Source organism: Imperialibacter sp., from assembly GCF_040222385.1.
Lineage (GTDB): Bacteria > Bacteroidota > Bacteroidia > Cytophagales > Cyclobacteriaceae > Imperialibacter.
On sequence record NZ_JAVKDF010000056.1, the window covers coordinates 172,255 to 229,925 of the forward strand.

Genomic DNA, 57,671 nt, shown 5'->3' on the forward strand with positions numbered 1-57,671 from the left:
TCAAATTATTGATTGAGATCATTCGGCAAATTTAGAGCCCTTACGACGAATAACGAAAGTTTTGGCCAAGACCTTTTGTCAATTTTCAGGTTATTTCTCAACCAAATTGGCTAACTATGTGTTCAGATTGAAAAAACAACTCTAATCATGATATTGAAACCAATTCGACTAGCTTTTTACCTTGTAATAGGTGTATTGTCAGTTGCAATTTCTTCTTGCGGTGAGTCAAATAAGGAGGCCGCCACAGCAGAGGAGGTCATTGATACTGCAACCACTAATGATGGCGACAGCCTTAGTAAGATTAATCTGCCAGAGGGCTTTGAAATTTCAATTTATGCCAGTGGCATAGATAATGCCAGGTCCATGGCGATCAGTCCGAGTGGGACGATATATGTAGGTAACCGGGGTGGAGATAAAATATACGCCATTCAGGACACCGACAAGGACGGCAAAGCGGATAAGACATTTGTTGTCGCTTCTGGCCTGAAGACACCTAACGGGGTAGCTTTCAAAGATGGTGATTTGTACGTTGGTGAGATCAGCAGACTTTTGAAATACCCAAATGTGGAGGCAAATCTTGAAGCCGTAGGTGAGCCGGTTGTTGTTTATGACGACTACCCGACCGACGAGCATCATGGCTGGAAATACATCGCTTTTGGCCCTGACGGCAAGCTATATGTTCCAGTTGGCGCTCCTTGCAACATTTGCGAAAGCGAGAAAGAAATTTACGCCACCATCACCAGAATGAACCCGGATGGTACGGGCCGTGAGATTTTTGCCAGAGGTGTGAGAAACACTGTAGGCATGACCTGGGATGCTGAAGGCAATATGTGGTTTACCGACAATGGCAGAGACATGCTGGGTGATGACATGCCCGACTGCGAACTAAACAAAGCCACGGAGGCTGGGATGCACTTTGGCTACCCTTACTGCCACGCCGGAGATATCTCTGACCCGGAGTTCGGATCCAAATTTTCTTGTTCTGACTTCGTAGCTCCAGCTCAAAAGCTTGGTGCTCACGTAGCGCCGCTCGGTCTTAGATTCTATAATGGCGACATGTTTCCTGCAGAGTACAAGGGCAGTATTTTCATAGCGCAACATGGCTCATGGAACAGGAGCAAGAAGTCTGGTTACAGAATAGGGTTGGTGAAAGTAGAAAACGGCAAAGCCGTTAATTATTCAACTTTTGCAGATGGCTGGCTTGATGAAGAAGAGCAGGAAGCCTGGGGGCGTCCGGTAGACGTACAGGTAATGCCTGACGGTTCATTGCTTATATCTGATGACAAGGCTGGGGTGATTTACAGAGTTACCTACAAGGCCTGAGCGGCAAAGAAGTTAAAATGAAAAGGAGGTACTTAGTACCTCCTTTCACCACCTAACCTAAACCAAAAGATTTGACCTTACAGAAATGTAAGGTGTTCAATCAGTGTTAATTAAACCAAATATCTCCGGTAAAAGTTCAAAACCTGGCAAGGCCCCCATCCTGATGGAAAAACCCGCATTTGACGACATTTATATGGAATTGGCAGTGAACCTTGCCAAGCGGTCTCATTGTATCAAGCGGCATGTGGGGGCTGTGCTTACCAAGGAAACCAGGATTATTTCTATAGGTTACAATGGGCCGCCAGCTGGCACGCACAACTGCGATCTGGAGTGGCCGGAGGTAGGCTGCCCCCGGGATTCGAAAGGCGGCTGCTCATTGGCGATTCATGCCGAGCAGAATGCAATACTATACGCAGTGAAAAATAAGGCGACGGTTGACGGTGCCACCATTTACGTCACGCTGTCCCCATGTCTTTCCTGCGCAAGGATTATCTACACCATGGGCATTTCAAAAGTGATTTACCTCAAGTCGTACGCCGAACACAAGGGTATTCCCAACGACGAAGGGATAGACTTTCTTAGGAGGTTCGGTGTGGAAGCTGTGAAGTACGAGGGCACGTTGACCAACGTCACGCACATGATCTAGTTTAACTCTCAAAGATTCAAAACTCAAATTTCAAATAAGCTCCAAGGCTCAAAATAACAAACTCGCAACTGTCATCGCAAACCATATTGTGCAGTTTTTTGGAGCTTTGTGCTGCTTCTCTTGGTGTTTATTTGAGTTTTGATGCTTGTTATTTGTTATTTGATGCTCCCTGTTTCTTCTTCATTTAATTTCCAGAAATCTATATTTGCACCATGATAAACAGACGCCTTCCGGCAGAATGGGAACCGCAAAGTGCGGTGCAGTTGACATGGCCACATGAAGAGAGCGATTGGGCTGAGGACATGGACATTGTGGTGCCTTGCTTTGTAGCCATTGCAAGAGAGATATTGAAAAGACAAAAGCTGGTGGTGGTATGCAAAGACAGTAAGGCTGTGCGAAAGCAGATTGGTGCGGAGTCAGCGAACCTGATTTTGGTAGAGCTGCCGACCAACGATACCTGGGCCAGAGACCATGGTGCTATCAGCATTGAGGAGGACGGAAAACCGGTTTTGCTGGATTTCGTTTTCAACGGCTGGGGATTGAAGTTTGCTGCCGACAAGGACAACCTGATTTCCGGGAGACTTCACAAAGAAGGAATTTTTGGAAAGGTGCCAATGAAGCACGCTGGTCTGGCTTTCGAAGGAGGCTCCTTTGAATCTGACGGAGCTGGGATGTTGCTCACAACCACTGAGTGCTTGCTTTCTCCCAACAGAAACCCACACCTATCGCAGCAGGAAGTGGAGGACAAACTGAAGGAGTTGCTTGGTGTAACCAGGGTTCTTTGGCTGAATAACGGGTACCTGGCCGGCGACGATACCGACTCACATATTGACACACTGGCGAGGTTGGTGCCTGGCAACAAAATACTGTATGTGAAATGCGACGACACCGCCGATGAACACTACCAGGCGTTGAAAAAAATGGAGGCTGAGTTGCAAAACCTGACCAATTCGAAAGGTATGCCTTATGAACTGGTACCTTTGCCAATGGCCGATGTGGCATTTGACGATGATGGTAACCGCCTACCTGCTACGTATGCTAACTACCTCATCATCAATGGGGCCGTTTTGGTTCCGTTTTACCGTTCGCCTAAAGATCAGGAGGCAGCAGCTATCATTCAAAAGACCTTTCCTCAGCACGAAATTGTGGGGATCGATTGCAGGCCTTTGATCCTCCAGCATGGCTCCTTACATTGTGTAACCATGCAATACCCTGTGGGAGTAGTTGTATAGATTTCAAAACCAGAAAAACTATGGCAGAGAAAATACTGAAAGTTGGCTACGTGCAGCAATCTTGCTCCGAAGTGAGAAAAGACAATGTGGCTAAGAGCATTGCCGGCATAAGGGAATGTGCCAGAAGAGGTGCACAATTGGTGGTGCTGCAAGAGCTGCATACCGGCGTGTACTTTTGCCAGGCTGAGGACGTGAACCGGTTCGATATGGCCGAAAGCATTCCTGGCCCGTCTACTGATGAGTTTGGAGCCATTGCGAAGGAGCTTGGCATTGTGTTGGTAACTTCTCTGTTTGAGAAAAGAGCGCCTGGCTTGTATCACAACACGGCAGTGGTGCTGGAAAAAGACGGAACCATTGCTGGAACCTACCGCAAAATGCACATTCCTGACGACCCCGGTTACTACGAAAAATTCTACTTCACTCCAGGTGACATGGGCTTCAATCCAGTGGAAACTTCTGTTGGAAAGCTGGGAGTATTGGTTTGTTGGGATCAGTGGTATCCTGAAGGAGCGAGACTGATGGCGATGGCGGGTGCTGACTTGCTGATCTACCCTACAGCCATTGGCTGGGATCCGCATGATACCAAAGAGGAACAAAAGCGGCAGCAGGACGCCTGGATCATTTCTCAGAGAGGCCATGCTGTGGCCAATGGCTTGCCGGTAGTGAGTGTGAACAGGGTGGGTTTTGAACCCGACTTTAGCGGTGTGGGTAGCGGTAGTCGGTTCTGGGGGCATAGCTTCGTAGCCGGCCCACAGGGAGAGTTTTTGTATGTAAGTCCGTCCGATCTGGCAGAAAATGTGGTGCTGGATGTTGACCTGGGTAGGGCGGAGGATGTGCGCAGGATTTGGCCTTTCTTCAGAGACAGAAGAATTGATGCTTATGGAGACATTGTGAAGCGGTGGGGCAAATAGATTAGCCTATACAATATTCACTTCGGCCGACAGTTCAATACCAAATCGCTTTTTTACAGAAGCCTGTATTTGCTGGGCCAGCTCCCAGATGTCGTGCCCACTGCCGTTGCCATAGTTCACCAGCACCAGTGCCTGGTTTTTATGTACGCCAATTTGCCCGATAGTTTTTCCCTTCCATCCGTCTTTTTCTATCAACCATCCAGCAGGTACTTTCATGGCGCCGTCTTCCTGCGGATAGCCTGGCATGTCCGAATACTCAGTTCTGAGCCGCTCATAAGCCTCTCCTGATATAGTGGGATTTTTAAAAAAGCTTCCTGCGTTGCCAATTTCATCAGGGTTGGGAAGCTTAGATTGGCGGATGTAAATGACAGCCTTGCTCACATCGGCTATAGTGGGCTCTTGGATATTCCAGCTTGCTAACGTCTCGTCAATGGCGCCGTAAGTTGTATTGACTTTAGCCTCTTTTTGAAGTGCAAAAGTGACTGATGTAATGATGAACTTTTCTTTTACTGCCTTCTTGAAAACACTTTCCCGGTAGCCAAACTCACATTCATCCTTGCTAAAAGTTCTCGTTTTACCTGTCTCAATCTCTATGGCTTCCAGGCTGCGAAATACATCTTTGATCTCTACGCCATAAGCCCCAATGTTTTGCATAGGTGCAGCCCCGACCGTGCCGGGGATCAGCGATAGGTTTTCGATGCCTCCCCATCCCTTCGCCACTGAATGCATCACCAACTCGTGCCACACCACGCCTGCTCCTACTTTTATAATGACCTCATCCTGACTTTCTTTTTGAACCTGAACACCTGGCAACGAAAGTTTTACTACCAGACCCTCAAAATCTTTCGTGAACAGAACGTTGCTGCCACCACCAAGAATTAGGTGAGAATTACTTTTGAAAATCTCTGAATTGATGATTTCCTTTAGCTCGTCAACCGATTTGGCTTCAGTGAAATATTTGACTCTGATATCAAGGTGAAACGTGTGATAGGGATGTAAACTCTTATTTTCTTCGATTTTCATAGCGAACCTAAAATTAGGAAAGCTTAACTATCATCCGCATCTATAGAAGGGATAAGTTTTTACCACTTGCAGCAGAACCATTGGTGTAAGTCTGAAAAAACTTGAAATTGGGTTTATTCCAAGATCATTCCCTAATGCATACATCGTCACATCAAACATTTTTAAAATGACAGTATTCCTAAGCCGCAAATTATGCCTAACACGCAGTGTTTTTTTGATCACTGTCCTGCTAGTAAGTGCATGTGATACCCCAACCGGAGTGTACAAGGCTGATATTATCATTTACGGCGGCACCTCCGCAGCCGTAACCGCCGCCGTACAGGCCAAGAAAATGGGAAAGACGGTCATTATTGTGTCTCCCGATATCCACCTCGGAGGACTGTCGTCTGGTGGTCTGGGCTTCACTGACACTGGCAGAAAAGAAGTGATAGGAGGCTTGTCAAGAGAATTTTACCACCGGCTCTACCAGCACTACCAAAAACCCGACTCCTGGCAATGGCAGCTACAGTCGGAGTATGGCAACAAAGGGCAGGGAACGCCAGCCATCGATGGCAACTCAAGAACCATGTGGATATTTGAACCTCATGCTGCCGAGAATGTATTTGAAGATTTTATCGCTGAAAATGAAATCGAAATTTACAGAGACGAATGGCTTGACCGGGAAGGCGGCTTGGTGAAGGAAAATGGTAGGATTATTTCTTTCAAAACGCTTAGCGGTAAAGCATTTACCGGGAAGATGTTCATCGACGCCACTTATGAGGGCGACCTCATGGCTAGTGCAGGTGTTAGCTTTCATGTAGGCCGTGAGGCCAATAGCGTATATGGTGAAGAGTGGAATGGCGTTCAGGCGGGTGTATTTCACCATGGCCACTATTTTAAAGAGAACGTTGATCCTTATGTGATTCCGGGAGATTCAACCAGCGGACTTCTTCCTTACATTTCTGAAGATGCCCCGGGGCCAAATGGTTCTGGTGACCATAAGATTCAGGCCTATTGCTTTCGTATGTGTCTGAGCAATCACCCTGACAACCGGGTGCCTTTTGCTAAACCGGAAGGCTATGATCCGGCTAAGTACGAATTGCTTGCAAGGGTGTATGCCGCTGGCTGGGGTGAAACATTTCAGAAATTCGACCCTATTCCTAATCGGAAAACGGACACCAATAATCATGGCCCTTTCAGTACCGATTTTATCGGGATGAATTACGACTACCCCGAAGCGAGCTATGCAAGAAGAAGGGAGATCATTGCCGAACACGAAAAGTACCAGCAGGGGCTAATGTATTACCTGGCCAATGACCCCAACGTACCCGAGGATGTTCGTGCCGAAATGAGTCAGTGGGGCCTGGCAAAGGATGAGTTTACCGACAATGGCAACTGGCCTCATCAAATATATGTGCGGGAGGCAAGGCGCATGATAGGAGATCATGTAATGACAGAACATGATGTGCTCAATCACAATGTAGTGCCTAAGCCAGTCGGGATGGGCTCTTACACACTCGATGCCCACAACTCACAGCGGTATGTGACGGATGAAGGCTTTGTTCAGAACGAAGGAGATATTGGAGTTCATGCTCCAGAACCTTACAGCATTTCGTATGGATCTATCGTGCCAAAAGCAAGTGAATGTGAAAATCTGTTGGTGCCTGTTTGTGTGTCAAGTACCCATATTGCCTTTGGTTCTATCAGAATGGAACCTGTTTTTATGATCCTGGGGCAGAGTGCTGCCACTGCCGCTGTGCAGGCAATAGCTGACAAGGTACCAGTGCAGGGAGTAGACTATGAGAAGCTCAAGGCGCAACTTATTAAAGACACTCAGAAGCTTACAATGGAAGACATCTAAACAACCGAATAACTACAATCTACATGAAAAACATCATCTTAATACTTGTCGCAATTTTCGCCTTTTCCTGTTCTTCGCCCACCAGTGAGGAGCAATCTTCGGGATACGACATTGTTGTTTATGGAGGAACCTCCGGCGGCATAGCTGCCGCCCTGCAGGCATCGAGAATGGGCAAGAAGGTCGTATTGATTGAGCCGACCAGCCGGATCGGAGGTTTGACCACAGGAGGGCTTGGCCAAACTGACATCGGAAACAAGCAGGCGATTGGGGGAATCTCTCGTGAGTTTTACCAGAACATAAAGGTTCACTATGCCGACACCGCTCATTGGAAATGGCAGAAACCTTCTGAATATATGGACGGGGGGCAGACACGAACCGAAGAGGGGGAAGCCACCATGTGGACTTTCGAGCCTTCGGCTGCTTTGACGGTCTATGAACAGATGCTAGCCAAAGAGAAGATTGAGCTGGTGTACAAAAGACTAAATAGAGAGACCGGCGTCACAATGAATGGTGCAGCCATTGAACAAATTGTGATGGAAGACGGCACAGTCTACGAAGCCAAAATGTTTATCGACGCCACTTACGAAGGTGACCTGATGGCCGCTGCAGGAGTGAGCTACCATGTAGGCCGTGAGGCTAACAGTGTTTATGGTGAGACCTATAACGGAGTGCAGTTATTGGATGGACATCAATTCCCCGACGGTATCGATCCTTATGTGAGCAAAGGAGATCCTTCAAGTGGCTTGCTGTGGGGCATCACAGATGCTGCTTTAAAAGAGCAGGGCAGTGGAGACGATTTGGTACAGACCTATAATTTTAGGATTTGTCTTACGACTGATCCGGAAAACATGGCACCAATCACTCAACCGGAAGACTATGACCAAGGCAGATATGAACTGCTGTTAAGACTCCTGGAGGCTTTGCCAGACAGGAGGAAGCTGAACAACCATTTTATCTGGAGTCACATGCCCAACGAGAAAACAGACATTAACAACAGGGGTGCGTTTTCTACTGACATGATCGGTATGAGTCATGCCTATCCAGAGGCTAGCTACGAGGAGAGGGAGGCCATCGTGAAAGAGCATGTGGACTACACAAAGGGGTTGCTTTATTTCTACGCTTCTGATCCACGGGTACCAGCGGAACTTCGGGAAGAAATGAAAACCTGGGGCTACCCCAAAGATGAATACACCAGCAATGGCAATTGGTCGCCGCAGCTTTATGTAAGAGAGGTACGCCGTATGATCGGAGAATACGTCATGACACAAGCCAACTGTGTAGGCGAGGAAGTGATAACTGACCCCATAGGATTAGCTGCATACACCATGGACTCCCACAACTGTCAGCGCATAGTAGTGGATGGCATGGTGAAAAATGAAGGCAATGTAGAGGTGGGAGGTTTTCCTCCATATCCAATATCCTACCGTTCCATTGTGCCGAAGAAAGACCAGGCTACCAACCTGCTGGTACCTGTGGCGCTTTCCGCCAGCCATATCGCTTTTGGTTCAATCAGAATGGAGCCTGTGTTCATGGTGCTGGGCCAGTCAGCAGCCACAGCGGCAGCTTTGGCTATCGATAATAACCAAAACGTGCAGGCCGTCAGCTACGATGCTTTAAAAAAACGACTGCTCGACGATGGTCAGCGACTGAATCCGTAGTGTGCCAGGAAATTGAAAAGAAAGTTTCAGTAGTTTGGTAGGTGGAGGTTAAACCCCGGCTTTTGGCCGGGGTTAATTTTTACTTTTCAAACAGCACCTCTCCGCCCACAATGGTCATCATCACCTGAGTATCAAGAATGTTTTTTTCGTCGATAGTCATGATATCCTTATCAAAAACGGTGAAATCGGCCAGCTTACCCACTTCTATTGATCCTTTTATGTCTTCCTCAAAAGCACCGTAAGCAGCATCCAGTGTGTAGGAAATCAGTGCCTGCTCCCGGGTCATTTTCTGATCGGCTTCGTAGCCGCCGTCGGGTGTGCCTTTCAGCGTTTTACGAGTCACCGACGCATAGAAGGAGGGGAGTGGGGCAAGCGGTTCCACGGGAGCATCGGTTCCGTTGATCACTTTGGCACCACCTTGCAAAAGCTTCTGCCACACATAGGCACCATCTACAATTCTTTTCTCCCCAAGTCTGTTGATAGCCCAGGGTCTGTCGCTCGACATATGAATGGCTTGCATAGCCGCAATCACCCCTAATTCTGCAAACCTTGGGATGTCGGCCAGGTCGAGGTGTTGTGCATGCTCAATCCTGAACCGTGAATCTTTGGCGTTTTCGGGGTTGTTCTTCAGAGCGGCTTCATAGATATCCAGTACCTCCTGATTACCCCGATCGCCAATGGCGTGCGTGCAAATCTGGAAGCCAGCGGCCAGCCCTTCGTTGGTCACTTTCTCTATTTCTTCCATTGGCGTCACATTGTGGCCAAACACCCCCGGCATGTCGGTGTATTCTTCCAGCAGCCAGGCACCTCTTGAACCAAGTGCACCATCTGAGTAGAGCTTGATTGAGCGAACCGTCAGGTGATTGTCGCCAAGCCCGATTTCAGGCCCCTTGTCGTAGTATTCCTCCAGCAGAGCCTGGTCATGCCCGCTCAACATTGTGTAGAGCCTTATTTTGAGTTTTCCTTCTTCAGCAAACTGCTTGAAAAGCTCAATATCATCTTTGCCCGCTCCAGCGTTTTGGAAACTGGTAATGCCCAATTCTAAACACGCCTCAACAGCTAGCTCAAGCGCCCTTTGCTGTTTTTCGATAGTGGTTTCAGGAATAGCAGCCCGAATAAGGCCCTGGGCTGTCTCGTTAAATAGCCCAGTAGGTTCGCCATTGATGTCTCGGAAGATATCACCACCGTCCGGTGTTTTAGTATCTTTTGTGATGCCCGCCAGCTCCATGGCTTTGGCATTGGCGAAACCAGCATGCCCGCTCGCATGCGAAAGAAACACCGGGTGATTCGGAACCGCTTCACTTAGCAAATGGTGTGTTTGAAAGCCGTCGACCATTCTTTCTGCTGGTTTTATCCACTTGTCCTGATGCCAGCCCCGGCCAAGTATCCATTCGCCCTCCGGCGTTTCGTCTGCCGCTTTTTTCACCTGTGCCACAAGCTCTTCATAACTGGTTGTGGCCATCAAATCCACGTTCATCAGGTTGTAACCCACGCCCATAATGTGTGCATGAGATTCAATAAAACCCGGTGTCATCGTTTTGCCCTCAAGGTTAATGACCTGGGTTTCCGGCCCCACCATATCTTCAGCACCATCTTTGCTACCCACATATATAATAGAGTCGCCGGTTACAGCCACAGCATCTGCCTTCTGTCCGCCCACGGCGGTGTAAATATTACCTCCCCAAATGACCATGTCGGCCTTGGGGGTTTCCTGGCACGCTGTAAAGGCCAGGCCGATAACAATGAGTAGAATGGTTGGTTTCATATACTTTTACAAATGGGTTAAAACTGAGTAAGCTCGAAATACTCACTTATGTTTCTCTTTTCAAAGAAGAATTATTCCTGACCTGGAGGCACTAAGGCATTATTAATACACCTATTTTTTAATCTTAGTGAAAAATGTCTAATTTTGCGCTCCCATTCGGGTGAATGGGCTTCCGGGCATTCTGGATGAGTTTAAACTAAATATTGTTGTGGGCTGGTCCTGCCGCAACAGTGTAATTTTGGACCTTTATTTTTATGGGAGAAACAGCAGTAGAATTTGATTGGGAAGGCTTGTCAGCCAAAGGATTTGGCGAAGGCTATTCAAAATCAAAGCGTGCCGAAATGGAGAAACTCTATGAAGGCACTCTTAACTCGATCACTGAAAAAGAAGTGATCAACGGAACGGTTGTAGGTATTACTGACCGTGACGTAATCGTTAACATCGGTTTCAAATCCGACGGACTTGTGGCCCTGTCTGAATTTCGTGACAGACCTGAGTTGAAAGTTGGTGACGAAGTACAGGTGTATATTGAGGAGCAGGAAAATGCCAACGGGCAGCTTGTTCTTTCAAGAAGAAAAGCTAAAATCGTTAAGGCATGGGAAACCATCCAACACGCTTATGAGCACGATGAAGTAATCGAAGGTATGGTGAAACGCCGTACTAAAGGTGGTCTTATCGTGGACATCTATGGTGTTGAGGCATTCCTTCCAGGCTCACAAATTGATGTGAAGCCAATTCGTGACTTCGATGTGTTCGTTGGCAAGAAAATGGAAGTGAAAGTTGTGAAGATCAACTACACCAACGACAACGTGGTAGTATCTCACAAAGTATTGATCGAAAAAGATCTTGAGAAGCAAAAGGCTGAAATCCTGAACAACCTTGAAAAAGGTCAGGTACTCGAAGGTGTGATCAAGAACATGACCAACTTTGGTGTGTTCATCGACCTTGGTGGTGTTGACGGCCTGTTGCACATTACTGATATCTCCTGGGGACGTATCAATCATCCGGAAGAAGTACTTCAGCTTGACGCAAAAGTCAACGTGGTTGTACTTGACTTCGATGATGAGAAGAAGCGTATTTCTCTGGGTATGAAACAACTTACGTCACATCCTTGGGATTCACTTGGCAAAGAGATCGAAATTGGCTCTAAAGTGAAAGGCAAGATTGTGAACGTAGCAGATTACGGTGCATTCCTTGAATTGCTTCCTGGCGTTGAAGGTTTGATCCACGTATCTGAAATGTCATGGTCTCAGCACCTGCGCAACCCTCAAGACTTCATCAGCATTGGCGATGAAATCGAAGCGGTTGTGTTGACTATCGACAGAGACGAGCGCAAAATGTCACTTGGTATCAAGCAGCTTTCTGAAGATCCATGGACCAAGCAAGACCTTATTGTTAGCTATGCAGTAGGTACCAAGCACAAAGGCGTGGTTCGTAACCTGACTAACTTCGGCTTGTTCATCGAGCTTGAAGAAGGTATCGACGGCCTTGTGCACGTGTCTGACTTGTCATGGACTAAGAAGATCAAGCACCCATCTGAATTCGTGAAAGTAGGGGACGAGCTGGAAGTAGTTGTTCTTGAACTTGACGTTGACAACAGAAGACTGGCGCTAAGCCACAAGCACCTTGAAGAAAACCCTTGGGATACTTTCGAAACTGTATTCACCAGAGGATCTGTTCACAAGTGTACGATCATCAATAAGAGCGAAAAAGGAGCGATCCTTGAATTGCCTTACGGTCTTGAAGGATTCTCAACTACCAAAAACCTTACTAAGGAAGACGGATCAGTTGCTGAAGCCGGAGAAACACTTGACTTCATGGTAATGGAGTTTTCTAAAGATGAAAAGCGCATTGCTCTTTCTCATACTGCTATCTTTAGCGAGCCACAGCCTCAGGAAAGACCAAAGGCTGCTCCTGCTAAGAAAGATGTGAAAGGAAAGTCGAAGGCTGTTGACAGAATCAACAAAGATGCTGAGAAAACAACCCTTGGCGACCTTGAAGCACTTTCAGCATTGAAAGAGCAGATGGAAAGCAAGGCTACTGCACCTAAGAAAGAGGCAGCAAAGCCAAAGGCAGCAGCAAAGGCTGAGGAAGAAAAGCCAGCGGCGAAAGCCAAGGCTGAAGAAAAGCCTGCAGCTGAGGCAGCCAAGCCAAAAGCGAAAAAGGCCAAGGCTGATGAAGCCGACGCCGCTGATGAGAAATCAGAATAACTGAAGAATAGAAAAAAGGTGCTTCGGCACCTTTTTTTATTTTGATTGTTTTACCATTGAAACATTTGGACTGATATAGATAATTTCTAGATTTGCAGTCCCAAAAATGGTCGAGTGGCCGAGTGGCTAGGCAGAGCTCTGCAAAAGCTCCTACAGCGGTTCGAATCCGCTCTCGACCTCAATAAAAAAGAGAGGCTATTTGCCTCTCTTTTCTTATTTTAACCCCTCCTCAAAATGTTCAATCCCGGCCTAATTTAAAATTATTCTAAATAGATCATTTTTTCATTGATAAGGCCTTTTAATTAATTGGTATTCAAAGGTTTTAGATATTATTGCACAGTAGTTCAAAATCGGACAAAAATTTACCTCTAAATAAGTTTTTGAAAAGATTGACTCCCATATTAGATTTGCAAGGACTCTAAAAGGTACAACACAAAAGATGCTAAAACCTGTAAAATTCTCTCCTTTCAAGGAAAAAAGCAGACACCTAACCCGCACCTTTTGTCTATCCCTCGTTGCATTAATATTCTCCGCTGCTGTAGCGTTTGCTCAGGACGGTGAAGCTGCATCAGGCGGAGCGGACGATGGCATTCCTTCTGACCCGGCGGTTATCTCAGCCGGAGAAGCATTATTCAAACAAAACTGTACAGTGTGCCACGCAATAAATGATCGGGTTGTGGGCCCGGCCTTGCGTGATATTCACACTCGCAGACCTTTGCCATGGATTATCAGCTTCGTACAGAACTCCCAAAAGGTAATCCAAAGCGGCGACGACTATGCCGTTAAGCTTTACAATGAGTACAACAAGACTCAAATGACCTCGTTTGATTTCTCAAACGAAGAAATCTTATCAGTTGTTGCTTATTTGAAGGCGGAATCTACAAAACCGGCTGAAACAGCTGACCCTACCACTACTACGGCCGACGGTCAGGCAGCTCAGGGAGGTGGTTCAGGCGTTCCATCAGAGTATATCAACATTATATTAATAGGCCTTCTGGTAGTGTTGGCTTTGATCCTATTGGTACTTGTGCTGATAGTTTCAGTTTTAACAAAATACCTTGCTCAAAAGGATGACCTGGATGAAGCGGACAAAGACGTCGTTCAGAACAGGTTCGACCTGGGTAAGACCCTCAAAGGAAACACCTTCATGGGCTTTGCTGTATTTATTTTCACAGCCATTGTGCTTAAGAGTGTTATCGACGGTCTGTTCACTGTCGGAGTGCAGCAAGGATACCAGCCTGCGCAACCTATTGCATTCTCTCATAAGCTGCACGCAGGTCAAATGGAAATTGACTGCAACTATTGCCACACAGGGGTGAGAACCAGCAAGTCAGCCAACATCCCATCGCCCAATATTTGTATGAATTGCCATACAGTGATTCAAAACGTGGGAGGTCAAACAGGCATGTCTCCAGAAATTCAAAAAATATACAATGCTATTGATAACAATCAGCCGATCGAATGGGTGAGGGTGCACAACCTGCCCGACCTGGCGTATTTCAATCATTCGCAGCACGTGAAGGTAGGAGGGCTTGAATGCCAGACTTGCCATGGAGAGATTCAGGAAATGGACGTAGTGTACCAGTTCGCTCCGTTAACAATGGGCTGGTGTATCAACTGCCATAGAGAAACACAAATAAATACCAAGGATAACGCTTATTATGACAAACTAGTGGAGCTCCACGAAAAGAAGAGCAAAAAGCCAATGACCGTCGAAGACAACGGTGGTTTGGAGTGTGCTAAGTGTCATTATTAATTGAAAAATCATCTCCTGGGACAACATGAAAGAAAATACTAAAATATATTGGAAGGGAATTGAGCAACTGAAGAACGACCCTGAGTTCGTTAAGAATGCTGACAAAGAATTTCCAGAATATCTCCCAATTAGTGAAAATGAAAATGGAAACTCACGCCGTGATTTCCTGAAATTGATGGGATTTGGAGTCGCCGCCGTTTCTTTGGCAGCTTGCGAGGCTCCGATAAGGAAGGCGATACCCTACCTTAATAAACCAGTAGATGTCGACCCTAGTGTTGCCAACTACTATGCTTCTACTTACATCAATGGTAGCGACTACTGTAGTGTGGTAGTTAAAACAAGAGAGGGTAGGCCTATCAAAATTGAAGGTAATAAGCTTTCGAAATTCTCAGGCGGGGGAACAACTGCTCAGGTAGAAGCAAGTGTGCTTTCTCTTTACGACAAGCAGAGGCTGCAAAACCCGATGAAAGCTGGTGCAGCTGTCACCTGGGATGCGCTTGATGCCGAGGTAAAATCCAAACTAGGAGAGATTGCTGCGGCTGGCGGGCAAATTAAAATCGTTACACATAGTATCGTAAGCCCTTCAACAAAGAAGGCCATTGCTAAATTTATAGCAGCTTACCCAAGTACTCAGGTAATTACCTACGATGCGTCGTCTTATAGCGGAGCGTTGAATGCTAATCTTTCATCATTTGGTATTCGTGCGTTGCCGTCCTACAACTTTAATAAATCAAAGACCACTGTTTCCTTTGGAGCAGATTTCCTGGGAACATGGTTGAATCCGGTGGCTTTTTCGAAGCAATTTGCTGAGACCAGGAAACTTGGGCCTAAGAAGAAAGAAATGTCAAGGCTTTATAGCTTTGAATCAAACCTTTCCCTTACAGGAGCAAACGCTGACTACAGGTCGCCTATCCGTCCTTCAGAGGTTGGTCTTTATATAGGCAACCTTTACAACCTTATTGCCGCTAAGGCAGGGGCACCTGCTATTTCGGTAGCAAAGATTGATGATACAGCTATTTTGACCAAAGCAGCCAACGATCTTTGGGCTAGCAAGGGAGCCTCGATTGTGGTGTCGGGCGAAAATGACATCAGTGTTCAGACTGTTGTCAACGCAATCAACAACCTACTTGGCAACTACGGAAGCACGCTCAGCTGGGATGCTCCCGTGATGACCAAACAGGGAGACGACGCTATGATGGATGTCTTCGTTACCGACCTGTCTCAGGGATTGGTGAGCGGCGTTATCTTCTTCAATTGTAACCCGGTATACGACCACCCTAAAGGTGCAGTAATTGGTTCGAGCCTTTCTAAGGCCAAGTTTACGCTGTCGACTTCCGACAGAGTAGACGAAACGACCTCTCAGGTGACTTATGTAGCTCCTGATAACCACTACCTGGAATCATGGAACGATGCTGAGCCAGCTAAAGGGCAGTATAGCCTTTCGCAGCCGGCCATCAGCAATATATTCAACACCCGTCAGGCACAACAGTCTTTCTTAACCTGGGGCAATGTATCCACTTCTTACTTTGATTTCATAAAGGAAAATTGGAAGGAGACGCATTTTGCCAGCCAAACCGAGATTGGCGATTTCCAGACTTTCTGGGATCAGTGCCTATATAATGGCGTGTTTGAGGGTGATGCAACCTCTACAATGAGTGCTGTTGAGTTTTCAGGCGATGCCAATGCTGCTGCTACTAAAATAGCTGGCAAATACAAGAAAGGCACTGGTTTAGAGCTCGTAACTTATGAAAGTATAGCGATAGGTGCTGGCGAGCAGGCCAACAACCCGTGGTTGCAGGAGATGCCCGATCCACTTTCTAAGGTTTGTTGGGAAAACTACATCAGCATGTCTCAATCTACTGCCAACGAATTGGGCATAGAGATGAAGGAAGGTTTTACCACGAAGGTAAATGTGAAAGCTGGGATAGCCACGGTGACATTGCCAGTAGTGGTTCAGCCAGGCCAGGCAGCTGGCACTGTAGGGGTGGCCCTTGGCTATGGCCGTACGAAAGCAGGCAAAGTAGCTGATGGTGTTGGGGTGAATGCCTTTGCATTGTTGAGCTCAAATAGTGAAGGAATCGTTTATTCTGTGGCTGGCGTAACCATCGAGCCAACAGGAGAAAGCTATAGAATTGCGCAGACACAAACGCACCAGACTTTTATGGGGCGTGAGACAGTTATTCAGGAAGCTACACTAGCTGAATACAAAGCAGATGCTTCTGCCGGCCGTTACAAGCCAATGATATCGAGCTATTCAGGCCCTAAGAAACCTAATGCGGTATCTCTTTGGAAAGGCCATGAATACAACAACCACCATTGGGGCATGGTGATTGACCTCAACTCTTGTACTGGCTGTGCTGCTTGTTCAGTGGCTTGCCAGGTGGAGAACAATATTCCGGTTGTTGGAAAAGAAGAAGTTGTCAACCGTCGTGAAATGGCATGGTTGAGAATCGACAGGTACTACAGCAGCCAGGGAAACAAAGATGACAAGTCGATGGAAGGCTTGAGCATGCTGGAAAAAGCATCTGAAAACCCTGAAGTAACCTTCCAGCCAATGATGTGTCAGCAGTGTAACAACGCTCCTTGTGAGACTGTTTGTCCTGTTGCTGCCACTACTCACAGCACTGAAGGTCTCAACCAAATGACTTACAACCGTTGTATCGGCACAAGATATTGCGCCAACAACTGTCCTTTCAAAGTACGTCGCTTTAACTGGTTCAAGTACCACGACAACCGTCAGTTCCCTGATAACACTGCCATGAACAATGAGCTTGGTAAAATGGTGTTGAACCCTGACGTGGTGGTTAGAGCACGTGGTGTAATGGAAAAATGTTCTTTCTGCGTGCAAAGAATTCAGACTGGTAAGCTAAACGCCAAGAAGCAAGGCCGACGCCCCGTTGATGGAGAGATTTCAACAGCTTGCGCTACTGCATGTCCTACGGAAGCCATCGTATTTGGTGATATGAAAGACTCTAACAGCAGAATATCTCAGCTACTTCGTCTTTCTGCTACTGAAGAAGGAGACACTGAAGTGAAAGAAGAAAGAGCTTACAATGTGCTCGAGGAAATCGGCGTGAAACCAAATGTTTGGTATTTCACCAAGATTAGAAATAAAGAATTAACTGATAATCAAGCCTAAGATCGATACTATGCAAGCAGTAGCATCAGTAAGAAAACCTCTGGTAACCAATGGAAAGACCGTCCATGATGTTACCGAAGACATTTGCTCCAGGGTAGAGCAGAAGCCAACCAAAACGTGGATGGTGGCCTTTACGTTTGCTTTGGCACTTCTCATCGTTGGTGGATATGCTGTTTACCGCACCGTTTGGGATGGTATAGGCATGTGGGGTCTTAACAAGACCGTTGGTTGGGCTTGGGATATCACAAACTTCGTATGGTGGGTGGGTATTGGTCATGCAGGAACACTGATTTCTGCCATCCTCTTGCTTTTCCGTCAGAAGTGGAGAATGTCGATCAACAGAGCAGCAGAAGCGATGACTATTTTCGCTGTAATCTGTGCACTAATGTTCCCGATTTTGCACATGGGTCGTCCGTGGTTAGGAATGTACTGGGCTATCCCGCTTCCGAACACCTTCGGATCGCTGTGGGTGAACTTTAACTCACCACTACTATGGGACTTCTTCGCTATTAGTACATATTTCTCTGTATCTCTCGTTTTCTGGTACATCGGCCTTATTCCCGATTTTGCTACTATCAGAGACAGAGCCACAGGACCAATAGCGAAGGCCGTTTACGGTGCCTTGAGCTTTGCCTGGGATGGCGCCGCCAAAACATGGTCCAGATATGAGTCTGTGGCACTGATCCTTGCGGGATTGGCTACACCACTGGTACTTTCGGTTCACACTATTGTATCGTTTGACTTTGCTACCTCCGTAATACCCGGCTGGCATACCACAATTTTTCCTCCCTACTTCGTTGCAGGGGCAATCTTCTCTGGTTTTGCTATGGTGTTAACACTTCTTTTGGTTACCAGAAAGGTGTACAAACTCGAGGATTATATTACCATTGAGCACATCGAGTTGATGAACATCGTTATTATCATCACGGGTTCTATTGTAGGTGTGGCATACATTACTGAACTTTTCATCGCCTGGTATTCAGGTGTTGAGTACGAGCAGTATGCGTTTATCAACAGGGTGTCTGGCCCTTACTGGTGGGCCTATGCTTCCATGATGACCTGTAACGTTATTTCTCCGCAGCTTTTCTGGTTCAAGAAGATTCGTACCAACCTGGCTTCCACATTTGTGCTTTCTATTGTTGTGAACATAGGTATGTGGTTCGAGCGGTTTGTCATCATCGTTACTTCTATCCATCGTGATTATCTACCATCTAGCTGGGCAATGTTTTACCCGACCAGATACGATGTGGGTATGTATATGTTCTCCTTTGGATTTTTCTTCACAGCGTTCTTATTGTTTGCTAAGTATTTCCCGGTGATCAACATTGCTGAAGTGAAGAGCATTATTATTTCTGATTCTGAAAAAGCAAAAAAATAATCCGATGTCATCAGATAGTAAATACATACTTGGGGTTTATGACAATGAGGTGACCCTGTTGAATGCGGTTAAAGCCGTGAGGAAGGGGGGAGTTAAAATCCACGAGGTTTTCACACCTTTTCCTGTACATGGGTTGGATATCGCCCTGGGCTATAGGATGTCAAGACTTCCGATAGCTGCTTTTCTTTTCGGTTTGTTGGGCACCAGCCTTGCCCTTACAATGCAGATCGGCATGATGACAGTTGATTGGCCAATGATCATTGGTGGTAAAGACTATCTTCCATTGCCATCCTTCATCCCGGTAACTTTTGAGCTTACAGTGCTTCTGGCTTCATTTGGCATGGTTGGGACGTTCTTTGTGGTAAGTAACCTCAAACCCTGGGGAAAGCCGAAGATATTTGATATCAGAAGTACAGACGATAAACATATTATGGCCATCGATTTGTCAAAAAACAAGCTTTCAGAAGCTGATATTAAGAAAAGTCTCAAGGACAGTGGTGCTTCTGAGGTAAATGAGAAGGTATTTTAAAAAGACACAGGAGATGATAGGAAATAATCATATTGTTAAGAAACTATTTCAACTGTCTGGGTTGCTATTGTTGGCCGGATGTGCTGCTAAGGGAGATTACCCTGGTGTCGAATACGCCCCTCAGATGTATCATTCTGTGCCCTACGAGCAGTTATCGCAGATACAGGATGAAGAGGCCGGTAGATGGTTGACATCGCTCGACGAAGGTCCGGCTGAGTTTTATAATTCTAACCCGCTTAATCCGAGTGGCATGACAATGAGAATGCCAGTCGAAGGAACGGTTAAGAGAAATGCTAACGGTTACCTTCCCTACAGAATCCCTAAAGATTCATTTGAACTTGCTGGCAGGGTGATGAAGAATCCTTTGGATTCAACCGCTTCGGTTATTAGTGATGGCAAAGCACTTTTCCTTCGCTATTGCCGCCATTGTCATGGAGACACCGGGCAAGGTGATGGACCTGTAGGGAAAGTGTACAAGGGGGTGCTTGCTTATAACTCTGCAGCGGTAAAAGATGCACCTGCCGGACGCATTTTCCACGTAATTACCCACGGAAAAGGAAGAATGTATGCGCACGGTTCTCAGGTAAGTGTGGAAGACAGGTGGAAAATAGTTAGGTATGTACAAACCCTTCAAAGACAATAATTAATTCTTTAAGCCAATATCCATGACTGAAGAAAGATACGAATTTACATCCACTGCTAAGAAGAGGCTAATCATTACCCTCGTTGTAGGGCTAGCAGTACTTGCGCTAGGCATCGTTATGATGAGCTCGGGTGGGGGACATGATGCACACGGTGCAGAGACGGCTGAGGCAGCTGAAGGGGGGCATCACGCCTTTAACTGGATGCAAAGAATTTGGGCTAATTTGTGGATCAACAATGTCTTCTTTGGTGGACTTGCTCTCATTGGCGTTTTCTTTGTGGCGATTCAATATGCAGCGCAAGCAGGCTGGTCAGCCGGTATCGTAAGAATACCATTGGCATTTGGTGGCTGGTTGCCTATTGCATTTGTGTTGATGTTAGTTACCTACTTTTTAGGTGGACATGACATCTTCCATTGGGCTCACCACGATTTGTACGATCCAGCATCTCCTGATTTTGACCCTATTCTCGATGGCAAAAAGGGTTTCTTTTACTGGCCTATGAGTGAACACCCATCGGTGCCAGTATTCTGGTTGTTTCGCCTGGTGTTTTTCTTTGGTGTTTGGTATTTTATTTTCACTAAGATCCGTTCTCTGATGTTTCAGGAGGACGAAATGGGTGGAGACTCCTACTGGTTCAGGCTTCGCAAGCTTTCAGCCATATTTCTGGTATTCTTTGCTTTCTCTTCTTCAATTGCTGCGTGGGACTGGGTTATGTCTATTGACCCCCACTGGTTCAGCACGATGATGGGATGGTATGCATTTGCCAGCTGGTGGGTGAGTGGCCTGGCTCTTATCACCTTCGTGGTTGTATTGCTGAAAGATAAAGGGTACCTGAAGATAGTAGATGCCAATCATTTACATGACCTCGGTAAGTTTGTGTTTGCGTTCAGTATTTTCTGGACTTATATCTGGTTTTCGCAGTTCTTCCTGATTTACTACTCTAATATTCCTGAGGAATCGATATATTTTGTGGAAAGATGGAAAAGCGGTCACTACGCACCGTTCTTTTACTTCAATCTTGCGATCAACTTCTTCTTCCCATTTCTGGTGTTAATGACCAGGGACTCTAAGAGGCATTCGAGAATACTTAAGATAGTTTGCCCGGCAGTGGTTTTCGGTCACTGGATGGACTTCTATTTGATGGTTACTCCAGGGACACTGAAGGATAATGGTGGCTTTGGATTGGTGGAAGTAGGGATGCTGACCGTTTTCGTCGCTGCTTTCTTATATGTAGTTCTTTCAAACCTTTCTAAAGCACCATTAGTTGGTAAGAATCACCCTATGTTGCAGGAAAGCTTACATCATCATATTTAACTGGAAAGGTAAAAACATCTGCTATGTTCAATGCGGTAGTAATTATAGGTTTAATCTTAGTGGCAATCATCCTGTTCACATTGTTCAGGGTCAGCACACTTGTTGATGTGCTAAAAGGTAACTCTAAGAAAAAGGTTACAAAAAGTAACGGGGTAAATGCGGGGCTGGGTATCGTATTCCTGATTGGTGGGTTACTGCTGTTCTTCATTTATTCATATACGGAGTTCGACAGATACAATCTGCCGTTGGCGTCGGAACATGGTGCTGTAACAGATCAGCTTTTCTGGGTTACAATGGCGATAACGGGAATTGTTTTCGTTATCACCCAAATTTTACTTTTCGGTTTCGGCTGGAAGTACAGATATAAGGAGGGTAACCAGGCCTTGTTTTATCCGGATAATAATAAGCTGGAGATGATGTGGACTATTGTTCCCGCAATTGTTTTGACGCTTCTTATTTTTTCTGGCTGGAGAGCATGGGTGAGCATTACCGACAAGGCTCCCGACGAGGCAGAAGTTGTTGAAGTCATGGGGTATCAGTTTGCCTGGTCTGTTCGCTACCCTGGCAAAGACAAGCAGCTTGGGGATTTCGATTTCCGTCTGATAGATGCTGAAAATGCTATGGGAATGGATTTCAAGGACAAAGCATCTTTTGATGACTTTATTCCGAGAGAAATTCACGTTCCTAAAGGAAAGCCGGTGAAGTTTAATATCAGAGCGAGAGACGTGATACACAGTGTGTATGCTCCTCATTTCAGGCTACAGATGAACGCAGTACCCGGTATGCCGACTACTTTTTGGTTTACGCCAACAAAGAGCACTCAAGATATGAGGGAGGAAACTGGGAACCCGGAATTCAACTTTGAGTTGGTTTGTAATAAAATTTGCGGAAAGGGTCACTTTGCGATGAGGTACCTCATCGTTGTTGACGAGCCTGCCGATTACTATAAGTGGTATAATGAGCAGCAGGCGTGGCTGGCTAAAAATCCATCGTATCTCTCGAGCGTTCCTCAACACTTGAAAGAGGTGGCTATAATTTCTTCTGGAATGGAAAACAATCCAGAAGTACAGGCTGTTACTGGCCTTGAAGAAGAGGAAGAAATGGTAGGAGCATTTTAAATTAAATTTGTTATGTCAACAACAGCAGTACATACAAACGAACATATAGGTCACGACGACGCTCATGATCATGAGCACCACGAGCTAAATTTCGTTGAGAAATATATTTTCAGCACTGACCACAAGACAATCGCTAAGCAGTTCCTTATCACCGGAATTATTTGGGCGCTTATAGGCGGTGGATTGTCTATCATATTCCGTTTACAATTAGGTTTTCCAGACATGAACCTGGAATGGCTAAGGCCAATTCTGGGCAAATGGATCACGTCAACGGGACAAATTGATTCCGAATTCTACCTGGCCCTTGTTACTATGCATGGCACCATCATGGTGTTCTTCGTGTTGACGGCGGGTCTGAGCGGTACCTTTAGCAACTTCCTTATTCCGCTGCAAATTGGCGCAAGGGATATGGCTTCCGGCTTTTTGAACATGTTATCGTACTGGTTCTTCTTTGTATCAGGGGTTGTCATGTTCATTTCCTTCTTTATTGAAACCGGACCGGCATCAGCTGGTTGGACTGTATACCCTCCTTTGAGTGCATTGCCAACGGCCATGCAGGGGTCAGGACTGGGCATGACGCTTTGGTTGGTGGCCATGGTTTTCTTCATCGTGTCATCGTTGCTGGGAGGTATTAATTACGTTACCACAGTTATTAACCTCCGTACGCAGGGCATGTCGTTTTTCAGGTTGCCGCTGACGATATGGGCTTTCTTTTTGACGGCCGTTATTGGGATACTTTCTTTCCCAGTATTGTTTTCTGCGGCTTTGCTACTGGTATTCGATAGATCATTTGGAACTAGCTTTTATCTTTCTGACATCTACATAGGGGGAGAAGCTCTGCCAAACGTCGGTGGTAGCCCAATACTTTACCAACACTTGTTCTGGTTCCTGGGACATCCGGAGGTATATATTGTAATTCTTCCTGCTTTGGGAATCACCTCGGAAGTTATTGCTACAAATTCAAGAAAGCCTATTTTTGGCTATAAGGCGATGATTTTGTCGCTGCTTGGAATCACTATTCTTTCGTTTGTGGTTTGGGCACACCATATGTTCGTGTCAGGGCTAAGTCCATTCCTTGGATCTATCTTCATGTTCCTGACATTGATCATTGCAGTGCCAAGTGCTGTAAAAGCGTTCAACTACCTCACCACACTATGGAGAGGAAATATAATATTTACGCCAGCTATGTTGTTCTCTATCGGCCTGGTTTCATTCTTTATCTCTGGTGGTTTAACGGGAATCTTCCTGGGTAACTCTGCAGTAGATATTAATTTGCACGACACTTACTTTGTAGTAGCTCACTTCCACCTTGTAATGGGTAGTGCGTCCTTCTTTGGAATGATGGCAGGTATCTACCATTGGTTCCCTAAGATGTTCGGTAGAATGATGAATGATAAGTTAGGGTACGTACACTTCTGGTTGACCTTTGTTGGTGTTTATTTGGTGTTCTTCCCGCTACACTACATTGGTATGGCAGGCTTCCCTCGTCGTTATTATTCGTTTACCAACTTTGATGCATTCCAGGATTTCACTGACCTGAACACATTCGTGAGTGTGGCTGCCATCATTACTTTCTCGGCGCAGTTTATCTTCCTCTTTAATTTCTTCTACAATATATTCAGAGGCAGGAAAGCACCTGCTAACCCATGGGGAAGCAACACATTGGAGTGGACTACACCAAGAGTGCCGGGGCACGGTAACTGGGAAGGTGATATCCCTAAGGTTTATCGCTGGCCATATGATTATAGCAAGCCAGGTGCTCCAGAAGATTTTATACCGCAGCACATTCCTTTGACGGAAACACCAGAGTCGAACCTGCCACACGAAGTAGAGCAGTTGAAGGAAGAAGGGATAGAAGTGAAAGCTGCTAATGCAGGAAAAGCCTAAGTCTCTAAGGAGATACAAGCAACTTACCATAAGTACTATCATTGCCGTCTACCTTTTGATTTTGGTAGGCGGCATTGTTAGAAGTTCGGGTTCCGGCATGGGTTGCCCCGATTGGCCAAAATGTTTTGGCAACTGGGTGCCCCCAACCAGTGTTGATCAGCTCCCCGTCAATTACAAGGAAGTGTATTCCGAAAAGCGACACCAGAAGAATATCCGCTTGACAGGCTACCTCGAAAAGTTAGGTTTTTCCGATACAGCTGACAAGTTGAAGAACGATCCGTCGGTAAGGGAAGAAGCTGATTTCAATCCATTGAGAACATGGATAGAATATGTGAACCGGCTGGTGGGGGTGGTGATAGGGATGCTTATTTTTGCCACTTTTGTTTACTCCATTCGATTCAGAAAGACGCAGCCGAAAGTATTTATATTTTCGTTGCTGGCATTTGTAGGGGTAGTTTTTCAGGGTTGGGTAGGCTCCATTGTAGTTTCTACTAATTTGCTTCCAGGAATGATCTCCTTTCACATGCTACTGGCACTGCTGATCGTTATGCTGCTTATATATACCTATTTTACGGTTGATCCGCCGGTGGCCGATAACGAAACTGGTGGCGATGCAATAAATGTGAAGTGGCTTTTGTTGGGATGTGCAGCGCTGTTTATTGTTCAATTGATTGTGGGTATCAACGTAAGAGAAGGGGTGGATTCCGGGCTGTCTGCCGGGATAGAGCGCAGCGCAGTACTTGAATGGATCGGCTTTAAGTTTTATTTCCACAGGTCTTTTTCATGGGCACTGCTTATTGGGCATGTGCTACTGACCTACTTCTTGTGGACGTCTTCGTCGCTTTCATTTTCCGTTAAATTCTCGGCAGTTTTGACACTGGTAGTATTTCTTGAGATTGTTTCGGGAGCAGCAATGGGTTATTTCTCCATTCCGGCCTTTATACAGCCGATTCATTTGCTTTTAGCAAGCGTAGTGTTCGGTTTTCAGGTATATTTGTTCCTCCGCATCAATAGAAAAGATGCGCTCAATATTAAACACTCGATTTGAATCAGACTTCTTACATATCGCCGGGTTTTGTCGTCATTGGGAGGTTAAAGGCCTACTACGAGTTGCTTAAATTCAGGCTCTCTTTTTTGGTTGCTTTTTCGTGTGGCTTCGGCTACTTGCTGGGGGCGAGAGGCGCCGTTGACTGGGCTACTTTGGGCTTTTTGTCGCTTGGAGGTTTTTTGATCTCAGGCGGCAGTATCACCATCAATCAGGTGATAGAGAAGGATCTCGACAAACTGATGAAGAGGACGATGGGTCGGCCATTGCCTACCAATCGGGTAGGAGTAGGCGAGGCCGTTGTTTTTGCTGCTGTGGTAATAGTCATGGGGCTTGGGCTGATCCTTATTTACGCCAACCCTCTTACTGTGGTGCTATCTGTCGTGTCAATGGTGTTGTATAGCTTTGTTTATACCCCGCTGAAGCGGGTAGGGCCTATCGCTGTGTTTGTGGGAGCAATTCCCGGAGCACTTCCTCCTTTGCTGGGATGGGTAGCTGCTACGGGTGCTATCACACACGAAGCGTTGATCATCTTTGGTATCCAGTTTATCTGGCAGTTTCCGCATTTCTGGGCGATTGCCTGGGTAGCAGATGAAGATTATAAAAAGGCAGGATTTAAACTGTTGCCTTTCGGCGGAAAGAAGGATTTCACGACGGCTGTGAACATCATGATTTACACGCTTTTTTTGCTTCCGCTCGGGTTGTTGCCTGCTTACTTTGGCATCACTGGGATAAATTCTGCCGTGGTAGCTACTATTTGCGGTGTGTTGTTTCTAAGCCAAACCTTTATCCTGATAAGGGACTGCTCCCGGGAGGCAGCGCTGAAGCTGATGTTTGCTTCATTTATTTACCTGCCAGTTGTTCAAATAGCCTTTTTACTAGATAAATTATGATGAGCGCCAAAAAATCAGATATGGAAACTCCCGCTCAGGTGCTATCGATGCACCCCAGGAAGTTTTTGCTTTGGCTGTTTATAGTATCTATCGTCATGATATTTGCTTCACTCACCAGTGCGTATGTGGTGAAGCAATCAGAAGGAGCCTGGCTGATTTTTGACCTGCCTCAGGCCTTTATTTACTCCAGCATTGTTGTGCTGTTGAGCAGTGCCACTATGCAGTGGGCGTACTGGGCGGCTAAAAAGGACAATCTTTCTCAAATTAAGATAGCTGTTGGCGCTACGTTGGCGCTTTCTTTGGTTTTTCTGATTGTTCAGTACCTCGGCTGGGGGCAGCTGGTGGACCAGCAGGTTTTCTTTGTGGGTAACCCGGCAGGATCTTTTATCTACGTTTTGACAGGTTTACACGCCTTTCACCTGGCGGCAGGTATTGTTTTTTTGATTATTGTTTTAATTTCGACCCTGAGATTTAAGGTACACTCAAAAAGTATGACCCAGATTGAAATGTGTACAACATTCTGGCACTTCCTGAGTGGACTTTGGATATATTTGTACTTATTTTTATTATTAAATAATTAATCTGAACTAATCGTCTATGTCTAGCACTGCAGTAGTTGCATCCGATTCTGACAAGGACCTCTGGATGGGAGGTAATGAGCCCCTAAAAGCGAGCTATGGCAAGCTTATGATGTGGTTCTTCCTGCTTTCCGATGCCTTTTCTTTCTCTGGCCTTTTGATTGCCTACGGAATGATCCGTTTCAGCCACCCTGCATTCCAGGGCAGCCCCGACGAATTCGTTTTCTCGCAGGAGTACTGGCCAATACCTGAAAAAGTATTTGAAGCTGTTCCTTTCCTTCACGGAATCTCATTGCCGCTTGTGTTTGTGGGCATCATGACTTTCGTACTGATTTTGAGTAGTGTAACCATGGTGCTTGCTGTGGAAGCTGGACAGCGTATGGACAGGAAGGGTGTAGAAAAGTGGATGCTTTGGACGATCCTGGGCGGACTTGCTTTCCTAGGCTGCCAGGCTTGGGAGTGGACGCACTTTATAGTAGGTACAGAAGAGGGTGGTAGATTATTAGACGGTACTTTCATTCATGGAGCTAACTTGTCACAAAATCAATATGGCCCCCCTAACTTTGCGGCCTTGTTCTTCTTTATTACAGGTTTTCACGGCTTCCACGTATTTAGTGGTGTGTGCCTTAACTTCCTGATATTCTACCAGGCAACAGTAGGCAAGCTTGAAAAAGTGGGGCATTACGAAATGGTCGAAAAAGTCGGTTTGTACTGGCACTTTGTAGATCTTGTATGGGTATTTGTATTTACCTTCTTCTATTTGGTTTAATTTTCCGTTCTATAAACAATTAGTAAAATGTCAGCAGAACATCACGAAGAATCAACAGTTGTAGTTCAGCCAGTCGACAAGGCTAAAGTCAGACTGTTTATGAAGGTAACACTGATCTTGTTCGTCATTACGATGATTGAGTTTGCCATAGCCTTTACTGTGGATGCAGGTATTTTGAGGACAGCGGTCTTCATTGCTTTGACTATCGTAAAAGCGTTTTACATAGTAAGCGAATTTATGCACCTTGGCCATGAAGTAAAGACCCTTATCTGGTCTATTTTGATTCCTTTGATATTTCTGGTATGGCTCATCATAGCATTGATTTATCAGGGCGGTCAAGTGCTGTTGGTGCGATAAGTTTAGCTACGTAAAAGATATTAGCATGCCGGTACACCTACCGGCATGTTTTGTTTGTACCCACACATCATTCATGAGCAAGCTGACAAAGGGAATTATTCTAATTGTAACGCTGGGACTGCCGGTGTCTATTTATCTCTTTCTTCAAGCTTTCGGCGAGAACATGTATGCGCTGCCGTTGTATCCGGAGACGTCATATACCTCAGCCGATTGCGGAACGGTAAATGTTGACTATACAGTTAGCAGGCTTACCTGCGACAGCACCGATGTAGTGGTGCTGGGCGACCAGCAAACCTATCTCTTTCATTTTCCTGACCCTTCTAAAACGGATATAGCAGGTGAAATGAATGAAATGAGAAGGCTGGTGGAAGAAACCAAACCGCTGGATTATCGGTTAATCACCATGAGCAATGAGGAGCAAGTGGATGAGTGGGATAAGCTGGCTGCTTCGCAAGCGGAAACCAGGTATTGGGTGGTGACTTCAGCCTGTGCTGGCAGCATGGAACAGCTGATGAATTGTCAATTGCTGCTTTCTCAAGCTACCCTTGATACTGTGGGTTCGGAGAGTAGAATGGTGTTGGTAGATGAGGTTGGCCGGATCAGGGGGTTTTACGCCAGTGCTGAAAAGGGTGAGATTGATAGGTTATTGGTTGAGTTGGATGTTTTAATGCAAGAAAAATGAGTGCTGTTTCAAATACCACGCCTAATTATCTGCGCTGGATAAGCGTTGTTTCGGTGATCATACCAGTGGCAGTCGCCACATTGATATTCATGCCCGCAAGACTAAATGCTGGTGAGTGGGTAAAATTTTTACCTCACTTGAATGCAGTGATTAACAGCGCAACGGCGGCCTTGCTGTTGCTTGGTTTGTATTTCATTAAAAACAAAAAGGTGGATCATCATAGGGCAGTGATGCTCGGGGCGTTTGCCCTGGGAGCTATTTTTCTTGTTTCGTACATTATTTACCATGCGTCTGTGCCGTCGGTGAAGTACGGCGACACCAATGCGGATGGGCTACTTTCGGAAGCTGAAATGGCAGCAACGGGCAATGGCAGAACGGTTTACCTGATTACCTTACTGTCACACATAGGACTTTCTATTGTTGTGGTTCCTTTTGTGCTTATGGCATTGTATTTTGCACTCACCGGACAGATTGAAAAACACAAAAAGGCCGTGAAGTTTGGATACCCGATCTGGCTTTATGTGTCAGTTACCGGAGTGATTGTCTATTTTATGATCAGGCCTTTTTACACATAAAAGAACTGGGGGAAGTCAAAGACTGTTAGTTAGCATATGAAAGTATTTATCAAAACCCTTTTTGTTGCTGTGGTGCTGCTTTTGACCAATGTGGATAGCCGGGCGCAATGCGCCATGTGCCGGTCAACGCTGGAGGCAAACATGAGCAATGGAGAGACGGCCAATTTTGCAGCAGGCCTTAACTTTGGCATACTCTACTTGTTTTTCACCCCTTATTTGTTGTTAGCAGTGATTGCCTTTTTTTGGTACAGAAACAGCAGGAAAAATGTTAAAAACCTCCGCCCTTCAGGCAATCGTTCATGGTAAGTGCCCTCGTTGCCGGTCTGGCAACATGTTTGTTGAGCCGAACTTCAGGTTAAAAAATTTCGATAAAATGCCGGTTAAGTGTGAGGTTTGTGGCCTTCGCTTCGAGCCGGAGCCCATGTTCTACAATGGGGCCATGTATGTGAGTTATGCTATTTCCGTGGCGCTGACCATCATAGTAGGGTTTTCAATCTATTTCATATTTGACAACCCCGACATGTGGGTTTACATGGCGGCAATCATCACTGTTGTGTTGCTTTTGTCGACAACTATGTTCAGATATTCCAGAATTCTTTATCTTCATGCATTTGGTGGCATAAAATATGATGCATCTTTTGGTGTGTCGACCGAAGACAAATAGGTAAGATAAAACTGTTCCATTTGGCCTCCCATGTAGTAAGCTATAAATATCTTTTCATTGCAGCCCTGTTCGGGGCTTCTGCGTTCTTCTATTGGTATTTTGTTGGTAAAAGCTCTAAGAGAGGTCAGGAAGCCTACGAGCAAATCAGTGAGCGGCTGGTCAGCCAGCTACAGCTCATTGAGAGCGATCTGGCCAATGCGAAAAGCAGCGGGAAGGTGCCAGGCACGCTGCAATCCAATTACCCTATACAGATTTACACGAATCGGTCGCTCACCGGGCTGAGCTCCAATGCTTTCGTGCCCGACTACAGGGTGATTGAGGGTGACTACCAAATTCAGTATTTGGAATGGGAGGGCAATAAATTCATTGCTCTGAAGGAATATACCGAAAGAGCAGGGGTTCGGAAGGAGTATGTGGGCGTGCTGCCCATCTATCGTAACTTTCCAATTGAGAATGAACTGATCAGAGGGGGGTACGATAAGAGTATTTTTGACGAACTGAGGGTTTTCGTTTACGACAAGGAGGTGGAAGGAAGCTTCGCCTTTAGCTATCATGATCAGGTAGTATGCTATTTCACCATACAGTCGCCGCCAGCTGTTTCGTCCCGTTTTGACCGCTTCCTTATCTTCAGCTTGCTTTCTGTGGCGTTTGTGCTGGGTTTTTTCTTCTTCCAGCGATCCGCATCCAACCTGGCAGAAAACGGCAGGCCCTATGCAGGCATAGCTTTATTGCTTGCAGGAGTAGTGTTTATCCGCTGGCTGCTGCTGGCTACCAATTTCCCGTCGTCGGTTTACCAGTTTGACCTGTTCAATTCACGGTACCTCGTTATTTCTTCGCTCCACAAGTCATTGGGCGATCTGATCATCACCGCCTTTTTGCTCGCCTACTTTGTCTACTTTACTTCCAATGCCGTTTTCCGAAGCGACGCCTACGCTTACTTCTCCGGTGCCTCCCAAAAGGTAAAATGGTTGATCACCATTGTGGTCATACTGCTGGGGTATGGGTTTATGGGGTATACCTACCTGCTGTTGCAGGAGATATTTAAGAACTCTCAAATACACCTCGACGTAAACCGCAGTATTCACCTCGATATGTTTCGGATGGGCACGCTGGTAGTGTACTTTCTGTTTTGCTTCAGCTATTTTCTCATTGCTCATGCTTCCTATATACTACTTAAGCATTTCAGAAGTACGTCGCCAGGGATTGTCTGGCTGGTTCATCTGGCCACGGCTGCCATTTTGTTCCTTGTGGCTCTTATCATAGATGGTGATTTAGCCATTGTGCCTGTGCTGCATGCCGCTTACTTCTCCATTATTTTTTGGTTCAGTCTGCCTGAGTTTATTAGGCCGATCCAGTTTCAGGCCTTCCTTTATTTCTTTCTGGCGGCGGCGTTTTCGTCCATTCTGGGTAGCTATTCGATTTATAAATACAGTGAGTTTGAGAGAAACGTGCAAAAGCAAAAATTTGCCAATAGCCTGCTGATAGAAAATGATATTCAGGGTGAGTTTCAGCTAGATGGCATTATGAAATCCATCAAGAGCGACATTTTTATTTTGACCCGCATGATGAGCCCTGTGCTGGCCAAGGACATGATAAAGCAGCGGATTAAGAGGCTTTACATGAATAGCTACTTCGACAAGTACGATGTGCAGGTGTCGATGTATAACTCGAAAGGCGATCCTTTTCCCAACGAGCCTGGTGTCACTTTCTCAGCGATAAAGGAAACCTATGACAAGCCGATTTATAAAACCGACTATCAGAATATCTTTTTTGAGAGTAACTTTTCGCCGGGATCCACCAAGCGCTATGTGTGTTTTATTGGCCTGGAAAGGTACGATAAGACAATAGGATATATTGTTTTGCAGCTTCGCCTGAAGAAGTACCTTCCCAGCACAGTATACCCACGCCTGCTGGTGGACGAGCGGTTTATGAATGAGCCGGCCGATGAAAACTACAGCTACGGTATTTATGAGGGCACAAACCTGCGGTATAAGTCGGGGACGTTCAACTATATCACCAATCTGTCTCAGGGTATTTTTGACAGGAGTAGCTTGTATACCACTGGCCTGGAAATCAATGGGTTCCATCATTTGGGGATAAAGGGATCAAGAGAGAAAAGAATCATTATTACCTCGCCGATGTACGAGGTGAGCTGGATGGTTTCCAATTTCTCGTTCCTGTTTCTGGTACTTATTGGCGGCATAGCTCTTACAGTGGTTTTTAATGCGCTTGAGGTGAGATTTGCTAACACCGGGCTTACGCTGGCTTCCAAGATCCAGATTTACCTCAGCATCGCTTTCTTTCTACCCCTGGTGGTGGTCACCGTGGCAACACTCAGCGCTATCAACAATTCCTATAAGGAGGATATTGACAAGCAGTATATGAAGAAGGCCGAAAGTGTAAACGGTTACCTGGTGTCGCTGATGGATAATTACATTTCGAATGTGATCAACAAGGAGGTGCTGTCCAACGAGCTGACGGATATTGCCAGGTTCTCGCAGGCCGACATCAACCTGTTTAGCGTGAATGGAAAGCTGATGGCCTCCAGCCAGCAAACAATCTATGATGACAAGCTGCTGTCGGAGTACATCAACCCGGAGGCATTAAGACGCATCAGGGAGGATGATGGAGAAAGGATTATCCTTTCTGAAAGTCTGGGCACACTTAACTACAAGTCGACTTACCTGGCGATCAAGTCATTCAATGACGCCAGCCTGTTGGGTATTATGAGTATGCCTTTTTTTGAATCGAGGGCGCAACAGCAAAACCAGCAGATTGAGGTGTTCACCAACATCATCAATATTTTCACCTTCATCTTTATTTTCTCCCTGGTGGTGTCGTTCATGGCATCGAGGGTGCTCACCAATCCGTTGCGGATCATTACCTCCAGGCTGCGGAAAACGACCTTCAACGAAACAAATGAGCCTATTCACTGGAATACCTCTGACGAAATCGGGTTGCTGGTAGCAGAATACAACTCTATGCTGGTGAAGCTGGAAACCAGCCGGGCGGCATTGGTAAGGAGCGAGAAAGAGTCGGCATGGAAAGAGATTGCCCAGCAAGTGGCGCATGAGATCAAGAACCCATTGACGCCCATGAAGCTTACGCTTCAGCACATGCGCAGGCTTGCAGATGACAAAGATGAGGGGCTGAAGAAGTCGATTGATAACCTGCTGCGGCAAATTGATAACCTGAGCGATATAGTTACCTCATTCAGCACTTTTGCGAAGCTTCCGGCTCCGGATCCCAGCAGGTTTGATATTTCCGGCTTGCTTGGCCAGCTTGTGCAGCTGCATAGCAAACCAGGGGTGGATTTTGTATACGAATCGCCGATAGAGCCGGTGTTTGTTGTTGCTGATGAAAAGATGCTTTCCGGCATTTTTACCAACCTGATTATTAATGCCTGCCAGGCCATGGAAGGGAGGCCAGGTCCCCGCCTGGAAATTGGCATAAAGGTGAAGGAGAAAGAGGCCGAGATTTCATTCAAGGACAACGGCATTGGCATAGCAGAAGACATTCAGGACAAGGTTTTTGTGCCATCGTTCAGTACCAAACAGGAAGGGTCGGGCATCGGGCTGGCACTGGCCAGAAGAGGTGTGGAGCAAGCCGGTGGAAGCATATGGTTTGAAACGGTACACGGGTATGGAACTACTTTTTATGTTTCACTACCTTTAGGTTAATGGGGCCACGCCAAAATGCTGCTTATATCTTCACAGCCTTCCTGCGAAAGATCAGGGGTTCTCACCTTATGGCTTTGGTTCTCATTTGTTCCCCGTTGTTGTCATGGGCGCAGACGGGTAGCACCAGGTGCAGGTCAATACCTCAGGGTCGACTACAATTTCAACTTGACTCACTTTCAGCTAACCCTGAGAGCATTAAACTGCCGGTTGGTATTGCGTTCAGTTATGACCTGGCCACTGGGGAGCTGACCTTTGAAAGGCCTCTGGAAGACGCCATAGAGGTTTGCTATCAGGTGTTTCCTTTTACCCTTCATCAGCCGATTTACAAATACGATATGTCGCTTTACTCTCCAGAAGGGCCGAGGGAGAACGTGACGGAAAGCAGTCAGGCCGTAGCCAATGCGCCGCTTGTGAAAGAGGAGCTATTTGCCACCGAATCACTTTACAAAACGGGGAGCATCAGCCGGGGCATCACTGTGGGCAACACCAATAACCTGGGAGTCACATCAAGCCTCAACCTGCAGCTCGATGGCCAGCTGGCAGACGACCTGTTCATCAATGCGGTGATCACCGACCAGCAGGTGCCTTTTCAGCCGGAGGGCAACACGCAACAGATCCAGGACTTCGACAAGGTGCTGGTAAACCTTTACAACGATAAGTTCTCCCTCATGGCTGGCGATGTGGTGCTGCGAAATGACTCTACTTACTTTTTGAAATACTATAAGAACGTGCAGGGTGGCAGGGCGGCTTACAAATACAATCTCGGGAACTGGAAAGCTTCCACCAGCGTCACGGCGTCTATTGCTAAGGGAAAGTTTTCTTCGACACTACTGGATGCAGTAGAAGGATTGAGTGGCCCCTACAGACTTCGGGGCCCGGATGGGGAGCGGTTCATCATTGTGATTGCCAATTCGGAGAAGATCTATTTGGATGGCAGGCTGCTGAAAAGAGGTTTCAACGAAGACTATGTGATTGATTATAACCTGGCGGAGGTCACTTTCACACCCAAAGTGTTGATTACCAAATTCTCCAGGATACGGGTCGACTTTGAATACACTGCGCAAAACTTCAGCCGCTCGATACTGTCGGCGTCGCACAGGCAGTCGAATGGAAAGACAACGGCTTATTTCGAGGTGTATCGGGAGAAGGATAATCCGTTCCGGCCGCTTAGTTATGACCTGACCGAAGCCGACCGGCTGGCCTTGTCTGGCATTGGCGACGACCTGTCGCTGGCAGCCATATCAGGTGCCGACAGTGTGGGGTACTCGGACAACAGGATATTGTATGCAAGGGTGGACACAGTGGATGCACAGGGCAGTGCCTACAGTATCTATCAATATTCCAGCAACCCCGAAACAGCCGTGTACCAGGTCAGCTTTAGCCAGGTGTTGGCGGGTGATTATGTACAGTTACCGTTGGGGTTGAATGGTAAAGTGTACGATTGGGTGGCACCTGTGAATGGGGTGCCCCAGGGCGACTACTCGCCTAGCATTCCTGTGGTAACCCCCAACAGCAGGCAGCTAATGGTAGGAGGGGTCAGCTCCAAAATAACGCCGTATGAAACGGTATATACCGAGCTTTCGGCCAGCAACCAGGACAAGAACCTTTTCTCCAGCCTCGACCAGCAGGACAACCAGGGCTGGGCGCAAAAGTCGGGGATACGATCGGAGGGAAGGGAAGTAGGTTTTTTGAAAGATTACAAATGGCTGTCGGAGGCGTCGTACGAATGGAACCACCAGTACTTCAGGCCTATCGACAGGTACAGGTATATTGAGTACGACAGGGATTGGAGCTATACGCCCATCTTTCAGTCGGCGCAGGAGCCCACCGCCATTGAAGATCACATTGTGGTGGGAAGGCTGGGCATGCAAAAGAGCAGTGCGAACCGCTGGAATTATCAGGCTTTGTACCGTAACAAAGGACAAGCAATAGACGGTTGGCAGCAGAAGGTATTGCTTCGTCAGCAGTTGGGCAAAGCCACCTTTAGTGGTGATTTTTTCGATTTGAAGAGTGCGCAGGGTGTCAATGAATCGACCTGGACTAGGGCGCAGCTGACGGCAGCCTACAAGCTGGGCAAGCTGATGCCGGGCTATACTTTTCAGAGCGACAGGAACGCTATTACCAACCAACCTGCCGACTCGGTGGTGGCGTCAGCGATGAACTACAGTCAGCACATGGTGTTTCTGCAGTCGGCCGACACGGCGCAAAACGGCACCTCTTTCCGGCTAGATGCCAACCGGCGGATAGACGACAGACCCGTGGATGGCGTGCTGCAGCGAAGCGACATCAGCTATACATCGAATGCTTCTTTCACTACCCAATGGAAAGACAGGCACGTGGTATCGGGTGTTTTCACCTACAGGCAGTTGGACGATATACTTGATACCAGCGACGAGAAAGAGGAAACCGTGCAGGGTAGGATCAACTGGCAGAGTGCCTGGTGGGAGCGGTCGATCCGGTCGGATCTATCTCTGGCTTTGCTGAATGGCAGAGAGCTGCGACGGGAGTACGTGTTCATCGAGGTGATTCCGGGCCAGGGTACACATACCTGGCGGGATGACAATGGCGATGGCGTGCAGGACTTGAATGAATTCTATGAGGCTATCAATCCTGATGAGCGCACCTACGCCAAGATATTCGTACCTACCGACAGTTACATTTCTGCCTACCAAACCATCTTGAACTACAGCCTGGAGCTGACAGCCCCGGCAGAATGGAAATCTGCAGGTGGGTTTAAGTCGTTTCTTGGCCGGTTCTCCAATGTATCGGCGGTGCTGGTAGACAGGAAGACGCAGGACAGCAACTGGGCGCAACGCTTAGACGTGTGGAGCACGCCGGGCACTTCTGAGGAAGAATTGGCTTATAAGAATGCTATTCGCAGCCGCTGGTTCTTCAACCGGGCAGATCCGAAGTACGGCCTCGATGTTGGCTATCAGTCTACCGCCGGGCGGCAGCTGCTGACGGGCGGCTGGGAAGCGAGAAACAAAAAGGTGTGGCAGCTCAATACCCGCAACAACTTATCTGCCGACTGGGCCATTTTTCTGCAAAGTGAGGTAGGAGAGACGGAGTCGTCAAGTGATATCTTCAGCAACCGGAACTACCAGATCCGGCAGCGGCAAGTAAAGCCTCAGCTGCAGTGGATGCCGTTGCAGTGGCTGAGAATCACCAGTAGCGTTCGCTATTCGCACAAGAGGGCTTTGCCGGTCTCAGAAGAGCAGGGGAGTGACCTGACAGAATACCAAATTGACTGGCAGATGAACAAGTCGCTACAGTCGACCATTGCTGGTTTTGTGAAGGTGATTAATATGAACTTCGAAGGTGATGAAGCCAGCCCGTTGGGCTATGAGATGCTGGAGGCATTGAGGCCTGGCACCAACTACACCTGGCGGCTGCAATGGCAGCAAAGGCTGAAAAGCGGCCTGCGCTTGCAGATTAATTACGATGGGCGGAAGTCGCCTGGCAAGTCAGTGATTCACTTTGGTGGGGTGCAGGTGACGGCGTTGTTTTAGGGCTTGGCCACCTCACCCTGACCCTCTCCCAACGGGAGAGGGGGGAGCTGCAAGCAGCTTTCTTATTCAGATGGGGCTTCGCCGCCATCCTGTTGTTATGACACCCCGTTCGGGCCCTTTTAGGACTTTGAGAGAACACAGGTGTCGGCACGGCAAAATAGCCATGGAGCAAGAGCCGTCAGACATCGGAATGCAGTTTACTAGCGATTTTGGTTTAAGTCTGCTTTGACCGATAGGCGTTCCTTATTCGGATGGGGCTTCACCGCCACCCTGTTTTTATGCCGCCCCTTCAGGGCTCTGATACAATGCAAGTGCCGTCAGACACCGGGTTGAGTTTCCTGAGGGCCCATCCTCAACCTTTTCGGCGGCTGACTGCCCCAATCCACGGCCCGTAGGGCCGTGCCGACGCCTTTGCTCACAGTGTCGTTGTCGTCCGCCCTCCGTTGCGGCAGGTGCCTTCATCGCCGACTGTGATTCGTTGCGACAGGTGCCTTCACCGCCGACTGTGATTCGTTCCGGCGGGTGTCTTCACCGCCGGTTCCACCACCCACCGCACTTTCTTTCCCCTTGTCCAGCTTCCATTGATTTCCTCGTGTTTCCGTCACATCTTATGCATTGGATTCAACCTATCTGCCTTATGAAAAAGACATTGTTTTCGTTCCTCTTTTCATTGCTTATGCTCAGCGGCTTCTCTCAGCCGCTCTACGAGCAAACCTCCGAAGTCAACAACCTTATGGTGCGCTACGACGCCGACTACGGCAGCCTGCACCGTTTCTACTACATGGACTGCTCTCCTGAGCGTATCGAGCGCCTCAAAACCCTCGATCAGGATTACCTCAGGCAGTTGGAGGCCATGGACTTCAATGCACTAAACACTGGCGCCAGGGTAGACTATCTGCTTTTCAAAAGAGACGTGCAGGAAGACCTGCGCACCCTTACCCTCGAAGGTACCGAACTGGCCGCTGTGAAGCAGTGGCTTCCTTTTGCACCTTATCTCTACGAAATCGAAAACCTTAGACGGCGTGGCAACCAGCTCGAATGGCAGGAGGTAGCCAAAAAGCTGACCAACACAGGCAACGAGATAGAAGCCATCACCACCAAACTAAAAGCCGCCGAGCCCTTCAATCAAAAGCTCACCAGACGGGCCTCCGCCTCCATCAAAGGCATACAGGAAGGCATCAAAAGCATCCACAGTTTCTACAACGAATACGACCCCTTGTACACCTGGTGGGTCACCCTGCCCATCCAGCGAGTCGATAGCCTGCTGACCGTTTACGAAAAGGTAATGACCAGCAAGGCCAGGCTCATCACCACACAAAAAGATGATGGCAGCGGCATTGTGGGCAGCCCCATAGGCCGTCACGAAATCATCAAGCAGCTGGAGTTTGAAATGATCCCTTACACCCCCGATCAGCTCATAGAGCTGGCCAATAAAGAATTCGCCTGGTGCGACGCTGAGCTGCTGAAGGCCTCGAAGGAAATGGGTTTTGGCGACGACTGGAAGGCGGCGCAGGAGAAAGTGAAAAACTCCTATGTGCCCGTTGGGCAGCAGCCCGAAGCCATGATGGAGCTATACAACCAGTCGGTGGCCTTCCTCAAAGAGTACGACCTGGTCACCATTCCGCCCATCGCCGAAGAAAGCTGGCGCATGACCATGATGGCCGCCGAGCGGCAAAAGGTGAGTCCATTCTTCCTGGGTGGCGAAAACTTCATCATCTCTTACCCCACCAACACCATGGAGTACGACGACCGCCTGATGAGCATGCGGGGCAACAACCCGCACTTTTCCAGGTCGACCGTACACCACGAGCTCATCGCCGGGCACCACCTACAGGGCTTCATGAACCGCCGCTACAAAACCTACCGCCACTTCCGCACCCCATTCTGGACCGAAGGCTGGGCCCTCTACTGGGAGCTGCTCCTGTGGGACATGGACTTTCCCCGCTCCCCCGAAGACCGCATCGGCATGCTTTTCTGGCGCATGCACCGCTGTGCCCGCATCATCTTCTCGCTCAACTACCACATGGGCAAGTGGAGCCCCCAGCAGTGCATCGACTTCCTCGTCGACAGGGTGGGGCATGAGCGAGCCAATGCCGAAGGTGAGGTGAGGCGCTCCTTCACTGGTGGCTACGGGCCGTTGTACCAGGTCGCCTACCTCACAGGCGGCTTGCAGTTTTACGCCCTCAAAAAAGAACTGGTCGACGGTGGCAAAATGACCCTCAAGCAATACCACGACGCCGTACTCCACGAAAACGCCATGCCGGTAGAAATGGTGCGTGCCATCCTCACCAACCAAACCCTGCCCAAAGACTTTAAGACAAGCTGGCGGTTTTACCATTAAAGAGGTTAGTCTCTACACTCCCGCAAGTAGTAACCTCTTTAATCCCAACGTGAACTATTAAAGAGGTTACTCTCTGCGCCCTGCAAGTGGTAACCTCTTTAATCTTTCTGAAAACGCATCAATCAGGTTACTCTTTACGCTTCCGCAACGGGATCAAATTAAAGACGTTACTCTCTGCGCCCCAGCACATAGTAACCTCTTTAATCGTGACTGCACCCCAATCCCTCCATAACCCCATCAACAAATCTCTCAATGACTTGGGCGTGCCCCCTTTGCCGCCGGAGCGGTGCTACTCACCCGATATTCCATGTCGGCGGCAGGGGTCGGGCCTTCACCAGTCGCCGGCCAACGCTCAAAATGCCAACAGCGGGCTCCAACAATGGCTCTGTCCCTCACGCAAGGAGGCATTCTCCCACTGCCCAGCATCTCCAAAAAGAAACACCATTTGATCTATATCACTCTTATTTTTTACAATTTGTAGAGTGAGTACTCAGAAATAAAGACTGATTCACTTGCTTACTAACCTCACTTAGCGCAAATTTGTAGCTATGTTACAAAGAAATAAAAATTGAATAAGCCTCTACAGTCATTAGCAAACATTAGAACGGGAGTCTTTGCAAAGCCAATTGCACAGGGGGAAGTTGTTTATCTTCAATCTCGTCATTTTGACGAGGGAGGCCGACTTATCGATCATCTGCATCCCGATCTCATGGGATATTCGTTTTCAGAGAAACACTTATTGATGGCTGGGGACGTACTATTTGCAGCTAAAGGAACCAAGAATTTCGCCGCAGTTTTCGAAAGTGGCAACCCTCCGTCTGTGGCTTCCACATCGTTTTTTGTCCTTTCATTGAAAGGAACCGTTGTGCTTCCATCGTATTTGGCCTGGTACTTAAACCACCCCAATACTCAAGCCCTGCTCAAGGGCGAGGCCAAAGGAACGGCCATTGTATCGATTTCAAAAAACAGTTTGAGTGAGCTTGATATTCCAGTTCCAGCAATTGAAATCCAGCAATTGGTGCTTAAGATAGCTGACTTGAGAAAGGTTGAAATGAGCTTGAAACAGCGAATTGAGAGATTAAAAGAAAAACAGCTACAACAACTAATCATAAATGCCATAAATTGAAGGCTATGTCTAAAAGAATAACCCAGAAAGATATTAACGATGCGGTATGGAAAGCCTGCGACACTTTTCGTGGTAGCATCGATCCCAGCGTCTACAAAGACTATGTGCTTACCATGCTCTTCATCAAGTACCTCAGTGATGTGCATGACGACAAATACCAAACCTACCTCACTAAGTACAATAAGGACCACGACCGAGCCAAAAGGGCCATGCAGCATGAACGTTTTGTGGTGCCGGAGCAAAGTCATTTCAATTATCTCTTCGATCATCGCAATGAGGCTAATATCGGCGAACTCATCAATATAGCACTAACAGACCTGGAGGAGGCCAACAGAGAGAAACTGTACAGTGAGGACGGAGCGGGCATTTTCCAGAATATAGACTTCAACAATAGTAAACTGGGTGAGCCAAAGGACAAGAATACCCGGTTGAAAAACCTGCTACTAGACTTCAAGAAGGAAGCACTCGACTTGCGCCCTTCACATTTGGAAGGCGATGACATTATTGGTGGCGCCTATGAATACCTCATCTCCAACTTTGCCAGCGACGCAGGCAAGAAGGCTGGGGAGTTTTTCACCCCCAAGGAGGTTTCCACCCTCCTGGCTCGCTTAACCAAATCGGCACCTGGCTCAAGAATATGTGACCCTACCTGTGGGTCTGGCTCACTGCTGATCAAGGCGGGAATGGAAGTTGGTTCACCGAACTTCTCCCTTTATGGGCAGGAAGCCAACGGCAGCACCTGGGCACTGGCGGTCATGAACATGTTTCTTCATGGGTTCGACAATGCCACTATTAGGTGGGGCGACACCATCAGAAATCCCAAGCTTAAAGAGGGCGATGCCCTTATGAAGTTTGACCTGGTGGTAGCTAATCCGCCGTTCTCGCTCGATAAATGGGGCAAGGTAGAAGACAAAGACGGTGACAAAACCACCGTGTCCTACGACCCGGAAACCGACAGGTACAACCGGTTTTGGAGAGGAGTGCCACCCAAAAGCAAAGGGGACTGGGCTTTTATCACTCACATGATAGAAACTACCTACGAAGGCAAAGGCAAGGTGGGCGTGGTGGTGCCGCACGGCGTATTGTTCAGAGGGGCGAGCGAAGGAAAGATCAGGCAGAAAACCATTGAGGAGAATATGCTCGAAGCAGTGATCGGCTTGCCTGCCAATTTGTTCTTTGGCACTGGCATACCCGCAGCCATACTCATTTTCAACAAAGGAAAAGAGAAGAATACTGATGTACTATTTATTGATGCCAGCCAGCAGTACGAGAGTGGGAAGAACCAGAACCGACTGGGTGAAGACCATATCGCCCACTTAGTGGACGCCTACCGTAGTTTCAATGAAGGCAAGTGCAAGCCCGGTGTACTGGAAGATAAATTCAGCTACGTGGCCACGTTCGACGAAATACAGGAAAACGACTTCAACCTCAACATCCCTCGCTATGTGGACACTTTTGAAGAAGAGGCCGAAGTGGATATCGAGGCAGTACAAAAGGAGATTGAAAAACTGGAGGGAGAGCTAAAATCGGTGCAGCAGGAGCTGGATGGGTATTTAAAAGAGTTGATCGGCTAGTGAAAGCGGAGCCGACATATCGCCAGGGCTTTTCACCCTATGTGATCATTCCTCAATTGCCAATGGCACAGCAGGCTCCCCTTAGGCGATGGTTAATGGGGCAGACGATGGAAGTAATAGAGGCAGAAAAAGAAAACAAGTATAGCTGCTGTTTTTACCGAGACTACAGTATCTGGTATGATCACTGGATTAAAGGGGAGACAGCTCCAATTTACGATTAGTCAATGTCAGAAAAGTATAAATACGATATAGCCATTTCGCTTTGCAAACAAGATGTTGAGTTTGCCAGAAAGCTAACGAAAGCCCTGAATCCCGGACTTAAGGTATTCTTCTATGAAGATAAGCAGGAAGAGTTGGTAAGTAGGTCCGGCCCGGAGGCGTTTGCTGGAATATTTAAAAATCAGTCAAGAGTTGTTGTGATACTCAGCCGCAAAGAATGGAGTGAAACTTTCTATACCGAGATAGAACGCAATGGTATTATTGACAGAACTTCAGTAAAAAATGAGGGTTATAATTTCTTGATGGTCATCCCGATGGAACGAGGGGAAATTCCCGGGTGGTATCCTTCAACAAGGATATACATTGACCCAAGGAGATTTACCATTGAAGAGATTGCTCGTTTTATTGAGTTTAAGGTAACAGAGGAGGGAGGCGTGGTAAGGCGGATAACACTCGAAGAGCGTTACCAGCTTTTACTGGATCGAATGGACGCAAAACGATCTTTTATTGAGCGACAGAGCACTGAAGATGCGATCGTGACCGCCAAGTCGGAGCTTATTATACTTAGGGACTCGTTTAATGTGAAGATTGAGATACTTCTGAAAGACTCTTTTGAAAAAACGGTTACGCAGAAATTTCATAAAGATTCAAGGTATGCTTCCTTTTCTATTGGCGCTTTTTTTCTAGAATGTCGAATAGATGAGCCTGATTCATTGTATGAAAGAGTAGTAGATGCACAAGATTTTAAGGTGACTTTCGGCTTGTATAAAGTTTTTGGAAGTGACGAAAGCACGAGTAACAAAATCATTGAAAAGGAAAGCCGGTTGTTTTACCACGCTCCGCAGTTATATGGTTGGTCAGTCCCATTCCTTCATGGACAGGTAAGTGGCAAAGAGCCTCTTGTGCTGTTCAGAGACAGACGAAGTCAGGAGTTCTATGATTTGAAAAAGCCGATAAAGACAGAGGCAGTAGTTGATTTATGGTTTCAGAAGTTGTTAGAGAACTATGCAGCGCTAATTGAGAGGTATTTGTAAAGACATGAGGAATAACACAGTCATGAAAGACCCAAACATTCCGTTGTCGGAATCTGAAAAAAATACCCCAGATGGATGGGCGCACTTAAGAATTAAGGAGATCGGCAAAATCACTTCTGGAACCACACCGTTGAGAAGCAATTCACTTTATCATTCGCATGGGAGCATCCCATGGGTTAAAACCACTGACCTTAACAACTCTGTAATACTTGAAACCGAAGAAAAGGTCACAGAAATTGCACTAAAAGAGACATCGCTTAGAGTTTACCCAAAGGAAACCGTACTAGTAGCAATGTATGGTGGCTTTAATCAAATAGGAAGAACTGGCATTCTGGGAATTGAAGCAACAATTAATCAGGCGCTATCAGCAATTACAGTTAACAAGGATGAAATTGATCCAATTTTCTTACTAAACTGGTTCAATGCAAAGGTTGGTTTATGGAAAAATTTGGCCGGAAGCAGCCGAAAAGATCCAAATATTACCAGCAAAGATGTAGGAGACTTCCCGTTTATTAAGCCCCCCCTCCCCGAACAAAAAGCCATCGCTCAAGCCCTTGGTGTAGTGGACGAAGCCATCCAAAAGAACGACCAATTAATCACCCAAAAAGAACTACGCAAAAAATGGCTCATGCAAAACCTGCTCACAGGCAAGAAGCGCCTGAAAGGTTTTGGTGGGGAGTGGAGGGAGTGTTCTTATGAAAAACTTCTCAAGGTAGTCAGGCGACCTGTTAAATGGGACGAAAATAAATTGTACAAGCTAGTTAGTGTTCGCCGTCGATCTGGGGGGATATTCTTTCGTGAAGCCTTGTATGGGCATCAGATAAAGGTGAAGGGGCTAAGAACTACGGAAGTTGGAGATTTCCTTTTTTCGAAAATGCAAATTGTCCATGGGGCGTCAGCACTGGTGACAAAAGAATTTGAAGAGGCGATGATTTCGGGATCATACATAGCCACGATCGCAAAAGACCCCAAGTTGTTAAATATGGAGTTCTTCAATTGGTATAGTAAACTCCCTTATTTCTACCATCAAACACTCATTTCAAGTTATGGCGTCCATATCGAGAAAATGACTTTTGATTTTGATACTTTTCTTCAACTCGAGATGATGCTTCCATCCCACCAAGAACAGACTGCTATCACCCAGGTTCTTCAAGCCGCCGACCAAGAAATCCAACTTCTTAGAGCCAAAGTGGAAAAATTGAGGGAGCAGAAGAAGTGGATGATGCAGCAATTGCTAACAGGAAAAAAGAGATTGAGACTATGAGTAATAAGACGTTCAATTTTTACTGCGATGAAAGTACCCACTTACAAAATGATGGCAAGCCATATATGCTTATCGCTTATGTCAGTTGCGCTTATAATCAACTGACGCAGCATAAGGCCCATTTAAAGCTTTTGAGAGAGAAGTATAAGATTAAAGGGGAAATCAAGTGGTCAAGTGTTTCGGCTAGTGCCTACCATTACTACGCTGATATTGTCGACTATTTTTTTTCCACTGACCTACAATTCAGGGCTGTGATCGTTGATAAAGCACAGATTGATGAACGAAGGGAAGAATTCACGTACGACGACTTCTACTTTAGGATGTACTATCAGTTGATCCACCATAAGATCAATATGGAGTATAAGTACAATATATATTTTGATATTAAAGATACCAGAAGCCACAAGAAACTACATAAGCTCAAGGAAATTCTAAAGTGGAACGCCTCCATCAGAAGCTTTCAGTTCATTCGCTCGCATGAGTCGTCGATTATGCAGATGACTGACTTGATAATGGGGGCGATCAACTACAAGCTCAGGGGAGAAAGCAAGGTTATTGCCAAGACTAAGCTGATTGAAAAAATTGAAAACCATTGCAAGCTTCCTATAACTAGCTCGACTCCAAAAAACGCCGACAAGTTCAATCTCTTCTTTATTGATCTAAAATGACAAACGATGCCATTTAATCTACTGAAGAGTTATCCGGAGCTTTTGGAAATAGTTCACTTACCAGCACCGCAAAGAATAGAGTCTTTGAGAGGTGTTTTTAACAGGGATTTTGTCAATCAAGTAAACCTTCGTTTCAATGGCAAGCTTGTTAAGCCAATTATAAAGGAAGGTCAAATACCGATGGATACCCTGTTTCATCATTTAACGACAAAGGATAACAAAGATGAAAAAGGGAGAAAATTGGATGGGAGATCTTTTGAAATGGCAAGATCACAAAGACTGCATTGGGTTAAGTTCCATCTGGACGAGCAAAAGGCGGATAATGTAGAAGTATTTAGCTATGAAGATAGAATAGATGGAAAAGATGTAATTAGAACATACGTGTATGACGTGGAACAAGAGTACGTGATTATTCTCGAGCCCTACAGGAATGGGGTAGATTACTATTTATTAACGGCATACCACTTGAATGAGCCGGGAGGCAAGAAACAGATACAAAAGAAGCTTAAGAAAAAACTACAAGAGATTCATTAAAAGCAAAGCCCGGTACACGTCTTGGTGTATCGGGCTTCGAAACTCCTTCCTCCGAATAAGGTAGGATGAGCAATGCAAAGTTAGGATAAGAATGTGATTATACAATATCTAACTCGCTATTAGTACAAACGGTACAGAGAGAAGATAAGTTGCACGGATAGTAAATGGAGCGATGCAGAAGTTGATTGGTGATTGAATCAATGCTTAAGCAGGTGTACAAGTTAGAAGCCAAAGCAATGAAGGAAATAGAGGTAGTGAAACAGTATAAGTTGGTGGTAGCAAGCCATGTCGGAAATTAGTAAAGCAAAAAGCTCAACTTTCGCTGAGCTTCTTGCCGATCGGGGACACCCCGGTCCGAATATTTTTGATCGAGCCTCGCACTCCAAACCTCCTTCCTCGGAATAAGGGGGGATTAGCATGACAAAGTTAGGAAACATGATGCACAAAGTTAAGGTGTATCTGAAATAAGAAACCAAATAACTTAAGATGGAAACACCATCATTCAAAGAGGACCACATCAGCCAAATACCAGCCCTGCAAATGCTGCAGAAGCTGGGCTATAGCTACCTCTCACCAGAAGAAGCCCTACGGTTACGTGGAGGGAAAACCAGTAACGTACTGCTGGAAGATGTACTTCGCAAGCAGTTGAAAGAGATCAACAGCATTAGGGTAAGTGCTACTAAAACGAACATTTTCAGCGATGAAAATATCGAGCGGGGCATACTGGCGCTCAAAGATCTTCCTATGAATGAGGGGTATATCAACGCCAGCGAGGCCGCCTACAACCTACTGACCCTTGGCAAAGCGTTGGATCAGCGCATTGACAACGACAAGAAGAGCTTTACCCTGCAATACATTGACTGGAAGCACCCGGAGAGGAATGTATTTCACGTGACGGAGGAGTACAGTGTGATGCGGAGCACCAGCAAGGAACACTACCGGCCGGATATAGTGCTGTTCGTCAATGGTATCCCCATTTGCATTATTGAATGCAAGCGACCCGACATGAAGGAGTCGCTGGCGCAGGCTGTCAGTCAACACTTGCGCAATCAGCAGGAAGACGGCATACGCAACCTGTATATCTATGCGCAGATGGTGCTCAGTATTGCCACGCAAGAGGCCTCTTACGCTACCCTTGGTACGCCAGAGAAATTTTGGGCGACCTGGAAAGAGAAATTTAGCGCACCGCCAGAAGAGGAGTTATACAGGCAACACCTACAGCAACTAAAGAACCAGCACCTAACCACGGAGCAAAAGAACAAGCTCTTTTCTGATCGCTTTAAGTATGTAAGGCAATATTTTGATGCCCTGGAACAAGAGAATGTTTTGCCTACTGTTCAGGACGAGTACCTGTTTGGATTATGCCAACCCAATAGGCTCCTCGATTTTGTTTTCAGTTTCGTCCTTTACGACGAGGGAGAAAAGAAAGTAGCCCGCTATCAGCAATATTTTGCCATCAAAAAAACGATGAAGCAGCTCAATGTGCTTCAAAACGGCAGAAGACCGGGCGGGGTAATCTGGCATACACAGGGTAGCGGAAAGTCGCTTACCATGGTAATGCTGGCCCAGGCTATTGCACTGTCGCCGGAGATCAAAAATCCGAAAATCATTTTGGTGACGGATCGAACTGATCTCGATGATCAAATCACCCGTACTTTCAGAAAGTGCGGCAGGTTTGTCGACAATGCCACCACCGGGCAGCGCCTTGTAGAACTACTGGAGAGCAATAGCGACGCCGTAGTCACCACAATTATCAATAAATTCGCAGCGGCACTAAAAAAGATCAAGGCGCCTTTGCAAAGCCATGATATTTTTGTGCTGGTAGATGAGGGCCACCGCACCCAGCATGGCACCTTTAATATCGACATGCAAAAGACACTGCCCAACGCCTGCTTCATTGCCATGACGGGTACGCCGCTGTTTAAAAAAGATAAGAGTACCGCAGCGAAATTCGGGGGAATTATAGATGCCTACACCGTAGACCAGGCTGTAGAAGACAAAGCGGTCGTTCCGCTGCTTTACGAAGGAAGAGTAGCCATTCAAAATGTGAATGAAGGCCCGATAGATACTTTTTTCAATATGGTGTCGGAGCCACTTAATGAATACCAGAAAGCTGACCTAAAGAAGAAGTTTAGCAGAGCGGATCAGCTCAATAGTGCGGAGCAAAAGATCTACGCTATAGCCTGGGACATCAGTCGGCATTATCGTGATTTCTGGCAGGGAACTCCTTTCAAAGCACAATTGGTGTGCGATAGAAAAATAAATGCCATTCGTTACAAGGAGTTTCTTGATGAAATCGGATTAGTGAGCAGTGAGGTGTTGATTTCGTCAATTGATGAAAGAGAGGGCGAAGAAACTGCCTATGAAAAGTCGCCGGAGAAGGTGGCCAGGTTTTGGAAGAGGATGATGGACGAGCATGGGAATTCAAAAAAATATGAGGCCAACATTATCAACCGTTTCAAAAAAGCCGACAACCCGGAAATCATTATTGTTGTGGACAAGCTACTCACAGGCTTCGATGAGCCTAAAAACACCATTTTATATCTCACCAGAAATCTGCAGGGCCACAAGCTTTTGCAGGCCATTGCAAGGGTCAATCGTATTTTTCCCGACAAGGAGTATGGCTACATTATCGACTACTATGGCGTAATTGAAAATCTGGACGATGCCCTGGAGTTGTATTCATCATTTCAGGACTTTGACGAAGAAGACCTGGACGGGACATTACTCAACATCAATGAGGAAATCAAAAAGCTGCCTCAAAAGCACTCAGAGTTGTGGGATATTTTCAAGTCGGTTGCCAACAAAAGAGATGCTGAAGCCTACCAGCTCATTTTGAGAGATGAGGCTGTTAGGGTTCATTTTTATGATAAGCTGGCAGCCTTTGCCAAGGCTTTGAAGCTTGCCCTTTCTACCATGCAGTTCCATCAGGAGGTGGAAGCGAAAACCATTGACCGCTACAAAGAAGATTTGGCTATGTTTATGAAGCTTCGTCTGGCAGTCGTAAAGAGGTATAGCGATAGAATTGATTATCGACAATTTGAGGGGCAAATTCAGAAGCTGATCGACACCCATATCACCACAGAGAAGGTAGAAACCATCACGGAACTGGTCAATATTTTCGATAAAGAGAAATTCCAGCAAGAAGTAGAAAACACAACCGGGAAAGCCGCCAAGGCTGATAAAATAGCGAGTCGCACAGCCAAACACATCTCCGAGAAAATGGAGGAGGATCCGGCATTCTACAAGAAATTCTCACAAATGCTGAAAGATGCCATAGCTGACTACGAGGCCAAAAGAATTAATGAGGCTCAGTACCTAAGCAGAGTCAGGGAGATCATGAACAATGTGTTGTCGCACACCGACAGCGATATTCCCGGGGCCCTGAAAGCCAAAGACATTGCGAAGGCTTTTTATGGGCTTACCATTGAAGCATTGGAGGATAAAATCCAGGATACGCTGATTAAAAAAGAAGTGGCCATTGAAGCTGCCATCAAAATTGAGGAAATGGTGAAGCAAGCTGTGTTGGATGAAGATCAACCAATTGTTGACTGGCAAAACAAGACAAATATCATTGGTAAGCTATTGATTGAAATTGGTGACTACCTCATTGATGAGGTCAGAGACAAATATAGGGTAGATCTCTCGTTTGGAGAGATGGATGAAGTTGCCAAAAGGTATATTGATGTTGCCAAGCTTCGTTATAAGTAATGGATCAATCAATTCAATTTGGCTCAAGAACAATTAGTTTTTACTTGATCTATGCCAATAGAAAGACAATGGGCATCACGGTGTCGCCCGATTCCAGCGTGTTGGTAAAAGCACCTGAGGGTGCTTCGCTGGATAAGATCAGGGAAAAGGTTAGAAAAAAGGCTCCCTGGATATTGAAGCAACAGAGCTTTTTTCTTTCCTTCTTTCCGAAGACTCCTCCAAAGAAATTTATTGCCGGCGAGACGCATCTGTACCTTGGCAGGCAGTATCGATTGAAAATCATCCGGGGCGATGATGAGTCAGTGAAACTTAAAGGAAAATTTATCGAAGTAACAGCACCTGATCACTCCAGAGTGAAACCACTCGTGAAAGGGTGGTATTTGCAAAATGCGAAGAGCAAGTTTACTTCGGTAGCTGAGCCACTTATTCAAAGGTTCCAGGTGTACAATGTCCACCCCTCATCTGTTATTCTACGTGAAATGCCAAGCAGATGGGGAAGCTGTACACCAAAAGGAAAGATCATTTTGAACCCCGAGCTAATAAAAGCCCCAAAAGGATGTATCGAATATGTGATTATCCACGAACTCTGCCACTTAATTCACCACGACCATACCCAAAAGTTTATTGATTTACAGTCAAGAGAAATGCCAGACTGGGAGAAGTGGAAACAAAAGCTGGAAAGAATGTTGGCATAGGGTAAGCGAATACCAAAGTAACCACCATGTCATCTAACCCTGCCCCACCAAAATATTATACCGCACTACTGCTTTGCCGGCATGCTTAATCGATTTTTTTCCTGCCATATAGAAATGCCGGTGGTAATCAGGCTTGTGCCCGTCAGGCTGTAAAGGACTGCTTTGTTACCATGCCGGGGCTGCTGGTACATCTTTACTGTTGCGTCACTACCATTCGCCATAAGATGCTCATGAGCTGCTTAATCGGGTATCGCCCAACCCCCACTACAGGTGCAGGGCAACCTCGACTATCTCTACAGCGCAACACCAGGTGGGTGCATTGGGCAAGATCGACAGGGCAGTTGCCCAACACCGGCGCCGGTGTTGCCCAATGGCGGCTTCGGGGTTGCGCAATACCAGGGGGTCAGGTTGCGCAATACCGGGGGTAGAAGTTGCCCAATACAGGGGGTCGGGGTTGCCCAACCCAGAGGGTAGAGGTTGCGCAACCCAAGGGATGGGCCTTGCGCAACCCGAAAAAGAGCGACGATTGGAGGCAGTTCCATTAGTAAAACAACACAAAAAGAACAGCATATTGCTGAATGTCTATCAGCTAAAGTAGACTTCAAATAGTGCTATCCAGTAAAGTAGTATCCGGATTTTCAAATGCCATAGGTCTATGCCTCATTTCTTTCAATAAAACTTTCATTCGCTTACACAGTTTCAATCGATTGATATTGAATAAATAGCCTATAATGAAGCAAATCATCAAACGAATTGAGAGCGTTTTGATTGGGCTTTTGGCGAGAAAAAAAGAGTGAACAACTTATTTTCTCTTTCTCAAAAAAATAATAGAATTATTTTTAAAAAATTGGACCTCTTTTTCAGTTTTTGGCATCAATATTGGTTTTGATATTAACAACAAGCAAGGAGTAAAAATCACTTCCGCTGAGGCCTCAAACGAATCACGTTTCGCTCCCAATTGTCAGTTGGCAACACCCCGGCCGGGACTCCAACTTTCGTTACCGTTTCACTTAGTAAAGATCATGCAGTCTGCTCGTTGGGCGCCCACGTATCGGGGTGCCTTCGGAGACCAGGTTTTCGAACCCACCCTCCTGACAATGCGATGAGCATGCGCCTGACAATAAGCAGAAAACTCTTCGGAGGGCATGGGCTTGCCCGGTGAAACACCTTAAATAAATTGTTAAATCTTCTAAATTTTAAAGTTATGTCTGTAATGTATAAAATCATCCGCAGAGCCGAACCCGGAGTGGTTGGCGGCGGGCAGATCAAGTTCTACGCTGGAATCTACAGAGAGCGTGAAGCAACGTTGAGAGAGCTTGTAAAAGAGATCTCCTCCCGGAGCACCGTAACCACGGCAGATGCCATGGCAGTAATCGAGAACTTCCTTGAATTGATTCCCAAGTTCCTGCGCAATGGTCGCACGGTGAACCTGGGGCAGCTGGGCCGATTCTCGGTAAACATCAGTAGCAAAGGCTACGAAACACCTGAAGAGGTGGGCAACTACAGTATCGTTAAAAGCAAAGTGTTGTTTACGCCCAGCGATGAGATGCGTGACGAGCTGAAAACGATCAAGTACAGCAGGGCGCCGCTGGATTTTAATGGCACCGGTGCTGATTGGGGAGCTAACCAGGAGGATGCATGATACATCAACCCCGGACTCAGTTCCTAACCTAGAATCCCGCAGGCAGCTGCGGGATTTTTTTTGTGCCCAATAAAGAGGTTACTCTCTGCTCTCCTGCATAGTGTAACCTCTTTAATCCCAACGTGAAGCATTAAAGAGGTTACTCTATACACTCCTGCACGGAATAACCTCTTTAATCGGCCGGATCGAAGTGAAGGGATCGTGGAGGGCGAAATCCCCATGACCCACAGCCGAGGCTTGATAAAGTGTCTTCTCTGGTGATAGACAGTTGGCGGCTGTAGTCAAACTACCCGCACTTATCATCAAACCCCTGATTACTTTATATGCCGTACCTACGGCACTCGCTCTGCTTTACTTCTTGGCTTTCGGCGTTACCGCCATGCCGTCCCTAACGGGACTGGTGGTGCTAATACACTTCACATACGTCCTGGCATTCCGTTCGCAGCCCCTCTCCACATCGTCATTCCTGACGCAGCGCCAGCGGAGATCAGGAATCTCCTATATAAAGTGATTGTTGGTGTGAAGCCCATCTCGCAAAGATCTCGGCCGGGCAGGTTTGTGAGTATTATTACTCAGCCTCCATGCGAAGAACCTCCACCCTTCGCACCGAAGCACAATCACCCAAAACTCCACCTGCCGTTCTTTGCACTACCTTCTTCCTCAAAAACCAACCCCTATTTGCAAATAAAAAATAAGTACGTATTTTAATATCTCATTAGAGTATTTCAGCCTATTGCCTGTTTTTAGCCGTATGGAGTTAGTTTTACAAGGGGTTTTATATAAATCATTTTTTAAAATAGCGGAATACTATCTATTAATTCCATCTCCGCTGGCATGATATCGAAGGTAAATAGTCCCGTATTCTGCCTGATTTTATGGATGCTTCTGCTGGCAATCGTGCCTCAAAGCTATGCCCGGCAGTCTTCCGTTTCGCCACAAGAAGGCGACACCCTCGACAATATCACCATATCGGAGGCTGAAGCCCGCAACATCATAAAGGGCCTGTTTGACCTGCCCCGGCTCACGCATTCCCTGGCCCTGGGTCGCATCGCCAAAGACGAGCGCCTCACCGCTTTTACCGATGGCTTCATGCAGCGCAACAATATCCAGGTGCTCACCATCGGCTACATCGAGAGCGATGAGTTCTGGCCCAGGATCTTCCGCCAGCAGCGCCTCAACAAAATCAACAAGGCCGATAACGATAACCTGCTGGCCGCCAAAATCATCTTTACGCCTGTGGCTACCGACGGCCCTCCAACAGGCTACACCACCACCCTGGAGCTCACTGGCAAAACATCAACCGTATACGAGCTCCTCAGTATCAGTCAGGCCGAGGTAGATTCCATTGCTGCCTCCACCAGTCAGCAGCAGTTGGGCAACACCACCTTCGCCACGCCCAACGAGGCCAAAGAAACGGTGGTAAGTGCGCTGATAGCGGCGCTGGAGAGGGTGGATGCTGGAATAGTAAATAATGGGGAATTTGGACAAGAGAAGGAGTTGATTACTGAAATACTTCAGTTCCTCATAGAAATTTATGATGGATACAATAGTGGTAACGGCAGCCCTGTACCAGAATGTATCTTTAATGGTAATGGCACAACTGATCTAGTTATAGAATTAGTTTATTATTACCTAACCCATCTCGACGAAATATTAGAGAAATTGAATAGCGAAGACGTTTCGGAGTTGTCTCGTTATGTTGTTGCCTATAATGAATCAGCGAATCCTGCAAGCTATCGGTCAACTCTTACAGAAGAGGACTGGTTTTTAGTTTCTTGCAAAATCTATGCTTACCTCAATGATGAAATTCAAGGCTTAGGAAGTGCTCAGAATGCAAATACAGGAATGGCTAAGATCGAAAACCTAATTGAGGAGTATCGGTTAGCCAAACAGCAGGGATTAACTAGCTTTATTTTTCATAATGAGGACTATAGCGAGGTTTCTTCAGTGCTATATAATGTACAGGGAGTATCTCCTTTGCAGCTTGGACTTATAGATAAAAGAAAGACGACGGAGGATGAAATTGGGATATCCCTACTTTATGATCTACAGGATGCGCCGACGCAAAGGGAAGTTTTTGGGACTAATTTTGAGAACAGCACAATTTTCCAATTCTACAAACCCAATTGGAATTTTAGCGATGAGCCTGAGTTGCAACTGTATACATATAATACTCAAGTAGAGACCGGCCTATCTAGCAAAGTTTTACTTAAGGACTACCTTCCGGGTAAATATGACTATCAGTTAGTTCAAATTTTCATCAATAGAATTATTAATAGCAACGACAAAGGAGATGAGACACTTGATTTAAACGGTTTTCTTTCTGGGGTTCAGGTATATGCAAGGAATGTGGATTTTGGCGAGAAGGGGACATACGACTTATACTTATCTAGAACTGGTAACCTTGATCAGGATGAGAGTAGCTTTTATAACTATACTAAAAATGAACTCACCTCCATATTCGGCTTTTCTGGCAGCTTCACTCAATATCGAATTTTCAGTACGTCTGGAGGAACCACGTCCATCACATTACCGACCTTGCAAAGTCCGAATTTTGAAAATTTGGTATTGAAATTGAGTAACAAGGACACGGGAACGCCCTATATTGACCTTATGAAAGCGATCCGGACGGCTAACCTAAATTCTGTTAGCAATTTAGAAATCACTCAATATGGATCACAAGGAGGCATAAGCCCTGTTTTTGAAATTGACCATAACGGAGAAAAATTGAAGTTGATGATTGGCTTTCCGCTGTTATCGAATAGGAAAAATGAGATAAATCCTGCAAAACAGCCATATTTTATTGCAGGAGGTGGCGATAATAGATTAGGTAAATCAGGCACATATCAAGTTTTTGAATTTGAAAACAGCAAAGGAAATAGCTCGGCTCATAATATGAAAATTTATTTCCTAGTGGATCAAGAACAACTTTTAGAGTCCTATCTTTTGATAGAGAGAGAAATATTGATTGAAGGTATTTCATGGCGTAATCAATCAGATAGCTACTTCAAAGAAAGGTCATGCTACAACACTAGCATGGGGAATGCATGCTGCATGCAGGCTTCGCTTACCATCGTACAGCAGTTTGGTGTTACCACGGACGTTTCCCGCAGGACAAATATAGCTGAGTTTGTTTCTCCAGAGACAGACTATGTTTCACTGCGCCCCACAGCTAATTTTGAGGCCCAAGTGGAATATCTCAATTTGGCTATTAAACCTAATAAGCAGGGAGGCAAGCCAGTGCTTGTCGGGGTGCATTACAATAAGAACAAGAAACCGTATAACGGGAGCAACCCGGCGACATACCACTTTATTGTAATTGTGGGTAAAGGCTATGATAAGTCTGCTCGGAAGCATTATTTTAGATTCTATGATGTTGGAGAACCTGATGATGAGAAAGCCACGAGTTCGAACAATAAATTATTTATCGAGAAAAACCAACGAATGCTTAGAGGTGAATTTGATGGAAAGACTTATACTGTAACAGAAGTCAGAGAAAACTTGTAGCTAATGAAAGCATACTATCTTTTTATACTATTGTTTTTTTTTCAGGATAATTTCACTGAGTTCTTAGGTCTTTTTCCGAAAGCAAAAATGGATGAGAATGGCAGTTTATTGACCAGAGCTCTCAACTCAAAAGACAATTCCGACTTGCTTAAGCAGTATGAAACTATTCCTGATGCCCATAGTTTTTCTTACTTATGCGATGGTGATTCGTCAAAGTTCCAGTATGAATATGGACTATATGATATGGACAAAGGTGAAGAAGTCGGAATTGTAAAAGAGAGCTATAAACACGCTGCAATAGCTAGTATTTCTGCTCGAAATTTTGATATGGTATTGTTTTCCAAGTTTGATTCAGACAATGAAAGGTATTACATAAGGTCATTTGATAAAAAGGGAACCAGAATAGCGGAACTCATGATAAATGAGGAAGTACGTGTAGGAACAGGTGCCTCACTTGTTAGGTTTTCCTTCAGTCTGATCAATGAGAACCGTATCAATGTCTTCACTTACTGTGATGTAAAGAATCCAAACAGAGAAGAAGAGAAAACATTGCGGACAAAGGTGGTGGTTGAAGATTACTCTATAGATAGTTTGGGTAGGTTTACCAAAGTGGCTATGGATTCAGTTTTTCTAGTAAAGCCCAAGGGAGCTTATGCGAATTTCGACTCCGAACCAGAGGTTGATGACCCGATCTATAAATATTGGACCCTTTGGTAGGCTTTCCCTCCTCCGCAAGTCTAACGATAGTGTATCTGGTCAGGCTTGCGGATTATTTTCTTTAAGCTACCTTTTCCGGTCCGACTCCGGTTAACCTCATCGAAGACTGGGATGCAATCGCCATTTTCATACACCCCCGTTTCCGCTATCGCTCAATCGAAGGCGATCCTTTGATCTGCCACTCGGATTTAACACTTGCCATTATTCTGTATGCCGTACCTACAGCACTCGTTCTATTTTACTCCTCTTTTTTGGCCTTACCACCATGTCGTCCCTAACGGGACTGGTGGCACGGCAACGGTTGGCCACGGCAAGCCTTGAAAGGGCGTTAATACCCATGCGAAGGGTGCCAGCCCTTCGCACCATAACAGTGACTGTCATCGCAATCCTCTCCAAGCCGTCCTTCATATCCGGCCACGCCCCGGGTGGTTTCATATATACCGTACCTACGGCACTCGCACGATTCTACTTCTCGGCTTATTGGCATTACCGCCATGCCGTCCCTGACGGGACTGGTGATGTGCCATAACTTCCAGTCATTCGTTGCCAATCCAACTCCCCAACTTTATTAACTTGCCGAATCTAGTTGACCACCGTACCCGATGAAGCACTTTTTAGCCTCTTTGCCCTTATTCTTCTTGTCCTTTGCTTTGGCTGCCCAAACCCTCGAAACCGTCATCCAACAAGGTCATGAGCTGGCCGTGCTGAGCGTGGCACAAAGCCCTGACAGCAGTTTAGTAGCTACGGGCAGCCGGGACAAAACGGCTAAGCTTTGGGAGGTGTCCACTGGCAGGGAAGTCCGAAGCTTCCTGGGTCACACCGGCAGCGTCAATTGCATCGATTTTTCTGCTGACGGCAAGTATATGATCACCAGCAGCGGTGACAAAACAGCCCGGATTTGGGAGGTGGCCACAGGAAAAAGTATTTTCACCACGCCGGTCGCAGACAAGTTTCTTACTGCTGTCGCCTTTAGCGCTGATGCCAAGTTTTTCTTCACAGGGGGCTATCCCAACGAAGCACACCTGTGGGATTTTGAGACCAAAGAAGTAGTTCAGTCCTTCAAAGTCAATGCCGACCAGGGGCTTGGCTACGGCATCAATGTGGCTTTTTCAAAAGATGGCAAGTGGCTGGCGATAGGAGAGGATAACCGAACGGCCAACGTCTACAGCACAGCTACCTGGGAGAAGGCATACACTTTCGAACAGGCAGAAGGATGGTGCGGGGGCTGTGCTACCTGGGTAGCTTTTAGCGCCGACAGCAAAACCCTGCTGGTAGCCTCCAACAAGACGACCCTAAGAAAATACAAGCTTTCTAACGGCGACCTGCTGCAAACCTATGGTGAGGAGGTGGAGGAACTCTCTGGCGTTGGCTTTAGTAAGAATGGCAATGAAATTTGGGTGGCTACCAAATCAAATATCATCATTTGGGAGAATCAGTCGGGGAAGCTCGTGAAGGAAATAACGCCGGAAACAGAGACGGAAATCAATGAGGCCACACTGGCCGCCAACGGCAGT

At 46.5% G+C, this 57,671-nt stretch carries 45 protein-coding genes and 1 tRNA gene (2 of these 46 only partly in view); 40 read left to right on the top strand and 6 right to left on the bottom strand.

Annotated features, from left to right (window positions below; genetic code table 11):
- Nucleotides 1-22: the 5' portion of an ABC-F family ATP-binding cassette domain-containing protein gene (locus RIG68_RS26475; RefSeq protein WP_350129608.1), read on the bottom strand. 1,910 nt of this gene lie to the left of the window's left edge; the window shows 22 of its 1,932 coding nt (coding positions 1-22); its start codon is at nucleotides 20-22; the stop codon falls past the left edge of the window.
- A gap of 125 nt (nucleotides 23-147) precedes the next feature.
- Between RIG68_RS26475 and RIG68_RS26480 the strand changes: the two genes are divergently transcribed.
- The 4 genes from RIG68_RS26480 to RIG68_RS26495 all read left to right on the top strand — a co-directional run bounded on the left by RIG68_RS26480 (nucleotide 148) and on the right by RIG68_RS26495 (nucleotide 4,112).
- The gene (locus RIG68_RS26480) at nucleotides 148-1,323 is read left to right on the top strand and encodes a PQQ-dependent sugar dehydrogenase (protein ID WP_350129611.1); all 1,176 of its coding nucleotides are present in this window, start codon (nucleotides 148-150) and stop codon (nucleotides 1,321-1,323) included.
- A 163-nt stretch (nucleotides 1,324-1,486) separates the two neighbouring features.
- Nucleotides 1,487-1,969 (top strand): deoxycytidylate deaminase, encoded by a 483-nt coding sequence (locus RIG68_RS26485; protein ID WP_350129614.1) that lies wholly within the window; start codon nucleotides 1,487-1,489, stop codon nucleotides 1,967-1,969.
- A 212-nt stretch (nucleotides 1,970-2,181) separates the two neighbouring features.
- Nucleotides 2,182-3,201: an agmatine deiminase family protein gene (locus tag RIG68_RS26490; protein ID WP_350129617.1), complete on the top strand. Its 1,020-nt coding sequence runs from the start codon at nucleotides 2,182-2,184 to the stop codon at nucleotides 3,199-3,201.
- A 20-nt stretch (nucleotides 3,202-3,221) separates the two neighbouring features.
- Nucleotides 3,222-4,112, top strand: a complete 891-nt coding sequence (locus RIG68_RS26495) for a carbon-nitrogen hydrolase (protein WP_350129620.1) — start codon at nucleotides 3,222-3,224, stop codon at nucleotides 4,110-4,112.
- 6 nt (nucleotides 4,113-4,118) lie between these two features.
- Here the strand turns inward: RIG68_RS26495 and murB are convergent, their stop codons facing one another.
- A complete protein-coding gene (gene murB / locus RIG68_RS26500) occupies nucleotides 4,119-5,135 on the bottom strand; it encodes a UDP-N-acetylmuramate dehydrogenase (protein WP_350129623.1) in 1,017 nt (338 codons plus the stop codon).
- Between the two features lie 166 nt (nucleotides 5,136-5,301).
- Here murB and RIG68_RS26505 point away from each other — a divergent pair, with 166 nt between their 5' ends.
- Complete coding sequence (locus RIG68_RS26505) at nucleotides 5,302-6,975, top strand: FAD-dependent oxidoreductase (RefSeq protein ID WP_350129626.1); 1,674 nt, start codon at nucleotides 5,302-5,304, stop codon at nucleotides 6,973-6,975.
- 23 nt (nucleotides 6,976-6,998) lie between these two features.
- Nucleotides 6,999-8,633 (top strand): FAD-dependent oxidoreductase, encoded by a 1,635-nt coding sequence (locus tag RIG68_RS26510; RefSeq protein WP_350129629.1) that lies wholly within the window; start codon nucleotides 6,999-7,001, stop codon nucleotides 8,631-8,633.
- Between the two features lie 79 nt (nucleotides 8,634-8,712).
- Here RIG68_RS26510 and RIG68_RS26515 read toward each other — a convergent pair whose 3' ends face one another.
- The gene (locus RIG68_RS26515) at nucleotides 8,713-10,398 is read right to left on the bottom strand and encodes an amidohydrolase (protein ID WP_350129632.1); all 1,686 of its coding nucleotides are present in this window, start codon (nucleotides 10,396-10,398) and stop codon (nucleotides 8,713-8,715) included.
- A 254-nt stretch (nucleotides 10,399-10,652) separates the two neighbouring features.
- On the opposite strand from RIG68_RS26515, the gene rpsA reads away from it, so the two are divergent.
- The 21 genes from rpsA (at nucleotide 10,653) to RIG68_RS26620 (ending at nucleotide 37,125) form a co-directional block, all read left to right on the top strand.
- Nucleotides 10,653-12,608 carry a 30S ribosomal protein S1 gene (gene rpsA, locus RIG68_RS26520; RefSeq protein ID WP_151997361.1) on the top strand — a complete coding sequence of 652 codons (1,956 nt, stop codon included), beginning with the start codon at nucleotides 10,653-10,655 and terminating at the stop codon, nucleotides 12,606-12,608.
- 108 nt (nucleotides 12,609-12,716) lie between these two features.
- Nucleotides 12,717-12,787 (top strand) — tRNA-Cys (locus RIG68_RS26525).
- A 260-nt stretch (nucleotides 12,788-13,047) separates the two neighbouring features.
- On the top strand, nucleotides 13,048-14,364 hold the full coding sequence (locus RIG68_RS26530) for a c-type cytochrome (protein WP_350129635.1): 1,317 nt from the start codon (nucleotides 13,048-13,050) through the stop codon (nucleotides 14,362-14,364).
- 25 nt (nucleotides 14,365-14,389) lie between these two features.
- Entirely contained in the window at nucleotides 14,390-17,503 is a 3,114-nt protein-coding gene (locus tag RIG68_RS26535; RefSeq protein WP_350129638.1) for a TAT-variant-translocated molybdopterin oxidoreductase, read from the top strand.
- A 10-nt stretch (nucleotides 17,504-17,513) separates the two neighbouring features.
- On the top strand, nucleotides 17,514-18,881 hold the full coding sequence (gene nrfD / locus RIG68_RS26540) for an NrfD/PsrC family molybdoenzyme membrane anchor subunit (RefSeq protein WP_151997358.1): 1,368 nt from the start codon (nucleotides 17,514-17,516) through the stop codon (nucleotides 18,879-18,881).
- Nucleotides 18,882-18,885: 4 nt separating this feature from the next.
- On the top strand, nucleotides 18,886-19,410 hold the full coding sequence (locus tag RIG68_RS26545) for a DUF3341 domain-containing protein (protein WP_151997357.1): 525 nt from the start codon (nucleotides 18,886-18,888) through the stop codon (nucleotides 19,408-19,410).
- A 13-nt stretch (nucleotides 19,411-19,423) separates the two neighbouring features.
- Nucleotides 19,424-20,053 carry a c-type cytochrome gene (locus tag RIG68_RS26550; protein WP_350129641.1) on the top strand — a complete coding sequence of 210 codons (630 nt, stop codon included), beginning with the start codon at nucleotides 19,424-19,426 and terminating at the stop codon, nucleotides 20,051-20,053.
- 22 nt (nucleotides 20,054-20,075) lie between these two features.
- Complete coding sequence (locus RIG68_RS26555) at nucleotides 20,076-21,368, top strand: quinol:cytochrome C oxidoreductase (RefSeq protein ID WP_151997355.1); 1,293 nt, start codon at nucleotides 20,076-20,078, stop codon at nucleotides 21,366-21,368.
- 23 nt (nucleotides 21,369-21,391) lie between these two features.
- Entirely contained in the window at nucleotides 21,392-22,486 is a 1,095-nt protein-coding gene (locus tag RIG68_RS26560) for a cytochrome c oxidase subunit II (RefSeq protein WP_350129644.1), read from the top strand.
- Nucleotides 22,487-22,498: 12 nt separating this feature from the next.
- Nucleotides 22,499-24,373, top strand: coding sequence for a cytochrome c oxidase subunit I (locus RIG68_RS26565; protein ID WP_350129647.1), 1,875 nt, complete (start codon nucleotides 22,499-22,501; stop codon nucleotides 24,371-24,373).
- Nucleotides 24,357-25,421 carry a COX15/CtaA family protein gene (locus tag RIG68_RS26570; RefSeq protein WP_350129650.1) on the top strand — a complete coding sequence of 355 codons (1,065 nt, stop codon included), beginning with the start codon at nucleotides 24,357-24,359 and terminating at the stop codon, nucleotides 25,419-25,421. Before RIG68_RS26565 ends, RIG68_RS26570 begins: the two co-directional genes overlap by 17 nt.
- On the top strand, nucleotides 25,418-26,311 hold the full coding sequence (gene cyoE / locus RIG68_RS26575; protein WP_350129653.1) for a heme o synthase: 894 nt from the start codon (nucleotides 25,418-25,420) through the stop codon (nucleotides 26,309-26,311). The genes RIG68_RS26570 and cyoE overlap by 4 nt, the downstream gene beginning before the upstream one ends.
- Entirely contained in the window at nucleotides 26,311-26,892 is a 582-nt protein-coding gene (locus tag RIG68_RS26580) for a cytochrome c oxidase subunit 3 (protein ID WP_502880035.1), read from the top strand. The genes cyoE and RIG68_RS26580 overlap by 1 nt, the downstream gene beginning before the upstream one ends.
- 16 nt (nucleotides 26,893-26,908) lie before the next feature.
- Nucleotides 26,909-27,658, top strand: a complete 750-nt coding sequence (locus RIG68_RS26585) for a cytochrome c oxidase subunit 3 (RefSeq protein ID WP_317492252.1) — start codon at nucleotides 26,909-26,911, stop codon at nucleotides 27,656-27,658.
- A 27-nt stretch (nucleotides 27,659-27,685) separates the two neighbouring features.
- On the top strand, nucleotides 27,686-28,015 hold the full coding sequence (locus RIG68_RS26590) for a cytochrome C oxidase subunit IV family protein (RefSeq protein WP_151997349.1): 330 nt from the start codon (nucleotides 27,686-27,688) through the stop codon (nucleotides 28,013-28,015).
- A gap of 73 nt (nucleotides 28,016-28,088) precedes the next feature.
- Complete coding sequence (locus tag RIG68_RS26595; protein ID WP_350129656.1) at nucleotides 28,089-28,697, top strand: hypothetical protein; 609 nt, start codon at nucleotides 28,089-28,091, stop codon at nucleotides 28,695-28,697.
- On the top strand, nucleotides 28,694-29,272 hold the full coding sequence (locus tag RIG68_RS26600) for a DUF420 domain-containing protein (protein WP_350129659.1): 579 nt from the start codon (nucleotides 28,694-28,696) through the stop codon (nucleotides 29,270-29,272). The genes RIG68_RS26595 and RIG68_RS26600 overlap by 4 nt, the downstream gene beginning before the upstream one ends.
- Before the next feature lie 36 nt (nucleotides 29,273-29,308).
- Nucleotides 29,309-29,578 (top strand): CAMCR motif-containing small membrane protein, encoded by a 270-nt coding sequence (locus RIG68_RS26605; RefSeq protein ID WP_350075705.1) that lies wholly within the window; start codon nucleotides 29,309-29,311, stop codon nucleotides 29,576-29,578.
- Between the two features lie 67 nt (nucleotides 29,579-29,645).
- Nucleotides 29,646-29,936, top strand: a complete 291-nt coding sequence (locus RIG68_RS26610; protein ID WP_350075703.1) for a DUF983 domain-containing protein — start codon at nucleotides 29,646-29,648, stop codon at nucleotides 29,934-29,936.
- 20 nt (nucleotides 29,937-29,956) lie between these two features.
- On the top strand, nucleotides 29,957-33,616 hold the full coding sequence (locus tag RIG68_RS26615) for an ATP-binding protein (RefSeq protein ID WP_350129662.1): 3,660 nt from the start codon (nucleotides 29,957-29,959) through the stop codon (nucleotides 33,614-33,616).
- Nucleotides 33,616-37,125: a DUF8818 domain-containing protein gene (locus RIG68_RS26620; protein WP_350129664.1), complete on the top strand. Its 3,510-nt coding sequence runs from the start codon at nucleotides 33,616-33,618 to the stop codon at nucleotides 37,123-37,125. Before RIG68_RS26615 ends, RIG68_RS26620 begins: the two co-directional genes overlap by 1 nt.
- 458 nt (nucleotides 37,126-37,583) lie before the next feature.
- On the opposite strand, the gene RIG68_RS26625 is transcribed toward RIG68_RS26620, so the two are convergent.
- Entirely contained in the window at nucleotides 37,584-37,730 is a 147-nt protein-coding gene (locus tag RIG68_RS26625; protein ID WP_350129667.1) for a hypothetical protein, read from the bottom strand.
- Nucleotides 37,731-37,762: 32 nt separating this feature from the next.
- Between RIG68_RS26625 and RIG68_RS26630 the strand changes: the two genes are divergently transcribed.
- The 10 genes from RIG68_RS26630 (at nucleotide 37,763) to RIG68_RS26675 (ending at nucleotide 51,933) form a co-directional block, all read left to right on the top strand.
- Nucleotides 37,763-39,466: a DUF885 family protein gene (locus tag RIG68_RS26630; RefSeq protein ID WP_502880708.1), complete on the top strand. Its 1,704-nt coding sequence runs from the start codon at nucleotides 37,763-37,765 to the stop codon at nucleotides 39,464-39,466.
- A gap of 568 nt (nucleotides 39,467-40,034) precedes the next feature.
- The gene (locus RIG68_RS26635) at nucleotides 40,035-40,592 is read left to right on the top strand and encodes a restriction endonuclease subunit S (protein WP_350129670.1); all 558 of its coding nucleotides are present in this window, start codon (nucleotides 40,035-40,037) and stop codon (nucleotides 40,590-40,592) included.
- Nucleotides 40,593-40,597: 5 nt separating this feature from the next.
- Nucleotides 40,598-42,166 (top strand): type I restriction-modification system subunit M, encoded by a 1,569-nt coding sequence (locus RIG68_RS26640; RefSeq protein ID WP_350129673.1) that lies wholly within the window; start codon nucleotides 40,598-40,600, stop codon nucleotides 42,164-42,166.
- 224 nt (nucleotides 42,167-42,390) lie between these two features.
- The gene (locus RIG68_RS26645; protein WP_350129676.1) at nucleotides 42,391-43,419 is read left to right on the top strand and encodes a hypothetical protein; all 1,029 of its coding nucleotides are present in this window, start codon (nucleotides 42,391-42,393) and stop codon (nucleotides 43,417-43,419) included.
- Nucleotides 43,420-43,441: 22 nt separating this feature from the next.
- Nucleotides 43,442-44,683 (top strand): restriction endonuclease subunit S, encoded by a 1,242-nt coding sequence (locus tag RIG68_RS26650; RefSeq protein WP_350129679.1) that lies wholly within the window; start codon nucleotides 43,442-43,444, stop codon nucleotides 44,681-44,683.
- Nucleotides 44,680-45,351: a DUF3800 domain-containing protein gene (locus RIG68_RS26655; RefSeq protein ID WP_350129682.1), complete on the top strand. Its 672-nt coding sequence runs from the start codon at nucleotides 44,680-44,682 to the stop codon at nucleotides 45,349-45,351. Before RIG68_RS26650 ends, RIG68_RS26655 begins: the two co-directional genes overlap by 4 nt.
- 6 nt (nucleotides 45,352-45,357) lie before the next feature.
- Nucleotides 45,358-45,885 (top strand): hypothetical protein, encoded by a 528-nt coding sequence (locus RIG68_RS26660; RefSeq protein WP_350129685.1) that lies wholly within the window; start codon nucleotides 45,358-45,360, stop codon nucleotides 45,883-45,885.
- Between the two features lie 486 nt (nucleotides 45,886-46,371).
- The gene (locus RIG68_RS26665) at nucleotides 46,372-49,596 is read left to right on the top strand and encodes a type I restriction endonuclease subunit R (RefSeq protein WP_350129688.1); all 3,225 of its coding nucleotides are present in this window, start codon (nucleotides 46,372-46,374) and stop codon (nucleotides 49,594-49,596) included.
- Nucleotides 49,596-50,291 (top strand): M48 family metallopeptidase, encoded by a 696-nt coding sequence (locus RIG68_RS26670; RefSeq protein WP_350129691.1) that lies wholly within the window; start codon nucleotides 49,596-49,598, stop codon nucleotides 50,289-50,291. Before RIG68_RS26665 ends, RIG68_RS26670 begins: the two co-directional genes overlap by 1 nt.
- A 1,204-nt stretch (nucleotides 50,292-51,495) precedes the next feature.
- The gene (locus RIG68_RS26675) at nucleotides 51,496-51,933 is read left to right on the top strand and encodes an HU family DNA-binding protein (protein WP_350129694.1); all 438 of its coding nucleotides are present in this window, start codon (nucleotides 51,496-51,498) and stop codon (nucleotides 51,931-51,933) included.
- A 908-nt stretch (nucleotides 51,934-52,841) separates the two neighbouring features.
- Here RIG68_RS26675 and RIG68_RS26680 read toward each other — a convergent pair.
- The gene (locus RIG68_RS26680) at nucleotides 52,842-53,024 is read right to left on the bottom strand and encodes a hypothetical protein (RefSeq protein WP_350129697.1); all 183 of its coding nucleotides are present in this window, start codon (nucleotides 53,022-53,024) and stop codon (nucleotides 52,842-52,844) included.
- On the opposite strand from RIG68_RS26680, the gene RIG68_RS26685 reads away from it, so the two are divergent.
- A complete protein-coding gene (locus RIG68_RS26685; RefSeq protein ID WP_350129700.1) occupies nucleotides 53,023-55,440 on the top strand; it encodes a hypothetical protein in 2,418 nt (805 codons plus the stop codon). The two genes, RIG68_RS26680 and RIG68_RS26685, sit on opposite strands and share 2 nt — an antisense overlap.
- Before the next feature lie 3 nt (nucleotides 55,441-55,443).
- Complete coding sequence (locus RIG68_RS26690; RefSeq protein WP_350129702.1) at nucleotides 55,444-56,157, top strand: hypothetical protein; 714 nt, start codon at nucleotides 55,444-55,446, stop codon at nucleotides 56,155-56,157.
- A 219-nt stretch (nucleotides 56,158-56,376) separates the two neighbouring features.
- On the opposite strand, the gene RIG68_RS26695 is transcribed toward RIG68_RS26690, so the two are convergent.
- Nucleotides 56,377-56,592 carry a hypothetical protein gene (locus RIG68_RS26695; protein ID WP_350129705.1) on the bottom strand — a complete coding sequence of 72 codons (216 nt, stop codon included), beginning with the start codon at nucleotides 56,590-56,592 and terminating at the stop codon, nucleotides 56,377-56,379.
- 167 nt (nucleotides 56,593-56,759) lie between these two features.
- Between RIG68_RS26695 and RIG68_RS26700 the strand changes: the two genes are divergently transcribed.
- Nucleotides 56,760-57,671, top strand: the beginning of a protein-coding gene (locus RIG68_RS26700) for a caspase family protein (RefSeq protein ID WP_350129708.1). The gene runs 2,316 nt beyond the window's last position; 912 of the gene's 3,228 nt are visible here — the first part of the coding sequence; it begins with the start codon at nucleotides 56,760-56,762; its stop codon lies beyond the right edge, outside the window.

Excerpts from the sequence above, each read along its gene's own strand:
- RIG68_RS26480 (WP_350129611.1), top strand. The coding sequence starts at position 148 with ATGATATTGAAACCAATTCGACTAGCTTTTTACCTTGTAATAGGTGTA.
- RIG68_RS26485 (WP_350129614.1), top strand. The coding sequence starts at position 1,487 with ATGGAAAAACCCGCATTTGACGACATTTATATGGAATTGGCAGTGAAC.
- RIG68_RS26490 (WP_350129617.1), top strand. The coding sequence starts at position 2,182 with ATGATAAACAGACGCCTTCCGGCAGAATGGGAACCGCAAAGTGCGGTG.
- RIG68_RS26495 (WP_350129620.1), top strand. The coding sequence starts at position 3,222 with ATGGCAGAGAAAATACTGAAAGTTGGCTACGTGCAGCAATCTTGCTCC.
- murB (WP_350129623.1), bottom strand. The coding sequence starts at position 5,135 with ATGAAAATCGAAGAAAATAAGAGTTTACATCCCTATCACACGTTTCAC.
- RIG68_RS26505 (WP_350129626.1), top strand. The coding sequence starts at position 5,302 with ATGACAGTATTCCTAAGCCGCAAATTATGCCTAACACGCAGTGTTTTT.
- RIG68_RS26510 (WP_350129629.1), top strand. The coding sequence starts at position 6,999 with ATGAAAAACATCATCTTAATACTTGTCGCAATTTTCGCCTTTTCCTGT.
- RIG68_RS26515 (WP_350129632.1), bottom strand. The coding sequence starts at position 10,398 with ATGAAACCAACCATTCTACTCATTGTTATCGGCCTGGCCTTTACAGCG.
- rpsA (WP_151997361.1), top strand. The coding sequence starts at position 10,653 with ATGGGAGAAACAGCAGTAGAATTTGATTGGGAAGGCTTGTCAGCCAAA.
- RIG68_RS26530 (WP_350129635.1), top strand. The coding sequence starts at position 13,048 with ATGCTAAAACCTGTAAAATTCTCTCCTTTCAAGGAAAAAAGCAGACAC.
- RIG68_RS26535 (WP_350129638.1), top strand. The coding sequence starts at position 14,390 with ATGAAAGAAAATACTAAAATATATTGGAAGGGAATTGAGCAACTGAAG.
- nrfD (WP_151997358.1), top strand. The coding sequence starts at position 17,514 with ATGCAAGCAGTAGCATCAGTAAGAAAACCTCTGGTAACCAATGGAAAG.
- RIG68_RS26545 (WP_151997357.1), top strand. The coding sequence starts at position 18,886 with ATGTCATCAGATAGTAAATACATACTTGGGGTTTATGACAATGAGGTG.
- RIG68_RS26550 (WP_350129641.1), top strand. The coding sequence starts at position 19,424 with ATGATAGGAAATAATCATATTGTTAAGAAACTATTTCAACTGTCTGGG.
- RIG68_RS26555 (WP_151997355.1), top strand. The coding sequence starts at position 20,076 with ATGACTGAAGAAAGATACGAATTTACATCCACTGCTAAGAAGAGGCTA.
- RIG68_RS26560 (WP_350129644.1), top strand. The coding sequence starts at position 21,392 with ATGTTCAATGCGGTAGTAATTATAGGTTTAATCTTAGTGGCAATCATC.
- RIG68_RS26565 (WP_350129647.1), top strand. The coding sequence starts at position 22,499 with ATGTCAACAACAGCAGTACATACAAACGAACATATAGGTCACGACGAC.
- RIG68_RS26570 (WP_350129650.1), top strand. The coding sequence starts at position 24,357 with ATGCAGGAAAAGCCTAAGTCTCTAAGGAGATACAAGCAACTTACCATA.
- RIG68_RS26580 (WP_502880035.1), top strand. The coding sequence starts at position 26,311 with ATGAGCGCCAAAAAATCAGATATGGAAACTCCCGCTCAGGTGCTATCG.
- RIG68_RS26585 (WP_317492252.1), top strand. The coding sequence starts at position 26,909 with ATGTCTAGCACTGCAGTAGTTGCATCCGATTCTGACAAGGACCTCTGG.
- RIG68_RS26590 (WP_151997349.1), top strand. The coding sequence starts at position 27,686 with ATGTCAGCAGAACATCACGAAGAATCAACAGTTGTAGTTCAGCCAGTC.
- RIG68_RS26595 (WP_350129656.1), top strand. The coding sequence starts at position 28,089 with ATGAGCAAGCTGACAAAGGGAATTATTCTAATTGTAACGCTGGGACTG.
- RIG68_RS26600 (WP_350129659.1), top strand. The coding sequence starts at position 28,694 with ATGAGTGCTGTTTCAAATACCACGCCTAATTATCTGCGCTGGATAAGC.
- RIG68_RS26605 (WP_350075705.1), top strand. The coding sequence starts at position 29,309 with ATGAAAGTATTTATCAAAACCCTTTTTGTTGCTGTGGTGCTGCTTTTG.
- RIG68_RS26610 (WP_350075703.1), top strand. The coding sequence starts at position 29,646 with ATGCCGGTTAAGTGTGAGGTTTGTGGCCTTCGCTTCGAGCCGGAGCCC.
- RIG68_RS26620 (WP_350129664.1), top strand. The coding sequence starts at position 33,616 with ATGGGGCCACGCCAAAATGCTGCTTATATCTTCACAGCCTTCCTGCGA.
- RIG68_RS26630 (WP_502880708.1), top strand. The coding sequence starts at position 37,763 with ATGAAAAAGACATTGTTTTCGTTCCTCTTTTCATTGCTTATGCTCAGC.
- RIG68_RS26640 (WP_350129673.1), top strand. The coding sequence starts at position 40,598 with ATGTCTAAAAGAATAACCCAGAAAGATATTAACGATGCGGTATGGAAA.
- RIG68_RS26645 (WP_350129676.1), top strand. The coding sequence starts at position 42,391 with ATGTCAGAAAAGTATAAATACGATATAGCCATTTCGCTTTGCAAACAA.
- RIG68_RS26650 (WP_350129679.1), top strand. The coding sequence starts at position 43,442 with ATGAAAGACCCAAACATTCCGTTGTCGGAATCTGAAAAAAATACCCCA.
- RIG68_RS26655 (WP_350129682.1), top strand. The coding sequence starts at position 44,680 with ATGAGTAATAAGACGTTCAATTTTTACTGCGATGAAAGTACCCACTTA.
- RIG68_RS26660 (WP_350129685.1), top strand. The coding sequence starts at position 45,358 with ATGCCATTTAATCTACTGAAGAGTTATCCGGAGCTTTTGGAAATAGTT.
- RIG68_RS26665 (WP_350129688.1), top strand. The coding sequence starts at position 46,372 with ATGGAAACACCATCATTCAAAGAGGACCACATCAGCCAAATACCAGCC.
- RIG68_RS26670 (WP_350129691.1), top strand. The coding sequence starts at position 49,596 with ATGGATCAATCAATTCAATTTGGCTCAAGAACAATTAGTTTTTACTTG.
- RIG68_RS26675 (WP_350129694.1), top strand. The coding sequence starts at position 51,496 with ATGTCTGTAATGTATAAAATCATCCGCAGAGCCGAACCCGGAGTGGTT.
- RIG68_RS26685 (WP_350129700.1), top strand. The coding sequence starts at position 53,023 with ATGCAGCGCAACAATATCCAGGTGCTCACCATCGGCTACATCGAGAGC.
- RIG68_RS26680 (WP_350129697.1), bottom strand. The coding sequence starts at position 53,024 with ATGAAGCCATCGGTAAAAGCGGTGAGGCGCTCGTCTTTGGCGATGCGA.
- RIG68_RS26690 (WP_350129702.1), top strand. The coding sequence starts at position 55,444 with ATGAAAGCATACTATCTTTTTATACTATTGTTTTTTTTTCAGGATAAT.
- RIG68_RS26695 (WP_350129705.1), bottom strand. The coding sequence starts at position 56,592 with ATGAAACCACCCGGGGCGTGGCCGGATATGAAGGACGGCTTGGAGAGG.